This window comes from Paenibacillus sp. 1A_MP2 (assembly GCF_052244825.1).
Taxonomy (GTDB): Bacteria; Bacillota; Bacilli; order Paenibacillales; family Paenibacillaceae; genus Paenibacillus; species Paenibacillus vandeheii.
The window spans coordinates 6,745,210-6,802,880 of sequence record NZ_JBQQCS010000001.1; the positions used below are offsets into that span (position 1 = coordinate 6,745,210).

The 57,671-nt window shown below is 48.1% G+C and carries 54 protein-coding genes, 6 pseudogenes and 3 riboswitches (2 of these 63 only partly in view); of the genes and pseudogenes, 10 read left to right on the top strand and 50 right to left on the bottom strand.

Annotation, left to right across the window (positions count from 1 at the left end; translation table 11 throughout):
• The 6 genes and pseudogenes from ACTWJ7_RS33120 to ACTWJ7_RS33145 all read right to left on the bottom strand — a co-directional run.
• On the bottom strand, positions 1 to 1,604 hold the 5' portion of the coding sequence (locus ACTWJ7_RS33120) for a PAS domain S-box protein (RefSeq protein WP_443146278.1). 1,111 nt of this gene lie to the left of the window's left edge; the window shows 1,604 of its 2,715 coding nt (coding positions 1–1,604); it begins with the start codon at positions 1,602 to 1,604; the stop codon falls past the left edge of the window.
• A gap of 281 nt (positions 1,605 to 1,885) precedes the next feature.
• Positions 1,886 to 2,619: pseudogene (locus ACTWJ7_RS33125) on the bottom strand (ABC transporter permease).
• A 1-nt stretch (position 2,620) separates the two neighbouring features.
• A complete protein-coding gene (locus ACTWJ7_RS33130; RefSeq protein ID WP_079348747.1) occupies positions 2,621 to 3,337 on the bottom strand; it encodes an ABC transporter permease in 717 nt (238 codons plus the stop codon).
• The gene (locus ACTWJ7_RS33135; protein WP_079348746.1) at positions 3,334 to 4,248 is read right to left on the bottom strand and encodes an ABC transporter ATP-binding protein; all 915 of its coding nucleotides are present in this window, start codon (positions 4,246 to 4,248) and stop codon (positions 3,334 to 3,336) included. Before ACTWJ7_RS33135 ends, ACTWJ7_RS33130 begins: the two co-directional genes overlap by 4 nt.
• Before the next feature lie 82 nt (positions 4,249 to 4,330).
• A complete protein-coding gene (locus ACTWJ7_RS33140; protein WP_143805460.1) occupies positions 4,331 to 5,860 on the bottom strand; it encodes a HAMP domain-containing sensor histidine kinase in 1,530 nt (509 codons plus the stop codon).
• Positions 5,861 to 5,874: 14 nt separating this feature from the next.
• Positions 5,875 to 6,558, bottom strand: a complete 684-nt coding sequence (locus ACTWJ7_RS33145) for a response regulator transcription factor (protein ID WP_079348744.1) — start codon at positions 6,556 to 6,558, stop codon at positions 5,875 to 5,877.
• Between the two features lie 210 nt (positions 6,559 to 6,768).
• On the opposite strand from ACTWJ7_RS33145, the pseudogene ACTWJ7_RS33150 reads away from it, so the two are divergent.
• Positions 6,769 to 8,522 (top strand): annotated as a pseudogene (locus ACTWJ7_RS33150) (alpha-glycosidase).
• A gap of 147 nt (positions 8,523 to 8,669) precedes the next feature.
• Here the strand turns inward: ACTWJ7_RS33150 and ACTWJ7_RS33155 are convergent.
• From ACTWJ7_RS33155 to serS, 37 genes and pseudogenes are all read right to left on the bottom strand, one after another.
• Positions 8,670 to 9,182, bottom strand: coding sequence for a PadR family transcriptional regulator (locus ACTWJ7_RS33155; protein ID WP_301881941.1), 513 nt, complete (start codon positions 9,180 to 9,182; stop codon positions 8,670 to 8,672).
• A gap of 107 nt (positions 9,183 to 9,289) precedes the next feature.
• Entirely contained in the window at positions 9,290 to 10,507 is a 1,218-nt protein-coding gene (locus ACTWJ7_RS33160; protein ID WP_179132760.1) for a YhgE/Pip domain-containing protein, read from the bottom strand.
• A 256-nt stretch (positions 10,508 to 10,763) separates the two neighbouring features.
• Entirely contained in the window at positions 10,764 to 11,714 is a 951-nt protein-coding gene (gene sdaAA / locus ACTWJ7_RS33165) for an L-serine ammonia-lyase, iron-sulfur-dependent, subunit alpha (RefSeq protein ID WP_024632229.1), read from the bottom strand.
• The gene (gene sdaAB, locus ACTWJ7_RS33170; protein ID WP_024632230.1) at positions 11,704 to 12,393 is read right to left on the bottom strand and encodes an L-serine ammonia-lyase, iron-sulfur-dependent subunit beta; all 690 of its coding nucleotides are present in this window, start codon (positions 12,391 to 12,393) and stop codon (positions 11,704 to 11,706) included. The genes sdaAA and sdaAB overlap by 11 nt, the downstream gene beginning before the upstream one ends.
• Before the next feature lie 112 nt (positions 12,394 to 12,505).
• A riboswitch (glycine riboswitch) is annotated at positions 12,506 to 12,647 on the bottom strand.
• 4 nt (positions 12,648 to 12,651) lie between these two features.
• Positions 12,652 to 12,775, bottom strand: a riboswitch (glycine riboswitch).
• A gap of 338 nt (positions 12,776 to 13,113) precedes the next feature.
• Positions 13,114 to 14,391 (bottom strand): MFS transporter, encoded by a 1,278-nt coding sequence (locus tag ACTWJ7_RS33175; RefSeq protein ID WP_301881946.1) that lies wholly within the window; start codon positions 14,389 to 14,391, stop codon positions 13,114 to 13,116.
• A gap of 29 nt (positions 14,392 to 14,420) precedes the next feature.
• Positions 14,421 to 15,512: a phosphotransferase enzyme family protein gene (locus ACTWJ7_RS33180; RefSeq protein WP_301881948.1), complete on the bottom strand. Its 1,092-nt coding sequence runs from the start codon at positions 15,510 to 15,512 to the stop codon at positions 14,421 to 14,423.
• A 233-nt stretch (positions 15,513 to 15,745) separates the two neighbouring features.
• Positions 15,746 to 16,501 carry a phosphate ABC transporter ATP-binding protein PstB gene (gene pstB / locus ACTWJ7_RS33185; RefSeq protein ID WP_024632233.1) on the bottom strand — a complete coding sequence of 252 codons (756 nt, stop codon included), beginning with the start codon at positions 16,499 to 16,501 and terminating at the stop codon, positions 15,746 to 15,748.
• A 12-nt stretch (positions 16,502 to 16,513) separates the two neighbouring features.
• Positions 16,514 to 17,401 carry a phosphate ABC transporter permease PstA gene (gene pstA / locus ACTWJ7_RS33190; RefSeq protein ID WP_024632234.1) on the bottom strand — a complete coding sequence of 296 codons (888 nt, stop codon included), beginning with the start codon at positions 17,399 to 17,401 and terminating at the stop codon, positions 16,514 to 16,516.
• A gap of 2 nt (positions 17,402 to 17,403) precedes the next feature.
• Positions 17,404 to 18,312, bottom strand: a complete 909-nt coding sequence (gene pstC / locus ACTWJ7_RS33195; protein ID WP_143805458.1) for a phosphate ABC transporter permease subunit PstC — start codon at positions 18,310 to 18,312, stop codon at positions 17,404 to 17,406.
• A gap of 142 nt (positions 18,313 to 18,454) precedes the next feature.
• Entirely contained in the window at positions 18,455 to 19,381 is a 927-nt protein-coding gene (locus ACTWJ7_RS33200; protein WP_301881951.1) for a phosphate ABC transporter substrate-binding protein PstS family protein, read from the bottom strand.
• Positions 19,382 to 20,135: 754 nt separating this feature from the next.
• The gene (locus ACTWJ7_RS33205; protein WP_301881952.1) at positions 20,136 to 21,428 is read right to left on the bottom strand and encodes an arsenic transporter; all 1,293 of its coding nucleotides are present in this window, start codon (positions 21,426 to 21,428) and stop codon (positions 20,136 to 20,138) included.
• Between the two features lie 188 nt (positions 21,429 to 21,616).
• Positions 21,617 to 23,713 carry a methyl-accepting chemotaxis protein gene (locus ACTWJ7_RS33210; protein WP_301881953.1) on the bottom strand — a complete coding sequence of 699 codons (2,097 nt, stop codon included), beginning with the start codon at positions 23,711 to 23,713 and terminating at the stop codon, positions 21,617 to 21,619.
• A gap of 226 nt (positions 23,714 to 23,939) precedes the next feature.
• Positions 23,940 to 24,983, bottom strand: a complete 1,044-nt coding sequence (locus ACTWJ7_RS33215; RefSeq protein ID WP_079348734.1) for an EAL domain-containing protein — start codon at positions 24,981 to 24,983, stop codon at positions 23,940 to 23,942.
• 209 nt (positions 24,984 to 25,192) lie between these two features.
• Positions 25,193 to 27,451, bottom strand: coding sequence for a bifunctional 2',3'-cyclic-nucleotide 2'-phosphodiesterase/3'-nucleotidase (locus ACTWJ7_RS33220; protein WP_443146279.1), 2,259 nt, complete (start codon positions 27,449 to 27,451; stop codon positions 25,193 to 25,195).
• Between the two features lie 436 nt (positions 27,452 to 27,887).
• Positions 27,888 to 28,304: a pyridoxamine 5'-phosphate oxidase family protein gene (locus ACTWJ7_RS33225; RefSeq protein ID WP_024632241.1), complete on the bottom strand. Its 417-nt coding sequence runs from the start codon at positions 28,302 to 28,304 to the stop codon at positions 27,888 to 27,890.
• A gap of 402 nt (positions 28,305 to 28,706) precedes the next feature.
• Positions 28,707 to 29,165 carry an NUDIX domain-containing protein gene (locus ACTWJ7_RS33230; RefSeq protein WP_079348732.1) on the bottom strand — a complete coding sequence of 153 codons (459 nt, stop codon included), beginning with the start codon at positions 29,163 to 29,165 and terminating at the stop codon, positions 28,707 to 28,709.
• 66 nt (positions 29,166 to 29,231) lie between these two features.
• On the bottom strand, positions 29,232 to 30,002 hold the full coding sequence (locus ACTWJ7_RS33235; protein WP_301881955.1) for a LamB/YcsF family protein: 771 nt from the start codon (positions 30,000 to 30,002) through the stop codon (positions 29,232 to 29,234).
• Positions 29,999 to 30,538, bottom strand: a complete 540-nt coding sequence (locus ACTWJ7_RS33240; RefSeq protein WP_443146280.1) for a hypothetical protein — start codon at positions 30,536 to 30,538, stop codon at positions 29,999 to 30,001. Before ACTWJ7_RS33240 ends, ACTWJ7_RS33235 begins: the two co-directional genes overlap by 4 nt.
• Positions 30,526 to 31,026 carry a biotin-dependent carboxyltransferase family protein gene (locus ACTWJ7_RS33245; protein WP_443146281.1) on the bottom strand — a complete coding sequence of 167 codons (501 nt, stop codon included), beginning with the start codon at positions 31,024 to 31,026 and terminating at the stop codon, positions 30,526 to 30,528. The genes ACTWJ7_RS33240 and ACTWJ7_RS33245 overlap by 13 nt, the downstream gene beginning before the upstream one ends.
• Positions 31,023 to 31,732: pseudogene (gene pxpB, locus ACTWJ7_RS33250) on the bottom strand (5-oxoprolinase subunit PxpB). The gene ACTWJ7_RS33245 and the pseudogene pxpB overlap by 4 nt, the downstream one beginning before the upstream one ends.
• A 39-nt stretch (positions 31,733 to 31,771) precedes the next feature.
• Positions 31,772 to 32,188: pseudogene (locus tag ACTWJ7_RS33255) on the bottom strand (DUF2785 domain-containing protein); the annotation flags it as partial.
• Between the two features lie 52 nt (positions 32,189 to 32,240).
• On the bottom strand, positions 32,241 to 32,600 hold the full coding sequence (locus ACTWJ7_RS33260) for a DUF2785 domain-containing protein (protein WP_443146282.1): 360 nt from the start codon (positions 32,598 to 32,600) through the stop codon (positions 32,241 to 32,243).
• Positions 32,601 to 32,603: 3 nt separating this feature from the next.
• Entirely contained in the window at positions 32,604 to 33,194 is a 591-nt protein-coding gene (locus ACTWJ7_RS33265; RefSeq protein ID WP_079348727.1) for a histidine phosphatase family protein, read from the bottom strand.
• Complete coding sequence (locus ACTWJ7_RS33270; protein ID WP_143805471.1) at positions 33,191 to 33,781, bottom strand: DUF1572 family protein; 591 nt, start codon at positions 33,779 to 33,781, stop codon at positions 33,191 to 33,193. The genes ACTWJ7_RS33265 and ACTWJ7_RS33270 overlap by 4 nt, the downstream gene beginning before the upstream one ends.
• Before the next feature lie 22 nt (positions 33,782 to 33,803).
• Positions 33,804 to 34,133, bottom strand: a complete 330-nt coding sequence (locus ACTWJ7_RS33275; protein WP_079348726.1) for a DUF952 domain-containing protein — start codon at positions 34,131 to 34,133, stop codon at positions 33,804 to 33,806.
• Between the two features lie 51 nt (positions 34,134 to 34,184).
• Positions 34,185 to 34,742, bottom strand: coding sequence for a GNAT family N-acetyltransferase (locus ACTWJ7_RS33280; RefSeq protein ID WP_301881965.1), 558 nt, complete (start codon positions 34,740 to 34,742; stop codon positions 34,185 to 34,187).
• A 20-nt stretch (positions 34,743 to 34,762) separates the two neighbouring features.
• Entirely contained in the window at positions 34,763 to 35,161 is a 399-nt protein-coding gene (locus ACTWJ7_RS33285; protein WP_301882115.1) for a ribosomal maturation YjgA family protein, read from the bottom strand.
• A 6-nt stretch (positions 35,162 to 35,167) separates the two neighbouring features.
• A complete protein-coding gene (locus ACTWJ7_RS33290) occupies positions 35,168 to 35,719 on the bottom strand; it encodes a GrpB family protein (protein WP_301881968.1) in 552 nt (183 codons plus the stop codon).
• A 132-nt stretch (positions 35,720 to 35,851) separates the two neighbouring features.
• The gene (locus ACTWJ7_RS33295) at positions 35,852 to 36,958 is read right to left on the bottom strand and encodes an Ig-like domain-containing protein (RefSeq protein WP_079348722.1); all 1,107 of its coding nucleotides are present in this window, start codon (positions 36,956 to 36,958) and stop codon (positions 35,852 to 35,854) included.
• 320 nt (positions 36,959 to 37,278) lie between these two features.
• Positions 37,279 to 37,761, bottom strand: a complete 483-nt coding sequence (locus tag ACTWJ7_RS33300) for a glycosyltransferase (protein ID WP_443146283.1) — start codon at positions 37,759 to 37,761, stop codon at positions 37,279 to 37,281.
• Between the two features lie 38 nt (positions 37,762 to 37,799).
• Positions 37,800 to 38,384: a glycosyltransferase gene (locus ACTWJ7_RS33305; protein WP_443146284.1), complete on the bottom strand. Its 585-nt coding sequence runs from the start codon at positions 38,382 to 38,384 to the stop codon at positions 37,800 to 37,802.
• Positions 38,333 to 39,180 (bottom strand): annotated as a pseudogene (locus tag ACTWJ7_RS33310) (polysaccharide biosynthesis protein). The gene ACTWJ7_RS33305 and the pseudogene ACTWJ7_RS33310 overlap by 52 nt, the downstream one beginning before the upstream one ends.
• A complete protein-coding gene (locus tag ACTWJ7_RS33315; RefSeq protein ID WP_443146285.1) occupies positions 39,138 to 39,314 on the bottom strand; it encodes a polysaccharide biosynthesis protein in 177 nt (58 codons plus the stop codon). The pseudogene ACTWJ7_RS33310 and the gene ACTWJ7_RS33315 overlap by 43 nt, the downstream one beginning before the upstream one ends.
• A gap of 209 nt (positions 39,315 to 39,523) precedes the next feature.
• Positions 39,524 to 40,399, bottom strand: coding sequence for a HAMP domain-containing sensor histidine kinase (locus tag ACTWJ7_RS33320; RefSeq protein ID WP_443146451.1), 876 nt, complete (start codon positions 40,397 to 40,399; stop codon positions 39,524 to 39,526).
• Positions 40,330 to 40,908, bottom strand: a complete 579-nt coding sequence (locus tag ACTWJ7_RS33325) for a hypothetical protein (RefSeq protein ID WP_443146286.1) — start codon at positions 40,906 to 40,908, stop codon at positions 40,330 to 40,332. Before ACTWJ7_RS33325 ends, ACTWJ7_RS33320 begins: the two co-directional genes overlap by 70 nt.
• Positions 40,901 to 41,548: a response regulator transcription factor gene (locus tag ACTWJ7_RS33330; protein ID WP_079348718.1), complete on the bottom strand. Its 648-nt coding sequence runs from the start codon at positions 41,546 to 41,548 to the stop codon at positions 40,901 to 40,903. The genes ACTWJ7_RS33325 and ACTWJ7_RS33330 overlap by 8 nt, the downstream gene beginning before the upstream one ends.
• A gap of 215 nt (positions 41,549 to 41,763) precedes the next feature.
• On the bottom strand, positions 41,764 to 43,062 hold the full coding sequence (gene serS / locus ACTWJ7_RS33335; protein ID WP_301881976.1) for a serine--tRNA ligase: 1,299 nt from the start codon (positions 43,060 to 43,062) through the stop codon (positions 41,764 to 41,766).
• Between the two features lie 381 nt (positions 43,063 to 43,443).
• On the opposite strand from serS, the gene ACTWJ7_RS33340 reads away from it, so the two are divergent.
• Positions 43,444 to 44,676, top strand: a complete 1,233-nt coding sequence (locus ACTWJ7_RS33340) for an MFS transporter (protein WP_079348715.1) — start codon at positions 43,444 to 43,446, stop codon at positions 44,674 to 44,676.
• 134 nt (positions 44,677 to 44,810) lie between these two features.
• On the opposite strand, the gene ACTWJ7_RS33345 is transcribed toward ACTWJ7_RS33340, so the two are convergent.
• Together ACTWJ7_RS33345 and ACTWJ7_RS33350 are read right to left on the bottom strand one after the other, a co-directional pair.
• Positions 44,811 to 45,674: an NAD(P)-dependent oxidoreductase gene (locus ACTWJ7_RS33345; RefSeq protein WP_079348713.1), complete on the bottom strand. Its 864-nt coding sequence runs from the start codon at positions 45,672 to 45,674 to the stop codon at positions 44,811 to 44,813.
• Positions 45,671 to 46,039: a hypothetical protein gene (locus ACTWJ7_RS33350; RefSeq protein WP_301881977.1), complete on the bottom strand. Its 369-nt coding sequence runs from the start codon at positions 46,037 to 46,039 to the stop codon at positions 45,671 to 45,673. The genes ACTWJ7_RS33345 and ACTWJ7_RS33350 overlap by 4 nt, the downstream gene beginning before the upstream one ends.
• Positions 46,040 to 46,181: 142 nt before the next feature.
• On the opposite strand from ACTWJ7_RS33350, the gene ACTWJ7_RS33355 reads away from it, so the two are divergent.
• A complete protein-coding gene (locus ACTWJ7_RS33355) occupies positions 46,182 to 47,132 on the top strand; it encodes a helix-turn-helix transcriptional regulator (protein ID WP_079348710.1) in 951 nt (316 codons plus the stop codon).
• A gap of 219 nt (positions 47,133 to 47,351) precedes the next feature.
• On the opposite strand, the gene ACTWJ7_RS33360 is transcribed toward ACTWJ7_RS33355, so the two are convergent.
• Positions 47,352 to 47,846, bottom strand: coding sequence for a hypothetical protein (locus ACTWJ7_RS33360; RefSeq protein ID WP_079348708.1), 495 nt, complete (start codon positions 47,844 to 47,846; stop codon positions 47,352 to 47,354).
• A gap of 218 nt (positions 47,847 to 48,064) precedes the next feature.
• Here ACTWJ7_RS33360 and ACTWJ7_RS33365 point away from each other — a divergent pair, with 218 nt between their 5' ends.
• The 7 genes and pseudogenes from ACTWJ7_RS33365 to ACTWJ7_RS33395 all read left to right on the top strand — a co-directional run bounded on the left by ACTWJ7_RS33365 (position 48,065) and on the right by ACTWJ7_RS33395 (position 53,829).
• The gene (locus ACTWJ7_RS33365) at positions 48,065 to 48,451 is read left to right on the top strand and encodes a VOC family protein (protein WP_079348705.1); all 387 of its coding nucleotides are present in this window, start codon (positions 48,065 to 48,067) and stop codon (positions 48,449 to 48,451) included.
• Positions 48,452 to 48,468: 17 nt separating this feature from the next.
• A pseudogene (locus ACTWJ7_RS33370) lies at positions 48,469 to 49,244 on the top strand (NAD-dependent epimerase/dehydratase family protein).
• Between the two features lie 55 nt (positions 49,245 to 49,299).
• Positions 49,300 to 49,412, top strand: a riboswitch (TPP riboswitch).
• Positions 49,413 to 49,636: 224 nt separating this feature from the next.
• The gene (locus ACTWJ7_RS33375) at positions 49,637 to 50,677 is read left to right on the top strand and encodes an ABC transporter substrate-binding protein (RefSeq protein WP_301881983.1); all 1,041 of its coding nucleotides are present in this window, start codon (positions 49,637 to 49,639) and stop codon (positions 50,675 to 50,677) included.
• Positions 50,678 to 50,936: 259 nt separating this feature from the next.
• Complete coding sequence (locus ACTWJ7_RS33380; protein ID WP_024632265.1) at positions 50,937 to 51,227, top strand: thiamine-binding protein; 291 nt, start codon at positions 50,937 to 50,939, stop codon at positions 51,225 to 51,227.
• Positions 51,227 to 51,985: an ABC transporter permease gene (locus ACTWJ7_RS33385; RefSeq protein ID WP_079348698.1), complete on the top strand. Its 759-nt coding sequence runs from the start codon at positions 51,227 to 51,229 to the stop codon at positions 51,983 to 51,985. The genes ACTWJ7_RS33380 and ACTWJ7_RS33385 overlap by 1 nt, the downstream gene beginning before the upstream one ends.
• Before the next feature lie 43 nt (positions 51,986 to 52,028).
• Positions 52,029 to 52,928, top strand: a complete 900-nt coding sequence (locus ACTWJ7_RS33390) for an ABC transporter ATP-binding protein (RefSeq protein ID WP_301881986.1) — start codon at positions 52,029 to 52,031, stop codon at positions 52,926 to 52,928.
• A gap of 94 nt (positions 52,929 to 53,022) precedes the next feature.
• Positions 53,023 to 53,829, top strand: a complete 807-nt coding sequence (locus ACTWJ7_RS33395) for a TatD family hydrolase (protein ID WP_301881989.1) — start codon at positions 53,023 to 53,025, stop codon at positions 53,827 to 53,829.
• 69 nt (positions 53,830 to 53,898) lie between these two features.
• Here the strand turns inward: ACTWJ7_RS33395 and nfsA are convergent, their stop codons facing one another.
• From nfsA to ACTWJ7_RS33415, 4 genes are all read right to left on the bottom strand, one after another.
• Entirely contained in the window at positions 53,899 to 54,642 is a 744-nt protein-coding gene (nfsA, locus tag ACTWJ7_RS33400; protein WP_301881990.1) for an oxygen-insensitive NADPH nitroreductase, read from the bottom strand.
• On the bottom strand, positions 54,626 to 55,234 hold the full coding sequence (locus tag ACTWJ7_RS33405; RefSeq protein ID WP_079348679.1) for a TetR family transcriptional regulator: 609 nt from the start codon (positions 55,232 to 55,234) through the stop codon (positions 54,626 to 54,628). The genes nfsA and ACTWJ7_RS33405 overlap by 17 nt, the downstream gene beginning before the upstream one ends.
• Positions 55,235 to 55,456: 222 nt before the next feature.
• Positions 55,457 to 56,608, bottom strand: coding sequence for a YhgE/Pip domain-containing protein (locus ACTWJ7_RS33410; RefSeq protein WP_443146287.1), 1,152 nt, complete (start codon positions 56,606 to 56,608; stop codon positions 55,457 to 55,459).
• A 332-nt stretch (positions 56,609 to 56,940) separates the two neighbouring features.
• Positions 56,941 to 57,671 carry the final stretch of a heavy metal translocating P-type ATPase gene (locus ACTWJ7_RS33415; protein ID WP_301882116.1) on the bottom strand. Its footprint extends 1,774 nt past the window's final position, so only the last 731 of its 2,505 coding nucleotides appear in the window; its start codon lies beyond the right edge, outside the window; the stop codon is at positions 56,941 to 56,943.

A 57,671-nucleotide genomic window follows, 5' to 3' on the forward strand; every position in this document is an offset into this window, starting at 1 on the left:
GGTGTACGAATTTCATGACTGACCATGGACAGGAATTCCGACTTCGCCTGAGCCGCGAGTTCAGCCGTTTCCTTGGCGCGTACAATTTCGCGATCACCAGTCACATCATTGAACACGATAACGGCACCACGAATCTGACCCTCATCGATAATGGGTGTAACCTGGTATTCCACCAAAAAGCTGATTCCGTCTTTGCGCCAGAACACATCCTCCTTTACTGTACGACACTTCCCGTCCATCACGGTCATATGAATCGGACATTCATTTTTTGGAAAATAGCTACCGTCTGCACGTGAATGATGAATAATGGGATGCGAGCTTTTGCCGACAAACTCTTCTGCTTCGTAGCCGAACATGGAAGCAGCAGCTGGATTCATAAACCTGGTGATGCCATCTGCGTCCAATCCATAGATGCCCTCTGTAACCGAGTTGAGGATCAGGGCATGCTGTTTGCTAAGCTCCTGAATCTGTTCCATATAGTCCTTACGTTCCGTAATATCCGACAGAATCCCGTAAACCCCCACGAGTTCCTGATCCACAATGATGGGGACATTAATGATGGATACATCCACCTTCCTACCACCGGAATTCACGATTCGAGATTCATAGTGTTGGGGTTTGCCCTGCTTCACCAGTTCAAAATAAGCCTGTCCGCTGTGTACCTCACATGGGTCCAAGTTCGAAAGAAAAGACTGCCCGATCAGCTTGCTTCGAGGAATATTCAGCATTTTGACCAAATTGCGATTTACGGCAGTATACTTACCTTCGAGACTCAACGAATACACCGCAGCCGGATTATGCTCGAACAGAGATTTGTAACGCTGACGACTCTCCCGCAGCCGTCTCTCCGCATCTTTATGCTGGGTAATATCCCGACTAATGCTCACAATCTGCGTACTCTCGCCCTCATCTCCAGCCACAGGCTTTGCCAGAGTCTCCATCCAGACATAATGCCCTTTCTTGTGCAACACTCGCATTTTGCAACCATTACCAATCATGGACAGTTCCATCGGGTCAGGATAATCTCCGGGGTAACAGTAATCCTTGAAGGATTTGCCTGTGACTTCCTCCGGTCTATACCCCAGTAACGTATACACGGAGGGCGAAACGTACAACAGCTTGCCATCTATTGAGCAGGTAGTGATCAGGTCCTGGGCATGATCAGCCAGCACCTGATATTTCTCCTGTGTCTCTTGCAGCTTCCGTTCAATTGCCACAACTTCAGTAACATCTTTGGCAATCCCGTATATTCCCACAACTTCTTCTCCCACAGTAATGGGAATATACGTAATCTCCGCATGTTTAACAGAACCATCTTTATGGTAAAAAGCCATTGAATCATTGACGGAACGTCCAGACAACACCTCGCCAATGTATTTATTCCTCAGGCGATCACTTTCCGGAGGACAGATCCGATCACGACTTATTCCGATCAGATCTTCAATTTTATATCCTGATATCCGCTCAAACGAGGGATTGGCGTCAATATGATTTCCATGGATGTCCATCACATATATGGCATCCGGGTGATTAAAAAACAGCGATTGATAATAACTTCCATCAGAAATAACACGCTTTAGGGTTTCCGTTTTATTAATATCCAAGGCTTACCCCTCTTTTCTCAGCCTATATCTTCATCTAACAACCAAAAAATATAATTTTCGGCGAAATGGGCCTACCCTCGAATAACCATGAAAGCCTCCCTAGAAACAGCTTTTTTTATTTTACCAGATTCCAGTTCAAATTTGCTTACAATCTCATCATTTAAAAATTTGATATTTTAAAATTAAAATGAATAAATCCCCATCGACGCCATACGTTTTTTTCCGCGTACGGTGTTGATGGGGATCTTTATTTAACGACGATCTGCCTTGAAAAAGGTGGATCAAATTTCTTTTTTTCTAAAATACAAAACTCCGATTAAAATGAAGAGAACTGCACTGCCTCCAACGACCGCCAGCAACGTCCCAAGCGGAACATTGTATGCTCCGAAGCCTCCGCCTTCTATCGGTGTCATGAGGATCATGGGCTGCGCCCAAGGATAATACGGGCCGAAGGTCTTCGAGTTGATAATCAGAATATTAGGTACGGTCAACGCAAAATTCAATGCCAGCGGAGCGGCAAAACTGCTCCATACCAAGGAAACGAACATCTGGAGAGCTGCGAGTGGCACACAAGCAAATAGCCCCAGCAGCAGCTTGCCTGTAAGGAATCCCCATGGAACAGGGTCCGTCATACCCTGGATCGTACCTGCCAGCAGAATAGACCCCAGCAACAATAATTGTGTGCCTGCCAGAAGCAAAATCACGATGGTCAGCTTGCCTGCATATACACCTGTTCGGGTAAGTGGCAGCACCAGCATTTGCTTCCATCCTCCCCCGCATGCTCAAAGCGACAGACGAAAGAGGTAAATACACCGGTCAGGATTGGCAGCAATAACAAACCATGCAGAAAGACCATCGTGCCCATAAGTACACTCCATTGACCGGAAGGAGTGGACAGCAGCCCAATAAGCAAAGCAATTAACGGACTCAGTAGAACTAGAAGCCAGACAGGAGATTTGCCCATTTTGAGGCGTTCAGAGGACAGGATTCGGAAATAGCTCGTCGCAAAACTCATCTTAAGCCACATCCTTCCGGCTAAAGTGCATCATACCCAGCAACATGATCAGGAGACCCGAACCCACACCCATACCTGCATACAGGAAAGGCTTCGAGCTGCTCCAAGCCATCTGTGCCCAAGCGAGCGGAAAGTTCGGTGAGATACTAAGTGCGAACATGCCCATTACAGCGAGTACAATACCAAGCGTGACAGGAAGAGCCTGATTTTTGTTTACCATGGTAAGCCACAGCTCCAGCGATAACACCGGAAGCGCACCAGCCAGTGGCAGCAACCCCAGCTTGATTGCCTGTGACCAGGGAATCGCTCCGGCATCGAATCCAAGCACCAGTCCCAGACCAATGATTCCCGCTGTTAATAACAAACAGGAGATGATAAGAAGCATACAAGCGAGCAGAAATTTGGCCAGGTATACCGCAGGTCTGGTAATCGGTATCGCCAGGAGCTGCTTCCACGAGCCCTGTTCATGTTCAACATTTGCGATCATCGAGCTGAGAATTGTCGCCCCCAGCATCAACGCAAGCGGTACAAACACAACTACATTCTCCAGCAAACTCTCCCACAGATTCCCTGCATACAGTTCTTTCAGGTAGTCCAAACGCAACCCGAAGTTCAGAGCCTGCATGACCGTGAGACCAATAGGCGCCAGAAAAACGAGAAACCAGATGCCTTTGCCACGAATTTTGAGCCAATCGGACGATAACGCACGGCCCGTCATACCTTTGCCCCCTCACCGATGACCCGCATGAACAAGTCCTCTAAGGATTGACGGTGCTCCTCCACACGATAGACCGCATGGTCCTGCTCGACCAATCGACGAACCAGCAGTGCAATCGCGCTATTATCCATATACGGAAACGTGAGCGCCGCGCCTTCACGTTGACCGAATTGTCCCTGCTCTCTTGCCAGCTTCATCGCCTCTTCCGGCTCGGAGACCGTCAGCCGAATAGAGCTGCCCGTCTGGCTGTGCAGATTGGCGATCGTATCCTGAAGGACCATCTTCCCCTCACGGATAATGCCGACCCGGCTCGCCATCTGTTCCACTTCACTCAGCAAATGGCTGGAAACCAGCACGGTGATGCCGTGTTCCAGCGGCATGCGTTTGATTAACTCCCGGATCTCCTGAATGCCTGCCGGATCGAGTCCGTTCGTCGGCTCGTCCAAAATCAGCAGATCCGGCTGGCCCAACAGGGCACTCGCAATACCCAGGCGCTGTTTCATGCCAAGCGAATAACCTTTTACGGAACGTTTGGCATCCCGGGTCAAGTCCACGATGGAGAGCACTTCGGCAATCCTCGATTTGGGTACATCCAATATCCGGCGCAAGGTTTCCAGATTCTCCACCGCGTTCAGATGTCCATAATAAGACGGATATTCAACCAATGACCCTACACGTCGCAGAATGTCCATGCGATCCTTGCGGATATCCTTGTCGAATATACGGATGACACCTTTGGTCGGCTTGATTAAGCCAAGGAGCATGCGAATGGTTGTTGTTTTGCCGGCGCCGTTGGGACCAAGGAAGCCGTAGATGTCTCCCTTTTTAATATGCAGATCAAGTTCACGGACCGCCGCACGGTCCCGGTATGTTTTCCATAAGTTAGCGGTTTGAATAATATTATCACTCACTGTTAATCACCTCGGATATCATCGTAACCTTCCAAGGTTAAAGCTGAAGTCGGCTGAAGTTTAAGTTTAGTTTAAAAAAATGTTATTTCAATTCACTTCCCGTAACCGTTCCATTGTAAATATACACCCGCACACCTGCCTCGGAGCTATCCACCTTCTTGCGCAGCCCCATCTCACGAACGAGCAGATCCACAATCGACAGGCCAAGTCCTGTTCCTTTCGTTTCCGATTCATACTGCATGCCCGGACCCTGATCCCGGATGACCAGAGCGGTTCGTCCCTGAATCTGCTCAGTGAATATACCAATGTATCTTCCTTCCGTCGCATAGCGGATCACGTTCTGGAACAGATTATCGAGAATCCGACGCATTCCCTGCTCATCTACCTGCCAGATCAGAGGTTCATCCGGCAAATCAATATCGATGTCGAATTGTTCTTTCTCCCAAACGGGATACCACGCTGCTGCCGCTTCCCTGACAATACGGAGTATATCCCTTTCTTCCAGTTTCAAGGTGTACTTCCCGCTAGTAAGCAAATTGTACGATAACATGTTGTCGATGAGTCCGCCCAGGTCTTCCATCTTTGCCTCCATGCGTCCCAATGAACTAACGCCCTTGTCACTCAGCGCTTCTTTATGCAGAGCATGCATATGTCCACGAATGACAGTCAGGGGTGTACGCAGATCATGGGAGAGCCCGGCAATGAGACGTTTGCGCAGCTGCTCTTCCTCCTGTTCCCGGTGACGGCTGTCCGTCAGTTGATGCACCATCTGGTTGAATGATTCTTCCAGCTGTCCAATCTCATCAAATCTGCGAATATCAACCGGAAGTGGGATGCCCTCCTTGCCCGGGGTCATCATCGCGGTCTGCAGCCGGATGAGCCGCTTGCGAATCCGCGCGAAGAACAGGATCGACATGACGATGAAGAACAAAAAGATGACCATCATCAATGCACCCAAATAAAGAAGCTCCATAGGCCAGTTATTCTGCGGTTTCTGCAATAGTGTACGGGGCACCTCAATCACCATGAAGCCTTGTCCCTTGTCCTTGCTGTTTCCTCCCACAAAAGCAACTACCGTCAGGGGATCGCGATAGGATGCGTCCTTCATAAATTGCAGCGTCTGGGACACATTCCATTGCGCAGGAATTTGCGTCTTTTCTGTTTTCAGATCGTCCAACGTCCATTTTAACGTCGTTATTGTCGTATTATTAGATGAAGACTCGGATACAACTACCCCTTCGCCAGGCAAAACAAAGACTGTTTTCCCGTTCTGATCCACACGGTACATGGAAGATAGAGGATACTTATGGTGCAGCTGCTCCATGCGTTTATCTATTGCTGCCGGAGTCGCCCCATCCAGCTTCTTCGCAGCCTGTGACCAGAGGTTACTAATATGGGTGGAGTCTCCATAAGGTGCTGCATTTCCTGTATTCGATTGGTTTACCACCACCACATAAATCACGGATACAATCGGAAGAACGACCGGAACAAACAAAACCGCACACAGAATGAGGATAATATAACGGGACATCAGGGACCGACCGAAACGAAGCTTGCGTTTTCCCGCGAAATGCCGTTCCTTTCCTCTTCCTTTCTCCTGTGTTCCTCGCATGCCGGACTTCCTCATCATGGCTTCTTCACGCGGTACCCTACACCACGAACGGTCTGGATGATCGTAGGGTTCGCCGGATCACGCTCCAGCTTCTCGCGCAGATGACGAATATGGACCATTAATGTCTTGTCCCCGTCCAGGTAAGGCTCGTTCCAAACAGCTTCGTAGATCTGCTCTTTGGTCCGAATCATGCCCATATGCCTGAGCAGATAAGCGAAGATATGAAACTGTTTCCCCGATAAAATAATTTCTTCTCCCGTCTCCTCATTCACGATTCGGTTATCCTTCTCGTAGATGGACAGGTGATCCAGCTTCACCACGGTATCGGCTGAGATCGCAGTCCCTGCCTTCCGAAGCTGGACTTCAATCCGCGCGGCGAGTTCATCCGGATGAAACGGCTTGGTTACATAATCATCAGCAAAATCAAGCCCATGCAGCTTGTCATCAATGGACGTTCTGGCTGAGAGCATCACAACGGGGACGGTAGGATGTTCCTTTTTGAGTCGCTGACCCACCGTAAATCCGTCCAATCCCGGCAGCATGACATCCAGAATAATCAACGAGCAGCCCCCGGCTGCTTCAGCCGCGCCTTCGCCACTTGCGAGCCATACCACTTCATAACCTCGCTCCTCCAGGTCATCCCTGACCCATGTGGCAATCTCGGTATCGTCTTCAATATATAACAACTTCGTTTTCATGCGCGTATTCGTTTCCTTTCTGCACCCTTTGGGTTAATAATATTTGAAACATAATCAAGTATATTGTTTGTATAAAATGTACGAGCTGATTAGCATACAACTTTGGATGTCCTTTATTTTAAATTATACCTTAATCAACCGCTTCGCATAATTCTGCATCGAATGCTGCGACTTGCTGACATACTACATATGTAACAGGAGGAGATTCAAATGCTGCTGGAAGCCATCTATCATCAACCGAAACGGAATTGGGCCTACGCCTACGATAAGGATACCATTCGTCTGCGTCTGCGTGCCAAAAAGAATGATCTCACCGAGGTGCATGCCCTGACCGGGGACAAATACGCTTGGGAACGTACCAAAGCGTTGATTCCTTTAACCAAATTCACATCCGATTCCATGTTCGATTACTATGAGGGGGAAGTAAAGCCTCCGTATCATCGGCTGAAGTATTCTTTTTTGCTGAAAAATGGTTCCGAACAGATTTGGATGACCGAAACGGATTTCCAGGAGCATGAACCCGACGATCCCAGTCACATGTTCCAGTTTCCGTACCTCCATCCCGGAGCTGTATTCACACCGCCTGCATGGGTAAAGGATGCGATTTTCTATCAGATCTTCCCTGAACGCTTTGCCAATGGCAACCCGGATCTCGATCCTGAACATGTGGAACCCTGGGGTGGCGAGCCAACCCCGTTTAACTTTTTTGGCGGTGATCTTCAGGGCGTTATCGACCATCTCGATTACCTTGAAGAGTTGGGCATTAACGCCATTTATTTCACACCCATCTTCGAGGCAACGACCAATCATAAGTACGATACCGAAGATTACCTGCGAGTAGATCGGCATTTTGGCGATGCAGATACGGTCAAACGGCTGGTTGAACTATGCCATAAACGCGGAATCCGGGTGTTGCTGGATGCGGTGTTCAATCATTCCGGGAAGATGTTTGCGCCGTTTGTCGATGTGCAAAAGTACGGGAAAAGTCCAAATATAAGGACTGGTTCCATGTGCACGAATTCCCGCTGGATGTGAAGGATGGCATTCCTACCTATGAAACATTTGGCTTCGAGGCTCATATGCCGAAGCTGAATACGGAAAATCCTGAAGTGAAGGCATATCTGCTGGAGGTCGCCGAGTACTGGATCAAGGAAGTAGGCACGGATGGCTGGCGGCTGGATGTCGCGGATGAAGTGGATAATGCATTCTGGCAAGATTTCCGCAAGGTGGTTAAGGCTGCGAATCCGGATGCCTATATCTTGGGTGAGGTATGGAATGAGTCCTCCTCCTGGCTGCAAGGCGACCAGTTCGATGCCTCGATGAACTATCCGTTTACGGAAGCGGTAAATCGTTTTTTCGTAAAAGATGCCATGCACGCTGACGAATTCGCGAACTCCATCGGTCGACAGCTGTCCCGCTATCCGCTGCAGGCCAGTGAAGTGGCGTTCAATCTGCTGGACAGTCATGATACACCACGACTGCTCACCTTATGTGAGGGCGACCGGCGGAAGATGAAACTGGCTGCGCTGTTCCAATTCAGTTATATGGGTGCCCCGTGCATCTATTATGGGGACGAGATTGGACTGGACGGCGATCATGATCCCGGTTGTCGGAAATGCATGGAGTGGGATGAGGCAAAGCAGGATCGTGAGCTGTTCACCTTTTATCAGAAGCTGATTGCACTTCGCCATGCCCATCCTGCCCTGCGTGCGGAAGGCAGCATACGTTTCCTGCAAGCCCGTGAAGGTGGAAGCCAGCTTGTAATGGAACGACAGGATGATAAGGAACGAATTCTGATCCTGTTCAATCGTTCGGAAGAAACAGCTATCGTCGAGCTGGAGGCGGACACCGGGGATTGGACGGAGTTATTTGGGGAGAATTATCGTACAGCCAAGGAAAAGGGAATCCTGGCCGTTGAGCTGCCCGCATATGGATATGCTGTACTCAGCACAGATATCGTGTAGCAGCTTGATGTTGTTATGGCCTTGGAATTTGCTACATTGAAAGCAACGCAAATAAGCGCTCGCAGACCTGTGATGGTTCTGTAGAGCGCTTGTTCTGCGTTATGGATGGATGATCCGATCGATTCATTTCACGATTACGACTGAAATTTACTGTGGCGTGGATAACTGCTGCTTGAGCAATTGAATCGTGGCCTCATATTGCACAAGCCCTACTTGCATACATAAACGCTGTGAAGGCGATATTTGTTCGCCAAGTTGCTTCATCTGGCGCTGCAGCTCGGCATACAGCAATTCTTTACGATTCAGCTCCGCCCGGACCCACCCTGTGACGGTATCTTCATCTGCCAGCTCTCCGAAATACAGACGCATCAGAAAATCAGAACGGAACACTTCGGCTTCCAGGGGACTCATCAAATAGGTACTGAACTCCGCAGAACCTTCCGGTGTTAATGTATACACATTTTTGTCAGGTTTTCCTTTTTGTCTAACGGATTCCTTGGTCAATAACCCTGACTTTTCCATCTTGGCGAGTGTTGGATAAATGGTGCCGAAGCTCGCATCAAAGAAAAACGAAAAATATTGTTCAAAGTACTGCTTGATCTCATATCCGGAACATGGCTGATTGTGCAGTATTCCGAGGATGACATGCTGTGTGTTCATCGGTGTACCGCTCCTTTCCAATTCCTCTTAACGTATCACATCCTCCCTTATACGTTCAACATCAGCAGGCATCTGCGATTGAGTTCCCAAGGGATGAAAAATGTTTGTCATCCATGGTCAGGCGAAGTCAGGTTCCCAGCCAGAGCGGCAGGAGCAGCAGCAGCTTTGGATTCTAAAGGAATGCCGGATTGTGCAGGACTCGAGCGTTTGATCCACGTGCACACCACACCCAGAACCAACGTCGCCGCTCCAATCACCACCAGAAGCAGAACATCATGACTAATCCCGCTGCCGCCAAGCACCAGATTCATCATGCCCTCCACTGCATAGGTTGCCGGTAGATAATGACCGATCTGTTGATAGAAATCAGACATGACATCACGCGGAATGGTTGCGCCCGATGACAACATCAGCAGAGGCAGCAAAGCACTGTTTAACCAAGCCCCGGCATTTCCAAGCAGCAACAAGCTCAATTGCGCGACGAATAGAAAAGATAAGGTAATCAACAACTGAAATAGCCATAACATCCACCATCCATCCGCTGATGATACACCCATAACATGCATCATCCCGGCTCCAACGAGCGATACGATAAATGCAGCACCCAGGTTGATGATATTGCGTGCCCAGAAACGCTCCCATTTCCCCGCCTTGCTACTTAGTTCTCCAGACACTTTTTGCAGATTCATACCAAGCAGCATCGCACCTGTAAACGTAGCCGTCACAATCAGCATCGGCACCATCGAAAAGGCAAAGTTTTGAACTGGATTCAGCCGTTCCACTTCTGCCTCCACCCGGGAAGATAACCCCAGCGCCAGCGCATTTGCCTGATCGGAAGCCATACCCGATTGATCCAGCACTCCACGAATGCCATTTTGCTGTACTTCACGGTTCAACGTCGCTGTAACTTGTGCGGATACGTTCTGCATCACACTTTTCACGGTAGCTACGTTGGATTCATTCATCACATACTTCACCTTCACCGGTTGCGATAAATCTCCCGCCTGCTGCATGAAACCCGATGGAATCTCAATAATCATGTATACATCCCTGTCGGTTAACAGCTGTCTGGCTTCTTCCATCGATGCGGATGGTTTGATCACAAAGCCAAGTCCCGCTGCAAGAGACTTCGCTACAGGCTCAGCCGCGGCCCCATCTTCATTCACAATGGTCACCGCAAGCTGAGTCATCCGTGCATTAACCTGATCATACCCACTAAGCCAAATGGTATTAAAAAAAACCTGGAATAATACGGCCGTAATCAACCCGACAATCGTAGCTCCATTTTTCATAAACAGAAGACTCGTTTGAAAAACACGTTTCATCTTATTCATCTCCTTAGGTTGTATTACGTTATTTAGCTTTTCTATATATCATATTGATATATGTCAGTTAATAATATATCTAATCGATATATAAACGTCAATACCTATTTATTTTTTTCTTTGTTGGAACAGCAAAAAAGCCGATACGCCTCTTCATCAGGAAGAATTCGTATCGGCTTTCATATCAAGATGGGAGCAGCATCGACGTTTATGATCCAGACTCCGAGTTAATTCAGTTCATGTTCGTTCATGGTTGTCATGCCTTAGGTTCAGGTTTGTTTTCAGCAGGGGACTCAGACTCTGCTTCAACTTCAGGCTCTGCACGCTTCGCCTTCGGTTTGGCGAGCTTCTCCATCATTTTCCGTCCCGTTGGTGTTTGAGCCAGCCCACCTTGGGCCGTTTCACGGTGCCTGCTTGGCATGGCACTGCCTACTTCCAGCATGACATCAATGACTTCGTCAGACGGAATGGCACTTCGTACCCCGGCCAGCGCCATGTCGGCCGCAGCCAACGCGGTTACGGCACCCAGTCCGTTACGGATGATGCACGGAATTTCCACGAGGCCTGCGACGGGATCGCAGATAAGGCCCAATGTGTTTTTTAACGCAAGACCTACTGCATGAACCACTTGCTCCGGCGTCCCTCCACGCAGCTCCACCATCGCTCCAGCGGCCATGCCGATGGCAGAACCCACTTCAGCCTGACAGCCGCCCTCGGCACCGGAAATAAATGAATTGTTGGCAATGACATAACCGATCGCTCCCGCACAGAACAGACCGTTCACCAGATGCTCGTCACTCCAGCCAAAACGCTCCTGGGAGCTGATAAATACACCTGGAATGATACCACAGGAACCGGCTGTCGGTGTCGCTACGATTCGGCCCATGGATGCGTTCACTTCCGATACACAAAGGGCATACGCCATGGCTAGTGCAGATGCATCTCCAGAGCAAGTCTCGCCTTTACGAATGTACTCGGCCATTTTTTTGCCGTCTCCGCCAGTCAAGCCGCTGCGTGATGTCGTATCTTCTGTCAGCCCTTTGTGAACAGCTTCCTTCATCACCTGATAGTAATCCGACATCTGCCGCACAACATCCGCTTTCGGGATATTCGTCTCCTGAACCTGCTCTTCGATCATCAGCTCGGCAATGGTTTTGGACTCTGCTGTACAGATGGTATTCAGTTCATGTAGATGTTTAAACCGCATCCGGTTCGACCCCTCTCTTCAAATCAATCACGCGAATGTCCAGCATATGATCCAGCGACCGCAGACGGTTTAACATCTCAGGATTCGGCACACCATCCATCTCCATCGCCGTCAGTGCTTCACCATCCCGCGCTTTCCGATCCACTTGCATGTACCCGATGTTCACACCTGACGAACTGATTGTGGAGGTTACGGAGGCGAGCACCCCTGCTTTGTCCGAATGGCGCAGCACAAGTGTCGGAAACTCTCCGCTGATCTGTACACGAAAATCATTCAATGCATGTACCGATACACTACCACCACCAATGGAAGCACCGATTAGTGAACATTCGCGGTCTCCGTGCCATAACTCAATTTTGACCGTATTAGGATGAGGAGCAGGCAGACCACTTGTAAAAAACTCTACCTCCATACCCGCTTCCTCTGCATATTGCTCTGCATCCGGAATCCGTGGATCATCCGTCACATAATCAAGCAGGCCACCGATCAATGCGAGATCCGTACCATGCCCCTGATACGTATCGGCGAAGGAGCCGTACAGCGTTAATCGGGCACGTTCAGGCGTGCACCCCAACCACTGACGGGCAATTCGACCCAATCTTGCTGCTCCAGCCGTATGTGAACTTGATGGACCTGTCATGGACGGACCAATAATTGAAAAAACGTCTTTAAAACGCATCGCAAACCCTCCATTTATAATCGTCATTTTCATCCAGACCTACACCCATAATGTTCCTTTATTACTGAATGATGACATAAGAAAAGGACAGAAGAAGGCCTTAAGGCCCTCTCTCTGTCCTCGATACCTGAGAGTTTCATGATAAGAAGCGCGGCGGATTGATGCATGCCCTGTATTCACAGGTAATGTCCCCTGCACACCGTGCTGCTTGACCATATACCCCTTGGGTGGCGCATATCGCGCACTCTCCAGAGTTGCGTCCAACGATGGTACATTTACCTGAGAGATTAACCACTGCGCCGGGTGCGTAGCAGCTTGCTCCTTCGGTGCCCGACAGCTGCCTTTTTACTCGGCATGCCCAGGACTCTCCCGCTCGCTATCATTCGCTTGTATGGAACCATTCTGATCGTGTACCAGAACGATAATTGAAGTTTTTATTACTTTCTCATTAAGATTAATCGACCGGAAGATCAGTGTCAACAAACTTAACGATTTCTTTGTGAATATTTACTTTTTTCCATTTTATAAACAGGATGAACCAACGATTTGTAAACTTTTATCACATGAATGTGTTAATGCGTTTCATTTAGAAAGCGTATACATTTGTTTGTTTTCTATGAGCAATATCTGTGGTTAGTACTATCTATGTTAAGATCCACAGAACGGTTCGGGTATTCAGGCAACCATTATTCTGTACTAGAATTGCCGGATTTCTGCCTGTCACCCCACCATCGAGTTGGGCTTCGCCGGTTCATCATAAAACCTGCTTCGGGAAGGAAACATGCTCGTCACCCACAATCCCAACGCTGCCAGCACCATCACTCCAGATACAACCGTATATACCATACGAAGCGACAACTGCTCTGCCACCACGCCTGCAACCAAAATGGAAACCACCTGCAGCACGCTTAACCCCAATCCAAGTATACTGCTCACTCGGCCCATCAGACCGACAGGGATATTATTTTGATAAAAGGTAACCAGGCCCGTATTCGCCAGTGCCGAGCACAGACCGAGCAGAATAAAAGCAAACGCCGCCAGTTCAAACGAGAACGAACGGGCGAACAGGAAATAACCCAGTGCGACCAGAAGCACACCGCCACCCATCATGTGACGGATCGGCACATGTTTGGCGAACAGCCAAACCAGCATGGAGCCTGCCAAATAACCAATCCCGGTGATACTCATCAAAGCTCCGTACTGCGATTCAGGCAGGTTCATCACCTGACGGATAAACACCACTTCCTGGGCATCGAGCGACATGCCGACCACCAGAATGATCTGAAACAGGGCATATATACCGACCACGTAGCTCGACTTCCGGCTAAAGCTCAGTACAGCCCTCCAATCCTGGGCAATCAACCGAGGTGTCAGCCTGTTTCCCGTCCCTTGATTCTGTTCTCCAATGCCCAATTTGGGAAGAAACAATAGAATCACAGCAGAAGCAGCAAAGGAAACCGCATTGGCATAAATGGCTGCAGCCGGAGATAAATAAATCAGCATCACTCCCGCGACTGCCGGGCCGGTAATAAATGCACCTGAGCTGATTAAGGCTTGCAAAGAGTTGAAGCGCTTGCGCCGTTCAGCAGGTACCAGCCGGGTAATGTACACCTGAGAGGAAGGGACAAATATGGAGGAAGACATACTGATCAGAAACATCACTGTATACATCATCCATAGGCTGGAAATCAGGGGGAGCATCGCCACCAACAATGCCCGCAGCATATCGGCACCAATCATCAGCTGCCGCTGATCATAACGATCAATCAGACTGCCTGACCATAACTTCGTGCACACCGAAGCAATTGGCGAGATAATCCATAACCCTGCGACTGCCGCTGGGGACTGTGTCATATTCAGCACCATCAGGTTAATCGCCACAATATATATGAAGTCACCTAGATTGGATATGCCCACTCCGCCAAGTAGCAATCCGGCATGCTTCCAGCCACCAGACGGAATCTTCGAAGCAACTCTTTTTTCATGAATGTTATTCATAGCGCTTCCCACCCAACAGAAATCACAAATTATAACTCATAGAAGATGCTCTCATTGTGTACATAGGGTCTGCAAAATTTGCTGCAAATAAGAGGCATTCGCTCTTTCATCCATTCGTACCTTGACTCATTCTCCATCTGAAATGCGAAATAGCCAAACGTAAAGATTAGCATGAATCCTTCCATTAACCGAATATCACGCTTCGTCAGTGGTTCTGCCTGCTCCGTATAACCCGATAGGAAGATATCCCGTTCCTCCCGATTGAAAATCGTAGCTGCCCCTCCGGCATCAAAGAGATAGTAGCCATAACCGTATAAACAAAAATCAATCATGGATATGCCCTGATCCGTCACCAGCAGATTGCCGCGGGTAATATCCGCGTGAATCACTCCCCAAGTCTCGGCAGTGTGAGGATACGTTTCGAGTTGCCGGTTAATGTTCTCAAACGTCTCACGGATCAGATCGAAATCTTCAGGAGTAAAGATGCCACGTCTAACGCCTTCCTCCAGTTGCTCCAACATGACCAGATTCTCTTTGATCGAGCCGTAGGCAGGTCGTACTCCCGTTTGATCCAAGGCGGGGCTATCGGTATATATCTCTGGGATGATCGCCTTGTCAGCGTGCTGTTCACGGTCATTCACCTGCTGTCTGCTTTCAGACTTCTGTGAACCCACCTGCGGCTTGGGAGTTTCCTTTGGTCTTCGTCCATATTGATGTAGCGTCTGCAACTGTACGCCCAAATCATGAATCTGTGCTGTCGTCAGACGTTCTCCCTGTTTGATATCCCTGCCCTCAATCCATTCCAGAACAGTACAACAGATCTCTTCTCCCGCTTCGTCCAACCAGACGGTGATCCACTCTCCCGAGGTATTGCGTACAGGTGTCTGCACTCGCAATGGGCTGGTAGCCCGTAATTCATGAAGGAGATTCATCTCCGCTTCAAGTGCAGGTCGTGTATGCTGGATGCCCGTCATGCTTGCAAAAGCGGCTTTATGTATACGCAATAAATACTTCTGTCCGGTTACATCATCCACCACTTGGTACGTTAGATTTTCATTATGTCGGATAAAGGAAACGGATGGCTTTTCTATAGAATAATGCGAAATAATTTCAATTGCCATGATGTCTTGGAATATCTTATGGGTAGTTATGATCCACATCTCCTTCTCTTATCAAATTAAAGGTGGCGCTTACAAATATCGTAGCATGATTGTTTTTATTTTGGCAAACTATTCCATATGTAGAATTACATAAAAAAGCATAACCCCCGAACTGTCTCGCCCGGGTGTTATGCTTCCTTCTATCTCTATAGATCTATCTCTATCTCTATTTCTTACTCCATCCAATATAACAATTAACCGAAACGTCCCATAATATATTCCTGCGTCAGACGGTTGTCCGGGTTGGTGAAAATATGCTCCGTATCCCCGTGTTCAATCATGCTTCCCAGATAAAAATAAGCCGTATAATCCGAGATGCGTGCCGCCTGCTGCATGTTATGGGTAACGATCACGATCCGCAGCTCTTTCTTGAGCTCCGAGATCAATTCCTCCACCTTGCCCGTAGATACCGGGTCAAGTGCAGATGCCGGCTCATCAAGCAGCAAAATCTGCGGATCCACCGACAACGCGCGAGCGATACAAAGACGCTGTTGTTGTCCACCTGAAAGGGCCAGAGCAGACTCGTTCAGTCTGTCCTTCACTTCGTCCCAGAGCGCAGCGCGACGCAGGCTTTTTTCCACAATTTCATCCAGTGCCTTCTTACTCTTGATACCTCGGTAGCGGGGGCCAAACGCGATATTGTTGTAGATGGATTTGTGGAACGGGTTGGGCTTCTGCCACACCATGCCGATCTTTTGGCGAAGCTTGATCACATCCGTACCCGGCTCATTCAGATCATTGCCGTCCATCCAGATATGTCCCTCCGTACGTGAACCGGCAATCTCGTCGTTCATCCGGTTCAACGACCGCAGGAACGTGGATTTACCACAGCCGGATGGGCCAATGAGGGCTGTTACACTGGCTTCAGGGAAAGTCAGGCTGATCTGCTTCACAGCCTGAAAATGCCCATAATATATGCTTAACTGTTCCGTACCGAAAGGTATGGCCATGTTGGTTCCTCCTTATTTCGAAGCTGTCATTCGGCGGTAGACTACCCGACCGATCCAGCGTGCACTCAGATTGAACGCCAGCACGAGAAGTACAAGCACGGCTGAAGCGCCAGCTGCTACTTCTTTGGAGTCTGGGCCAATGCCTTCACTGTTTACTTTCCAGATGTGCACCGCCAGCGTCTCTGCCGGACGCAATGGATTGATCGGCGATCTTGGACTTGTTGGATTCCAGTCCGTGAAGTCCAGCGGCGGACTACTCATACCCGCTGTGAACATCAGAGCTGCTGCTTCACCGAAGATCCGGCCCGATGCCAGGATCGTACCCGTGATTAAGCTGGGCAATGCAACAGGCAGCAGAATGGAAGTGATAATCTTCCATTTGGACAATCCGAGTGCAAGACCCGCTTCCTTCTGCTCTTTCGGAACGGCTCGGAACGCTTGCTCCGTTGTCCGCACCATAAGTGGAAGATTAAATATAGCCAAGGCCATGGCACCCGATAACAGGGAGAATCCGAGACCAAATGTATTAACAATTAGCAAGAGTCCGAACAAACCAATGACGATAGACGGGAATGAGGATAACACTTCGACAACCAGTCGAATAAAGCTTGTAATCCGGCCCGGCTTGGCGTACTCGGCCATATAAATACCGCCGCCCCAGCCAAGGGGAATGGTAATAATCAAGGTCAGAACAAGCAGGAAGATCGAGTTGAATAATTGCGGTCCAATCCCGCCTCCACCTTTGAGCAGCTGTGGTGCACTGGTCAGGAAGTGCCAGTTAATCTGGCCAATCCCACGTACCAGAATGAAGCCAAGCAAACCGAGCAAGAGAACAACAATGAACAAAGCCAGAACAACGATAATGGAAGTGGCAACTTTATCTACCGTTTTAGCCTTCATTTTCATACCCGGTTCCTCCTTTCAAGCAGGCGAACCAGAATGACGAAGACAAAGGTCATCACCAGCAGGACAAGCGCCATACTCCACAGTGCATTATTATGAACGGATCCCATTGTGGTGTTACCCATACTTAGGGTGATTACACTCGTTAACGTTGAAGCCGATTCGAGCAGGGATGTCGGCACATGCGGTGCATTACCGATAACCATCTGTACGGCAAGAGCTTCACCAAATGCGCGAGCCATACCAAGTACAATACCTGTCAGCAAAGCTGGAAGAACCGTAGGGATAATGACACGATAGATTGTTTGCCAGCGAGTTGCACCCAATGCATAGGACGATTCACGCAGACCTTTCGGCAGTGAAGACAGTGCATCTGCCATAATACTTGTTACAGTAGGCAAAATCATAACGGACAGAACCAAACATCCGGCTGCAATTCCGACGCCGGCTCCGCCAAACATGCTGCGCAACAAAGGAACGATAACACTGAGACCGATAAATCCGTATACAACGGAAGGAATACCGGACAGCAGCTCAATCGCAGGTTGCAATATTTTTTTACCTTTACCCGGTACAATCTCGGTCATGAAGAGCGCTGCGCACAAGCTAAGTGGACTTGCGATCAGAGCAGCAAGAAATGTTGTTATGAATGACCCTGTAATGAACGGTAAAGCTCCATAGGCAGCGGGTTCCCCCGTTGGATTCCACGTTTTGCCGGATAAAAATTCGCGTAAACTTACGCCATCCTGGAAAAAGGTCGATAAGCCTTTGGACGCTACAAAATAAACGATGGAAAACATGACAACGATCAGGAAAACGACACAAATCGACGTATAGATCCGTCCCGTCCACTCTTCCCAATAATGCTTTTCTCTCAAGGGCCGGCGCGGTTTCAACTTGTTGTTCATTACCGTTCCCCCTTCGGTCTGTTCCATAACAACCATCCTTCTATAGTAGAATTCATGCAAAATATGGGATAATTCCAGAGCAAACCGCGCAAAGAGGCAGGACCTGGGTCCGCCTCTCTCGCTGTATGCGCAAGTTCAAAGATTATTGAGTTACAGTACCTGCTGCGTCACGTTTTACTTTCATGCCGGATACTGGGATGTAACCAAGCTCCGTCACGTCGTTTTGTTGAATTTCGTCACTCAGGATGTAGTCGAGGAATGCTTGTGTTGCTGCATCCGGGTCACCTTTTGTGTACATGTGCTCGTAAGCCCATACCGGATAAGTTCCTGCTTCAACGTTCTCAACTGTTGCTTCTACACCTTCGTATTTCAAAACTTGCAGGCTGTCATCCAGGTAGGACAGAGCCAGATAACCAATTGCGCCTGGCGTTTCAGCTACGAGCTTTTTAACTGTACCGGAGGAATCTTCCTGAATCGAACCTTGGATATCTTCAACTTTTGTTCCCAGTGCAAAGTTCTCGAATGTTGCACGAGTACCGGAGCTGCTAGGACGGTTTACGATAACGATGGCTTGATCTTTACCGCCAACATCTTTCCAGTTTGTGATTTTACCAGAGAAAATGTCGATCAGTTGTTGCTTCGTCAAATCTTGTACACCTGCATCTTTGTTGCTTACTGGTGCAATTGCTACAACAGCTACTTGGTGATCTTTCAGTTCGCTTACTTTTGCTGCGTCATCAATCTTCTCTTCTGCGAATACGTCAGAGTTACCGATTGTAGCTTGTCCGTCAGATACTTGTGTCAAACCAGTACCACTACCGCCGCCTTGCACTTGTACCGTTACGTTCTTATATTCATCAACTGCCATAAATTTTTGTCCAGCTTGCTCTACCAGAGGTTGCAGTGCTGTTGAACCAACAGCCAGAATGTTCCCGCTAAGTTCAGTAGCAGTTTCTCCTGATCCATTGTCTGTGGCACCCTCTGTACCAGCGTCATTTTTCGATCCGCATGCTGCGAGAACCAGTACGATCGTTAAGGTCATCAAAATGAACGGCAACTTTTTAAACATGTTTTCTTTTCCTCCCCCAATTTAGTGACGGTGATTTGCTTTTATTTTTGTTCACCATCAACTCTTTATTCATTGTAGTTTCGTTATGTCATCTCAAAATCAATGTTTTGTAAACGCAGTGTTAAAAATGTTGGGCTGTGGATCGAAATGCATTTGAGACAAATTGCTTGCTGAAGTGGGTACTTCGGGAACGGATGTTGTTTCAATCCATATTGTGTCCAGATTTTTATCACTTAATGAATAAATCGCTAATATTTTCGGGTGGCCGTTCCGGTTACGGATCGTTCTTCCGATCGCTGTTGTCTCCAATTTTTTTTGATCTGATATTTATAATGTTAAAATTCGGAGACAAAGGCGAACGCTGCCGCTTCTTCAGAATCGATTCCGTCCCCTCCACTACGTTCGGTGTTTTATCTACCCATCAAGAACAAAAGATAATTTTGATCTTTTCTTACAAGGAAAATCCTTACACAGAATAAGCTTCGCTTTTACACAATCGTTTCGTTCCCTGCGCTGAATCAGCGCTGGTTGTGTCACAGGCATTTTAATCCTCAGCCTCCTGGGGATGGCAAAAGAGAAGGCCAGCTATATAGATGCTGGCCTTTGTTTACATCCTTTAATGTAGAGAGAATTATTTCTTCTATAGAAGAAATAAAAAACTGCTTCATAGCCAGTGTGGAGCACCAGCGCATGAGAGCAGCTTTATACAATAAGTTGGATCATATGAGAATTGCTAATGTAAAATACGATTGTACTAACCCAAAATCCATAACCATAAAGCCAATCCGGCCAAAGTAATTAAGAGTGTGGGAATGGTTAAGATGATGCCTGCCTTAAAATAATATCCCCATGTGATCTTCACATCTTTGCGGGATAACACATGGAGCCACAGTAATGTGGCGAGTGAGCCGATTGGTGTCATTTTGGGGCCTAGATCAGATCCAATAACATTGGCATAGATTAGCGCCTCACGCACAATGCCTTCGGTATGTGCACCCTGAATCGCTAATAGGTTAATTAACACGGTGGGCAGATTGTTCATTACGGATGACAACACCGCTGCAATCATGCCCATGCCAATTGAAGCAGCCAGCAGACCATGGTCTGCTATCGCGTCAAGCCAGCGGCTCAGGTAATCGGTTAATCCGGCATTGCGCAGTCCGTACACCACGATATACATGCCCACCGAGAACACCACAATGGACCATGGAGCCTCCTTGATTACGCGTTTCATGTTCACAGCTTCGCTCTTTCTGGCTAATATGGCGAACAAAAGAGCCACTGCACCGACGATAACCGATACCGGAATCGGCAAAAACTCACTGGATGCATAGGCAACTAGTAACAGCACCAGCATGAACCAGGCGATGCGGAACATCCGCGGATCACGAATGGCTTCCTGTGGATCACGTGCTGATGTGATATCGTAGCGAAGCGGGATGCTTTTGCGATAAAACAAGAACAGCATCCCTGTACTCGCCACGATGGAAAATAGATTCGGCACAATCATCCGCACCGCATATTCCACAAATGTAATACCAAAATAATCGGCAGAAACGATATTGACCAGATTGCTGACAACCAGCGGCAACGAAGTTGTATCCGCGATAAATCCACTAGCCATAACAAAGGCGAGCACCATACGCTCATCGAATTTCAATGCCCGTACCATCGCCAGCACAATCGGGGTAAGAATTAGCGCTGCACCATCATTGGCGAAGAGAGCGGACACCGCCGCCCCGAGCAAAATAGAATAGATGAACAGCCTGCGGCCATTTCCTCCTGCCAGCCTTGCCATATGAAGAGCAGCCCATTCGAAGAAACCTGTCTCATCGAGTATTAGCGAGATCATGATGATACCAACAAAAGCCAGTGTTGCATTCCATACAATGGAAGCTACATCAGATGCATCGTTCAGACTGACAACACCACATATTAAGGCTAGCAAAGCCCCGCCCATGGCGGACCATCCGATGCCCAATCCACGAGGCTGCCAGATAACCAGCGTGATGGTCAGGACAAAAATCAGAATTGCAACATATGTCATAAAGCCTCCTGCGCCCGCTATATTCATCATGTTTGGAGCATGATATGTGACTGGTCTGCCAGATATGATTACACCGCAATTCATACGCGTAAACCACGAAATAGTTATACAGGGCTGCAGGAGAAAAGTCTATCTTTATTTCCTTCTAATCTCTGTAGAAACTGCGGTGAAATATTATCGTCTAATGGTTAGGACTTGTCCCCATCTTTCGCTGTGTCCTCCACCATTTTGAACATACCCAGCAACCCTTGTAATTGCTCCGCCATACTGTTCAGATGTGCTGAAGATGAAGCGATCTCCTCTACGGATGCCAGCTGTTCCTGAGAAGATGCCGAGACCGATTCCGTATTTGCAGCAGATTCTTGGGTCACGATGGAGATATCGTTCATTGCTTTGGCAACGTTGGAAGCGCCGCTCTCCAGTTGCTTTGTCGTTTCGGACAAATCATCCAGCGTATGAGCAGCATCCTCCACAGCCTCCCGAATCTGAGCAAAGGATTGTCCGGACGTGTTCACAGCTTGAAGTCCGTCTCCAACCCGTGCCTGAGCTGCTTCCATAGCGCTCAGAGCAGCATCCATATCCTGACGAATATTATGAACCAATTCTCCAATTTGTGCTGCCGAGCTTCCCGATTCTTCCGCAAGCTTGCGTACCTCTCCCGCTACGACAGCGAAGCCACGACCCGCGTCACCCGCTCTAGCCGCTTCAATGGAAGCGTTCAACGCTAGCAGGTTGGTCTGCTTCGAGATTGTGGCAATCACATCTACCATGCTGCCAATCTCAACGGAGCGTACATTCAGTGATTGGATCACCGTCGCCAGTTGTTCCACCGTTTCCTGAATGCTATTCATCTGCTCCACCGCCTCACCTGCAGCTTCATTACCTGAATAGGCAGCTCCGGATGTATGCCGCATGTTCGTTGTAATGGATTGCACACGCTCGGACATCATCCGAACATCTTCCGCCATTTGGCTCATTTGTCCTGATCCATCTGTTACACTCTTCACTTGCTGCTCTGCACCCTCGGCAAGTTCCTGAATGGCCATCGTTGAGTGCTCAATAGCTTTGGTCGTTTGATCTGCACTAGCGGACAATTCCTGTGAGGAGGCAGAGACCTGCTCTGCCGTCTCCTGTACACCCAGAATCATCATGCGCAGATTGTCGACCATCCGTTCAAAATACTTCGCCAGCTCGCCAACTTCATCTTTGCGTCTGGTCTCCAATTTCACCGTCAAGTCGCCTTTACTTACGGCTCTCGCGGATTCCTGCAGACGCTTGATCGGACGCAACATGGAACGCGTTAGCCAGATAATGAAGACCAGCGTAAGTATTGTGGCAGACAGGATAACGATTATAGTAGCCACCCGAATATCCTTACTTGCATTGGATACTTCACTTTGGAACATTGTGCCGCCAATCTTCCACCCGGTTACTTCATTAGTAGAGAAAATCATCGTTTTGGGATCATCATTATAGATATAGCTGAACTCACCTTCCTCGCTCCCATACATTGGATCCAGAACGGTTGTCGGTTCTTGTGTACCGGCTTCCATGACTGGAGACACGATATAATTTTTGTCCGCATCCATGATGATGATATACCCTTCTTTGCCAACCTTAATGGATGCCTGTTCTCGCAGCTCTGTCAGATCCATGGACAAACCAACGACACCCGATTGATCATCAAGCGTTTTGGAGACAAAAACAACAGCAATGCCGTCCGTATTTTTGGATACAGGTGAAACTACTGTAGTACCTGGCTTCTCCATTGCTAGCTTGTACCATTCGCGTTCCCGGGGATCATAAGCGGACCCTTGTGAGCTTCCCGCAGATTCCTTACCACGGACCATGATTCCCTCTTTGGTTCCCACAAAAATATTTAAAGCATCTGGATGTAAACCCAGATACTGCTTCAACTTCATTTCAAGCTCAGGACTTTCATTTTGTCCTTTAATCATGTCTTTCTCAATCAAACCGGCAAAATAGTTGATATCATGAGTCTTCGCATCCACATGTGTGCCAATGATTGAATTCGTTGTGTCTACACTTTGTTTGGCACTGTCCATCAATTGGTCTTCCACCGTATGGTCCGCGATAAGGAGCGTAACCATTCCAATGGTTAGACTCGGCAAGAGCAGCACCGCCAGAAAGGATACCAATAATTTGTTCCTTATGCTCCAGACGAAGCCTTTTTTCTTTTTGTTTTTCTTTTTCGGTTTATTATCTTTTGGCTTGGCTAACTTGCTTGCTGCCTTTTCTTGCTCATTCCCCCGAATGTTATTCATCTTGCTTCTCCCCCTCCAAATATAAATCTGCCCTTTTTCTTTTTATGTAGGACCTCTCCAACCTGATTAAATACGGTGTCCTATAGAGACCGCTGCAGTCTGAAGGCCTATCCTATATATCGGCTGAATGAGCATATTTATTTGATTGTAGAATGTTCATGGCATGTCAAACAAGCCACTCCAATTATGCGAAGTGACTTTCTGGTACATCCATAATTTATTTCATTCAGGCAGAGGTTTTACCGTAGGGACCTTGTGGCGGGTATGCTGTTGGCTTACCAAAGTAATACCCTTGGGCCAAGTCGATACCCACGGATCGACAAAATTCAAATTCCTCGAATCGTTCGATCCCTTCCGCGAGTACCCGCCCGCCAAAACGGCGTGACATTTCAACTATGTCGATAATTTGCTGCTGTTTCGTCAAATCCTCATCACAACGATCAATGAGACTCCGATCTATTTTGACAAAATCCGGCTCCAGCCGATTCATTACTTCGATCGTCGAGAATCCGGCCCCCACGTCATCCAAGGCAACCGACATTCCATGAGCACGATATACCTCAAAAATACGCTGCAAGATGGACATATGCTGAATCTGTTCCGTTTCCACCACTTCAAACACAAAATCCTTAGGGTCTAGCGAAAGGCGTTCAATCGTCTCAAACGTGTGCGTCAGGCAATATTCGGGGTTATAGATGGAGGAAGGCAGGAAATTCACGAAACGTTTGACACCATGGGGTAAAAGAACAGCACTCGTCTCAATAGCAGCAATACGTGCTGTCCGATCCAGAAAAGAATGCAGTCCGGTATCCCGTGCAACTTCGAATAATTCATATACACTGAAGGACCTGCCCCGTTCAGCAGGACGAAGTAAAAATTCAAATCCGATAATCTGCTCCGACGCATCTACGATCGGCTGCATATGACTGCTAAATTGATGTTCCAGGATAATGGAAACCAGATCAGCATGCTTGAGGCGAGCTTCCTGCATGGAAAGACTAATCCAGCTATCGTCATTTGCCTGGCCATACAGTGGAGTGACCTGAACCATTAACGTATCCGGCAGGGTCGCTTCAATCTTCAGGATATCCTCAATACAACGCTCTACAGATTCAAGGTTCAAAAAATGCATCCAGATGAATTCTTCTGAATATTCAACATGTCTTTCCTGCATTTGCAGTGCTTCCAGCAAAGCGGGGGAAATGGGACGCATATACAGGGTACCTTGATTCTCGATAGGATGAATTGGACTGCAGCCACTGCAATTCATGTAGAACCCCCTTGCCAGTTTGTGATTCTATCTCATTAATGATTAATAGTATATACCCAAAGTTTGTAAATATTATAGCACGGGTCTACAAATTTATCTCTACTGTTTTGATGACTCCAACTATGATGGTTACTGGTGCATCAACGGTTCATAGCATGAAGAAGACCGACAGTCTAAGACTGTCGGTCTTCTTTTACCGCTAACTACTCTTAAGAAGCGGGAATTACGATTTTCTGTCCAACTTTCAGGTTGTGCACATTTGTAATTTTGTTAGCAGAGACAAGCTTGCGCCAGTCCACGCCATATTTCAAACCGATGCGATAGAGATTATCTCCTTTTTTCACTACATATACCACTTTGCCGTCTGCTGGTTTCTCAGGTTGTGGCTTGGTTGTAGGTTTAGTTGGAGTTGGATCTGGCTTCGTAGGCGTTGGAGCAGGCTCCGTGCCTGTTTCTGGAGTCGTTGCTGCTTCTCCTGTCAATTTCAAGCCATACTCAGCAAAACCGTCTTTGTTCGTCCCGATAAAGGACATCGCCGGGTTCGCTTCCACCAATGCTTTGGCATCTGGGGAAGATGCAAATACCACTTCAAGGTCGTTAAGAGCTGCTGCCGTTACCCCTGCGGAAGGCTTAATTGGTGCAAGCGACCAGTTGCCGTCAGCCGTTGGGTTAATCGTTTTGTTCTCACGGATGTAATCAATGATAACCTGACGGTTCTCATCCGGTGCAGCCAAGACGATACGTTTACCGTCCGGGTTAGCCAGTTTGGATGAAGAAGCACGATAGTTATTCGTTGCTACGATGAATTTTTGAGCTGGATCAACCGGTTTACCATTGAAGCTCAGGTCTTTAATACGGTTAGCCGATGCATTGATAATTGTAGCTTTGCCATCGTATTTGGCTGGTTGAGTCACATCAATTTGGTACGTGACACCATCGATAACGTCGAAGTTATACGTCGGGAAGTCCATATTGACCAGCTGTTGCTGTCCGCCTTTAGCCGGATCGATCTGATTGAATTGACCAGCAGACCATTCCAACCATTCTTTCAGCTCTGCACCATTAACCATAACGGCATGTACCGTATTTGGATACACGTACAGGTCAGCTACGTTTTTGATAGCAATTGTGCCTTTAGGGATATTCGTGTAATACGAAGCACCTGAACGTCCGCCTGCTTTGAACGGAGCTCCTGCAGACAATACAGGGATATCTTCATATTCTGTTCCTTGCAAATGTTTTTCGACATACCATTTCTGTGCATTCGTTACAATCTGAATGGATGGATCATCCTGAACCAGTGCAAAGAAGCTGTTGATTGGAGCTGTGGTTTCGCCAACTGGGCCACGAACATACTCAAGCGTACCTTCATGTTCGTCATGAACAGCATCAACGATCTCTTGATCCGCATCTACCAGAGCTTTTTTGTTAGCTGTGTCATAGATAGGGCGTGCTTCCACCGCGGAGTCTACCACTTTCCATTTGCCGTCTACCTGTTCGAGGTCCAGATCGATAATCCCGAGGTGGTCGCCCCAGAAGCCTGGTTCAACGGAAGGAACACCATTGATTGTACCTTTTTCAAGGTCTACACCTTTTTTACCGGCAAAATCAGCGCTCGGGAATACTTTGTGGGCATGTCCGAACAGAATGGCATTAATGCCTTCAACCTGGCTCAAATACAATACCGAGTTTTCCATCAGATCCGTTTGCGGAATATCTTCAAAACCGGAGTGAGGAATAGCCACAATAATGTCGGCACCTTCAGCCTTCATTTTAGGAATGAATTTTTTTGCAGTTGCGATAATGTCTTTGGCAATGACTTTGCCTTCCAGATTAGCGCTGTCCCACTGCATGACTTGTGGCGGTACAAATCCGATGACACCCACTTTGATGGTGTGCTCTTTGCCACTCTCGTCGGTCACTTTTTTGTCTAAAATTTTATACGGGGTAAAATAGTTCTTGTCGTTCTTCTCATCGTCGTCACCGTCATCTACATATACGTTGGCATTGATGTAAGGGAAGTTCGCACCTTCCAGCGTCATGTCAAGGAAGTCCAAACCATAGTTAAATTCATGGTTACCGATGTTTCCTGCATCATAATCGAGCAGGTTCATCGCTTTATATACAGGGTGAGTCTCACCCTTTTTGAGTGGATCAATCTTCGCTACATAATCCCCAAGCGGGTTACCCTGAATCAGGTCACCGTTGTCGAACAACAAGCTGTTCTTTGCTTCATCACGGGCTTTTTTGATCAGTGTAGCCGTCTTCGCCAGTCCATACTGGTCTGTCTCTTTGTCGGAATAGTAGTCATAGTTAACTAAGTTGTCGTGAATGTCTGTTGTTTCCATGATCCGCAATTTAACCTTAGTAGCGTCCGCAGCCGATACAGGTACCGGAAATACCGCAAGCACGTTTAATGCAACCAAAGCGGCAGTCAGGCTCGATAATACTTTTTTACTCTTTCTCAAAATAACCCCTCCCGGTTATGTACATTGAATCATGCATTAGTGAGCAAACGAATAAGCGCAGAAATGCGAAAGATCTCATGGGTTGTGCGTACTGATTTTCTGATCGTATGCATCAGAATTTCAGGTTAGTTTATCTCACATGAACATCTATTCATATCTTTGCGTATCGTTTACATTCCAAATCATAACGCAATGTTTAGCCATTGAAAAGCATTATTTTTTACGTTATCCGCACATACCTGACCCAGTTTACATTATCATGCGTGATTTCGACATCTTTTGCATGTTTTTGGATGAAAACAGTTTACACACTCTGTTAAAAACGTATATTACATGTGGCTTACATCTATATCCATATTAGCTGAATCCGTTCATACCAAAAAACCGTGAAGCCTTCTGGCGTTCACGGTTGGCTATTTCTTTTCCAACATTGAAATTACTTCTCCCATACCTGATGCTCATGATCTTTGCCAGTGTATTCAATCCGATTGGGGGTAATGTCCAGAATGACATAATTGGGATCGTTCGGGCCGTCAAACCATGCTTTTAATTCATCATTCCATACCTGTTCACGCAAACCTTCATTTTTCGTCACTTCACAAGTTCCTTCGATCTCGACCACTTCCTTGGAGCCACCCGCTTCATAACCTAGCAAAAGGCTGACGTTCGGATTATTCTCCAGCTCTTCTACCTTGTGCGTACGACGGTTTGTCGCCAGATGAATGTTCATTCCATCGTTAAAAAGCGCCATATAGCGGGATTTCGGTTTACCGTTCTCCACCGTGGAGAAACTGCAAAAAGGGTTGTTTTCCAATGCTTTTACAATGTTTTGTTCTAATTCAGTCTGGTTCATGGGGATTGCTCCTTTCGGTTTTGGGGGATATTTGAAGAACTCCTGTAGGCGGCCGTTACGGGTACGGATCGTTCTTTGGATCGCTGTTGTCTCTGGATTATCTTGATTGAATCTCTATATGGTTATAATTCAGAGACAAAGGCGAACGCTTCGCTTCTTCAGAATCGATTCCGTCCCCTCCACTACGTCTACAGTTCTTCCAAATGGAGGAGTGGCTAAGCTAAAGTTCAAACAGAAACCTGTCAACGCCTCAACTTTACAGGTTTCGCTTCTTTAGGCTTTTATCCACTCCGTTGCTGTGTATAAGTACAGTCAGCTTACGTTAAGTGTAATAAGCCTGTACTTATAGTGTACCCACCTCACCTATGGTGAATCCATGAACCCGTTCATAAACGTGAGAGTTTAATTCAAATCTCCCAGGTAAATGCGTGATGAATTCTTATTTTGCAACAACTCACCAATTGTTTTCGGATATAAACGAACCTGAGACAGCTCTTCAAGGGCAATCCATTCTACAGCTACCTGATGGTCGTCTGGACTGGTGCCCTCAAAGATCGTAGCTTTCGGATCTATTAACTTGCATTCAAAATAAAATTCAACCTGGTGCACATCGGCATCCCACTCGGCAAATTCGTGATTTTTCCCAATGTACTCCCGGATATGCAGCAGTTCTCCCACGGTCACCGCCTGTCCAATCTCCTCCAGACATTCACGGGCAACCGCATCCTTGAGCTCCTCGCCCTTCTCCTGTCCTCCGCCGGGGAAAACATAAGCTGCACCATATTGATCCTCCAACCGGATCACCAGCAGACGTCCATCCTGTACGATAACGGCCTTCGCCGAATTACGTATCGGTTTCATGTTATAGTTTCACTCCTTACAAATTCGTATAGTTCGCCCCTACCTAACCCTCGGTTACTGTAGCAATTATCTAGCAACTTCAGGCGCAGACAGCGTAACTCCCTCAGATTCAAGCAACGTACGAATCTCTTGAGCAAATGTAAGAGCATGCGCACCGTCACCGTGAATGCAAATCGTCTCTGCTTCAATGGGGACAAGTGTGCCCTCCGTTGACAGCACGATTCCCTCTTTCACCATGCGCAACACTTGAGCAAGGGCTTTTTCCGTCTGCTCGATGATCGCCCCGGGATGACTGCGCGGTGTTAGTGTCCCATCAGGTGTGTAGGTCCGATCCGCAAAAACTTCACTCACACTGCGCAGTCCAATGCGATCCGCTGCCTGTATCATTGCACTTCCGGCTAAGCCATATAGATACAGATCCGGTTGTACTTTATAAATGGCCTCGGCTATACCCTCAGCGAGCCGATCATCTTCAGCAGCCATGTTATACAAAGCCCCATGAGGTTTCACATGATGCATGCGTCCTCCGGTTGAGCGGACAAAAGCATCCAGCGCGCCAATTTGGTATACAACCATGTCATAGGCTTCCCGTGGTGTAATGTCCATACGTCTCCTACCAAAGCCTTGCAAATCCGGCAGACCGGGATGGGCACCGATCGCAACCTGATGCTCCAATGCTTGCTGTACCGTTTGCCGCATCGTTGCTGGGTCACCCGCATGAAATCCACAAGCGATATTGGCTGAAGTAATCAGCCGCAGAATCGCCACATCCGACTCCATTCGGTACACCCCGAAACCTTCACCCAGGTCACAATTGATATCCACCACCATGTTCATTGAAGGCCCCCCATTTCTGCCAATCTCCTGCGAACCAGCTGATCGGTCAGCTTCCAATTCAGCTCCTGTTCCAGGAATAGTTGCTGCGCTTCTTCATATGTAATCTCCTTAAAAGCAACTTTTGCCCCGGGCCGTGCCTGTGCCAATATGGGCAAATCCACGCGGGCCACCTGTGCGATTACAGGATAGCCTCCAATGGTCTGATGATCGGCCATCAATATAATAGGCTGACCGTCTGCTGGCACCTGTACCGTGCCATAGATTACGGCTTCAGACAACCGATCCATTGGCTGACCGAGTTCCAGCTTTGCACCTTCCAATCGATAACCCATCCGATCTGATTGGGGAGAGATCACATATCGTTCTTGATGGAATCGTTCAAGGCTATTTTTATTAAACGCTGCACTGTCCTTGCCCGGCATGACACAAATGACAGGATCAGCTTGGTAGGCGGGCCATTCCCTGCTAGACAAATACCAGGCAGGTGCATGCATCCGTCGGTTGTTCTTTTCAGCGCGCAGGCTCAGATTATGCAACGTCGCTTGCGCTTCGCGAGAAGCTTCCCCATTGGCAACCTGTCGCCCACCTGTAAGGCACGCCCTTTCAGCCCACCAATACCTGTTTTGAGATCCGTGCTTCGGCTGCCCATGACCTCAGGTACTGCGATTCCACCAGCAACCGCCATATAGGCCCGCAAGCCAGAGCGGCATCGACCAAATCTCAGCACGCTTCCAGCAAGAATCACGGTCGGACGCCATAGGGGAACAGGCAGGCCATCCACCGCTGCCGTCAGATCCGACCCACATAAAGAGATCAGCTGATTTTCATAGAAATGAAGCTCTGGTCCGGTCATTGTCATCTCCAGCACAGCTGCACCACGTGAATTTCCAACCAATACATTCGCTGCTCTGGCTGCAAAGGTATCCATAACCCCACCTGGATGTATCCCATACCGGCGAAATCCCGTTCTTCCTTCATCCTGCACGGTGGATAACAGACCTGAGCGAATGACCTCAATACTCATCGTTCGCCCTCCTTCTGTTCCAGATATTCCTGAAGTGATATTGACACAAAACGAACCCGATCACCCGCTGCAAGCAGGCTCGGGGATCTTCCGTAGGACGAAACAGCGCCAGCGGCGTTCGACCAATACATTGCCATCCGCCGGGAGTCGATACCGGATAAACTCCGGTTTGTTTGCCACCAATACCCACCGTTCCTGCTTCAACCCGAAGTCGAGGTGTGGGTCGTCTCGGCGTAGCAATCTTCTCCGATAATCCTCCCAGATAAGGAAAACCCGGTGCAAATCCAATCATGTGAACCAGGTAATCGCCAGATGTGTGAATAGCTATGACCTCATCTGGCGTAAGCCCATGTTCAGTAGCGACGTATTCCAGGTCGGGACCGAGTTCACCACCATAACATACCGGAATAATAACAGTTCTGTGGTGATCCTCCGCTGCTTCATCCATTGTATTCAAATGACGAATCAGTACCTTGCATACCTCGTGGTACGGAATGATCAACGGATCATAAAACAGCGTGACTGAGGCAAACGAAGGTAACCATTCGAAGACACCCGGTATAAGGCTCTTTTCCAGTAAAGCACATACCGACATCACCCTCCGGTGCACCGCTTCAGATATGGCATCCCCACAACGGATGATAACCCCTGTTTCGCCCAGAGGAGACAGCAAATCCTCAGTCCATGAATACGGCATTTCGGTCATGCCATCTCCCTCCTTGTACACAAGTTTATTATCCGTTGATCATTGTTTCTCCAAAGCCTGCAAAATAAGTGAACGGACAGCAGGAAAAGGCTCTGCGTCTTCCGTCCGTATCGCAAGATAGAGCGTCTGCAAAAAGACGCGCACATTCAGGCTCATTTGGCTGATTTCCAGAAGAGATTTCCCCTCCGTCATATCGTTTGGATTTAGTGAATCGATCCAAGACGAAATATCGTTTTGCTCCAGCAAATTGCGCCGAAGGATGGTGACCACTGCACGGGTAATCCGCTGATCCTCATCATGGATGTAAACTACACTTGATTCGGTGATTTTCACTGCGAGCGCATGCAAAAGTTCCCGCAAAGCGGCCTGCTCCATATAAGGCGACTGCGCAAGGTCTTCAACCGCATCTGCCGCGTGTGCCGGAGCGTGCGCCCAGCCCTTATCATCGGCATAGCCACGAACATCTTTTCACGCTCCAGATACGAAGTCAACCGCTGATGAATAAACTCTATATCTTCCTTTTCAGAAAAGACCGCAGACGATCTACACTCAGAATTGGAGGCAGGAGCAGCACAGAGAAGGTTCGGGTAAACACACTGTCCGTGCCTTGTTCTCCGATTCCATGAAAAAGGTGCTGATCATCCAGCGCCATTTGTAACAGCTTCCCGAGCTGTTCTTCCGAAAATACACCCTGTCCAATCCAGGTCGCAAATGTAACATAGATCAGTTCATCCCGCAGGACCGGGTCCGGACTGCCAATATGTTGCATCATATGCAACGCCAATTCGTAAGGCTGTTCCACTTCATGGATGGATAGATTAGCCGACTGAATATGCTGCAATTTTTGTTTTAATGCCAGAGCATCCATCTATCACAACTCCTTGGAGGAATCCAAATGCACGCTGCAATTGTATAGCCCACACTGCCAAGATTCCGCTTCCCAAGAAATCCGGGTGATCGACGTGTTGGACAGCTTTGCGCTCACATCAAGCTCAGGCACCAGACCTCGCAGAGTATTACGAAGAATGGCGCCATGACTGACAACGATCACTTTACCATTGGGATGCTGACGTACAATATCTTCTAACGCGGCACTACCTCGCACTGTGCCTGCATCCGCAAGCTCCCGGCCCAAATCGAGATTACTCCAATCGGCTCCCCAACGCGCTAGACGCTCAGCTTCGGTTGTACCTTCCACCTGTCCACCGCCCATCTCACGCAGCCTCGGGTCCAACTGAATCTCCTGAATTCCCAAGCGATCTCCGATGATGCGAGCCGTCTCACTTGCACGCTCCAGGTCACTTGCATAGATGGCATCCCATTTTTCCTCACTCAGTCTTGCGGCAAGCAATACTGCCTGTTCTCTTCCTTCCTGATCCAGCGGATTATCCGTTTGTCCCTGGGAACGTTTCTCTTTATTCCACGCCGTGCTTCCATGGCGAATCAATGCGATCTGTGTCATTGCTGTTCCTCACCTTTTTCTATACGTAATTCATCATCTGTAAAATGTTTTCGTGCCTTCGGTTTGGCAAATTTGCCACCATTATATTGACTAGAACCGTTTCTCGGAATGGAAAGACTGTTCCATGAGGTTTCTTTGAGCATTTTGGCTGCATAGATAATCTGTCCCACATGATAAGGATAGTGCGCCAATTGCCGGATGATTGCCTCCATAACGGTATGTCCTTCATTGCGAATATATATAATATGCGACAGTTGCTCCGGTGTAAAAGAACGAATGGCTCCAAGCAGACAGTTCCAGCCTTCCTCCCATTTGGCAAGCAGCTCTTCTCGGGTCGAGATATCATTCACGAATTCGGCATCTCGCTCACGCCACGGCTTCTCTCCATCAGTTGTCAGTACATCCGTCCAACGGGACAGCATATTGCCCCAGAGATGCTTCACAATAACCGCAATGCTGTTGGCATCTTCATTCCAGGATTGAAACAGCTGCTCAGACTCCAATTGCCCCATAGCCTTCTCCCCAAGCTGCTTGTAATACAGAAATTGCTTCTCGGCTGTATCCAGAAATACCTGATTCATGTCCACGCGTTCACAACCCTTCGCAACTTTATTCAGGAAAAGAAAACGTCCCGTCTTCATTCGGTTCAAAGGAAATAACTTTTCGTACAGCGTCCAAATTAAGTTCACCATAAATATGTGGAAATAGTTCATTCAACTCATACAGGTCCTCATACACCAGTTCCGGCTTCAAGTCCCTCTCATCAATACCAAGCAATAACAAATCCGTACGCCCTTGATAATATTGAGCCGCTACCCATGGAATCTGTTCTTTGGTGGAACAATGAATAAAACCGTCCGTCTCCAGGCTATCCGGTGCATACACGCTCTGCTTGGATACCTGCTCCCATACCGCTTGGGAAATAATACTGTAGATCATCGTTCCGCCTCCTTCAATTTCTTCTATGTATCCTGCACGTCATTGGATGTATTATAGATCATCCCGGATACGTGAGTACAATTTTTGATCTGTAAATATACCTTTGATCTTCAATTGTTTGCGCAGTAAACCTTCAACTGACATGCCCAGCTTCTCCATCACTCGTGCAGATCCGATATTGCCTGCATTACATTTCCCCTCCAGCCGATTGCAGTCCAATTCCTGAAAACAGTATTCAACAACTGGCTGCATCGCTTCTGCCGCGAGGCCCTTGCCCCAATAACTGCTGGCTATCGCGTATCCCAGTTCGGCACTCTGCATGGGTTCATTAAGGTGGAAAATACCGCCTCGACCGATCAGCTTCCCCGTTTCCTTCAGAATAAAGGCCCATATATAGACCGTTTTCTTCTCATAATTGTCCAACACTCTTTGAATATATTGAACGGAGTCATCCAACGTCTCATGGCAGTTCCACAAACTTTGCTGACTCACCCTCGGATCGGAGGCAAACATAAAATAATCATCGAGGTCGTTAAGCGTAAGACGTCTCAGTACCAACCGCTCTGTCTCAAACTCAGGTGATTCTGCAAAAAGCTTCTCAATATTCACGTAAGCCCCACTCCCCATTATCAAGCCTTCTTATTTCTCAGGAAATAACGATCAATCCCATATACACACAGAATGCCGACAGCATACCTCAGCAGATCCATTGCCAGAAATCCATGTCCCAAAATAAGCGCACCCAGCAACGTTGAACGCACTTCGTTCAGCCAAGGGGTCTGAATTATTTGTGAACATTCGATGGCCCAGCTGAACATCAGGCTAACTATCATCGCCCACTCTCTGCTGCGATTAATCCATAACATGCGTATCCCAAAATAGATCATCCCTGCCCACAAGGCGTCACCGAAATGCTCACGCACAAAACACGGCAAAAGTGCACCAAAATGCCTGGACGCCAACCCTGCCGCCATAGTTATGATCACTGCGGTCAAATAAATGAGCCTATCTTTGCTAAATACGGTCATCACGAATTAAATGCCCTCATCAAGAACTTTTAGAATAAATTCCGTTTTGGCAGTGGTATAAGCTTCTCTATCATCCTTATTCTCATCAGCAAGCTTCGCCTTCAGGGCTGCATATACCTCAACCAGATCCGGGCGTTGTCTCAGCACGTCCCGAAACTGGATTTGGCGATCCCAACGTAACTCTTCTGGGCGCATCATATGAAGATGTACAGCTCTCTTGCCATCTTTCACCCTGACCCAGAATCGTCTGTATTCCCGACCATCCAGTTCAGGGGGAACATAGTTCCAGCCGGCCGGTTTCAGCTGATTGGCAATCAAGTCCATATCATCCCATGACTGCACCTCTGCCATCAAATCAATAATGGGCTTGGCGGGCAAGCCCGGAATGGACGTGCTTCCGATATGTTCGAATCTATGAATATTGAATTGCTGTAACAGGTCTCTCAGCTGCTGGATTTCTTCCTGAGCCAGTAGGTCCCACATGGGATTCGCCTCAACAATCTCTATCGATTCTGTCGCCCACACAGGCCAATTTTCAGGTTGCAAGTGATTTGTCATTCAGATGCTCCCTCCTTTACAGGACTGAATTTAGATTTTTTTATACCTAAAAGGGGCGTATGTCTACGCCCCATCTGTTTCTATTCATGATGATGAAATGACCTCAATTGATTTGCTTGATTCGATGAAACTTTATTTTACCGTTACCGGTATCGTCACTTTTTTATTGCCCCATTTGGCTGTGATTGAAGTTTTGCCTTTACCTACAGCCACAATCTTGCCACCCGTTACTGTAGCTACACTTGGTTTGGTGCTGCTCCACACAGCACTGCTCGTTACAATCGTGGTTTTGCCTGTATCATACTGCGCCATCACACTCAGTGTTGTGCTTGCCTGCGGCGATAACACGAGTGTTTTCTGGCCTGTAATCAGCTTTTTGAGCAAAGGAACGACGGTAACCTCTGCCTTTATTGTCTGATTTTGATAAGTTCCTGTCAAGGTGGCTTGTCCTTCCGTCAGTGTTTTCACTGTACCATTTTTGACGGTTGCTACAGAATTGTTGGAAGAAGTCCACGTCACCTGTTTCGAAAGATTAATCGTTTTCCCATTGGCATATGTACCGATGACCTTCAACGCTTTGGATTTCTTAATATTCAGCTGCATGACAGCAGGTGTCACTTCAACTTTGGTGATCTCATCCGTGATGGCTACGGGAACTTTCACCGTCTCTGAGCCATATTTGCCTTGTAGCAGCACTCTGCCAGGCGTAATTCCTTTAATTTTCCCACTTTCCAGCACAGCGGAAGCACTGGATACCGTCCATACGATCTCGGACGTGACGTCTTCTTCCTTGCCATTTGCACGCACAATGCTTACCTTGGGAAGCGTACTTTCACTCCCTTTAACAAAATTATAGGAACTCGGGGAAGCTTTGATGCTTTTAATTTTATCCTGAACCTTAACCAGCAATTGTGCTTTGGCACCATTTACCTGTGCGTATACCGTTGCTTCTCCTGCTGCTACAGCCTTTACCTTGCCTTTTGTTATGGTAACAACCGCATCGTTACTCGTGGACCATGTGACTCCGCCTGTAACATCCTGTTTGTTATCAAATCCTTCAACAACCGCCATGACTTGAAGCGTAGTTGTCTGGGACACACTCATCTGCTGCGGACTGCTGTTGGTAATTTCAATGGACGTCACATCACCCGTGGCTGCCAGGGCAAGCGAAGGGGCCAGTACTGCCAATACTAAAATAAGGGCCAAGGTGCCTCGTATTGCTTTTTTGATTCCATTCATTGCAATCTTCATCTCCTGTAATCCAATATTTTACTTCTATTATATTATATCGGAAACACATTACATAAAAGTGAATAATTTTGGAGCAAAATCTCGGATATGAGGAACATTCGACATCTGTTCTCCGATGCAGCCCTCCTTATATTCCGAAATAAGCAGAGGCATTCTGCAAGTCATATGGAAGTGACTGAAGAATGCCTCACGGAGAGGACAGAAAAAACATGGAAAAGCGAAGCGTTCGCCTTTATAAACGTTTTGAGATAATCAGGATAGATACGATGAGCAAAAAGAACATTACCAGCAACAGTTCGGGAAATATTTTATTCATTTTCAGCCTTTTCCACCGAGGAAACTGTTGTATGAATAAGCTCCAGAACCTTGTCAACGGCGTTCTCCGTGCCGCTCGCCTTCATATGGTCTATCATACGCTCCCTCTCCTTATATACGAGGTCAATATCTCGCAGGAATGTCTGAGCAGTCAGCTCCTCCTCATGGAGAACCCTTGCATAACCCCGCTCCTGGAAATACTTCGCGTTCAGCGTCTGTCCAACACGAGATCCGCCATGGGCATGGGGAATGAGAAGCATCGGCTTCCGAAGTAATAGCCACTCATGGATCGCATTGGAGCCTGCACGTGACACAACCATATCTGCCATAGCCATTAAATCCGCAAGTTCTTCATGCACGTATTCGAATGACTTGTAGCCTGCAACCTGTGGGAAGCATGAGTTCAATTTACCTGTACCACATATATGAATGATTTGATAACGCTTGAGCAGCTCCGGCAGTGTTTCAAGTACCATACGATTGAGCCTTTCCGATCCCTGACTGCCACCCATAATCAACAGAATGGGTCGATCGGAGACAAATCTGCAAAAATGAATCCCCGCGCACGGCTGCCAAGCTTTAACTCCTCCCTGATTACAGGGCCTACGTACACCGTCTTTCCCGAAGCTTCCGCGGAGGCAAACGTTGTTGTATCCATAAACGTGGTACACATGATTTGAGCGTACCGCCGTGACAGCCTGTTGGCCAGACCTGGATGAAGATCCGGCTCCAGAATCAGAACAGGAACCCGGTTTAAGCTGGCACCTATTACAGCAGGAACAGCCACAAAGCCTCCTAACGAAAAGCAAACATGAGGTTTAATTCGCAAAATAAGTAGATAAGCCTGCAACAATCCGAGCATAATCTTGAACACATCGGAAACATTCGCCCACGCCCAATATCTTCTCAACTTGCCTGTCGCAACCGCATGATAATGAACAGCCGGAATTTTGCCGATTAATTGGCGCTCGATCCCATGCTTGGAACCGATATAATGAATCTCCCATCCCTCCTGGAGCAGTCTGGAGATTAGAATGAGATTGGCTGTCACATGACCGGCGGAGCCGCCTCCTGTAAATATGATCCTCCGCTTGAACACAGAAATCCCCCTCTCCACAGCATATCGCGTACCTCTGCCTTGGTCAGGATGACATCCTCCGAATGATATCCTCTGCCAGCAGAAGCAGATGCCCGACATCCCTCTTTTTCCACTAATTTGGATGAAGGGGAGGCAGTGACAACAAAGTAGGACTTGTCCTCTTCCACTTCACAAACGTTTTCCCAATCTGAAATTAGTGTCTCATACAGCCGTTCTCCCGGCCGGGCACCGATGAAATGGATCGGAGCATCCTTGTGCCCAGCATCCTCTGCCAAAACCTGTGCGATATCCGTTATTTTGCAGGATGGCATTTGAGGTACAATAATCTCGCCGCCCTCACATTGCTCCATCGCCGATAGGAGAATCTCCACGCCCTCTCCAAGGGGAAGAAAAAACGTGTCATTCTGGAATCGGTAACGCTGAGAGGCTGCTCTAACTCAAGCTGGCGTTTGAATAACGGGACTACGCTGCCCGTTGAGCCAAGAACGTTCCCACTTCGTACACATGCAAAGCTTGTAGCAGAGCGGGTGTCCGCTAATAATATCAACTTTTCCCCGATGGCCTTGGTCATGCCGTACATGCTTGAAGGATTCGCTGCCTTGTCTGTAGAGACATATACTACCTTCTGCACGCCATTCTCGATTGCAGCATCAATAACGTTCTGCGTTCCGATAATATTGGTTTTGACCGCACAATCCGGTTGGTCCTCGCAGACCGGAACATGTTTAAGTGCCGCCAGATGAAAGACATAATTTATATCCTTGCAGGCACCCGCCAGCTCCCATCGATCTCTGATATCCCCAGTACAAACTTTACTCTCGGGTCAGAGATGGCTTGCCTCATTTGAGCCTGAAGCGATTCATTTCGTGAAAAAATACGTATTTCTTTTGGCTCCTTAACGAGCAATTGTTTGACCAACTCTTCCCCCATGAGCCTGTGCCTCCCGTTATTAAAAAGGTTTTATTGAACATTGGATATCCCTCCATGAATTAAGTTCTGCTTTGGTGATAAGCCTATCCTAAGGCCATTGTGTTACATCAGTATGACGACAGGGAAACTAGTGGCTTCCCCAAGTTATCTGTGCACATTCAGGCCAGATCACACGAAAAAAACCACCATCTGCATGGCGGCATCCACAGTTAACGCTGTATTAAAGGTAAAGAAAAATAAAACATAACCTTTCCATCGGCTACTCCAAGACCATATTCAGCGTGGTGGTTCTCCAGAATCGTTTTGGCTATAGACAAGCCCAGTCCCGTTCCACTAAACTTTTTGCTGCGCGAGCTATCCATTACATAGAAGGGCTCCCAAACCTGATCCCACTGCTCGTGTTCTTTTTTATCCGTTTCATTGGCTATGCCAAAATGTGCCGCTTCCCCTTTTAGCTCAAGTGTAATGGTTATTCGGTCGCCACTTGTATATTTCACCGCGTTGGTCATCCAATTATGCAGAACAGACTCCAGCTTCCGTCGATCAGCCAGCACCCAGGTCTCGTCAGCCCAACGATCCTCCACTTCCACATGCAAATCATGCTGCTGAAATACGGTTTCATAGGTATGAAGGGTCTCCGTGAGCAGTTGGCGAAGATCAACAGGTTCAAAATCGTATACTTCGGCCTGCAGACGGGATAACTCCAACAGACGGTCAATTAATCCAGCCAGCTCCTCGCTCTGTTGCTGAATTACCCCAGCGTAGGTTCCATCATCCAGGCCATCCTGAATACCAGAGGCATAGACTCGAATCAGGGAGAGCGGTGTTTTCAATTCATGCGAGATATCCGAGATGAACGTTCGCAGATTGGCATTTTTTATTTCCAGTGAATGCTGCGCCTGCTGCAATTTGTCGCTCATCACATTGATACTGCGCCCTAAAGACTCAATCTCATCACCTGTCTTTATATCAACCTTCGTAAACGATAAATTGGAAATGGCCTCAGCCGTTTCACTTAGCTTCGCGAGCGGTTTAACGATCCGGGCGGTGTACAGCACGGACAGCAGAATGAGCAGCAGCAGCATACCGAGCCATATATACGCATTGAACTGATTAATAATTCGAATCGTCTCCGTTGAATGCGAGATGGATTCCCCAACTGCAAACACGGAATCCCCACCTTCACAAAGTTGACGAGGAAGCTTGATTTCAGCTTGGTCTGATCATAGAATTTATTAACCCGTGCACCCTCACGCAGCGCAGTGATACTCTCCTCTGTCAGCCAAAATTTACTAAGGGCAATCCCCTTACGGTTATATTGCCATAACAATTGATCGTTAATATCATTCACACTATCTTTCAACGAAGTATAAGCGATAGCGACCTCGTATTGCGTTTCAAGGCTCTCCATCCGTTGTATTGGAACGTCATGTCCTGAGGCAGAGATTTCAGTTGTTAAATTGGCCAGCTTCTGCTTTTTTTGGTACAAAAAATAGGTAGGCAGGAAAAAGGTATTGACGATAAAGGATAGGAAGAAGACCACACACAATGCACTGATAATACGCACGAGCAGCTTACGGGTCAGTTTACTCATCTTTATCCTCTAGGCAATAACCCATTCCCCGGTACGTTTTGATCGAATCTTCTCCAATTTTCTCACGCAGCCTGCGGATATGTGTGTCTACAGTACGCTCCTCGCCGAAGTAATCGAAACCCCACACCTGATCCAGCAAAATTTTACGAGTTACGATCTGACCTTTATTCATTCCCAGAACCTTCATTAATTCGAATTCCTTATGAGTGGCCCCTACATCCACTCCACGACGGTAGATCTTCTGGCCATCCAGATCGATGGTCAATTCTCCCACAATAATCTTGGAGGAAAGTTGCAGCAGCCTCTTAACACGCAGAAGCAGGATACGCGAATCAAAAGGCTTGCGCAGATAATCATCCGCCCCGGCTTTCAAGGCAACAAATTCATCATCCGATTCCCCTTTGGCTGTCAGCAGCAGTACCTTCGCCCGGCTCGTACGCTTGATTTCCCGACACACCTCGATACCGCTGCGACCTGGCATCATCCAATCCAAAACCGCCAAATCGACCTGGTTATTATAAAAGAGATCCAAGGCTGTTTCCCCATCCTCGGCCAAAAACACCTGAAATCCCTCTTTAACGAAATAGGCTTTCAAGATTTGCAGCATCAGCGGCTCATCATCCGCAAGTAGCAGATTCATATCTGCGCCTCCTTTCCAAACTGGATTCTACTATACAATCTGTACGTTACAGCTGTGTGACATACCCGGCTTGTTTGCCATTTCCAACGATTCTGTACTGCAGAACCCCATAACATAAAAGTGCAGCCTACTCTACTAGTCCTAAAACCACAGGCAAACAAAAAGGAACCCCGGAATAGAGTTCCTTTTGTTTCTCAACACAGCCTGTAATCCGTTTAATTCTCTTTCTCCTGATGTGGCAAAATCAAATATTCGGCACCGCCCATATAGGGCTGAAGAGCGGCTGGGATGCGAATGCTTCCATCCGCCTGCTGATGATTTTCCAACAATGGAATCAGGATGCGTGGCGAAGCGACAGCTGTATTGTTCAACGTATGGCAGTATGCAAGCTTGCCTTCGGCATCACGACAGCGAATATTCGAGCGCCGAGCCTGGAAGTCATGCAGATTCGAAGACGAATGTGTCTCTCCGAATGCATTGCGGCTTGGCATCCAAGTTTCAATATCGTACTGTTTGTACGTTTTCTGCGACATATCGCCTGTACACACAGCCACCACACGATAAGGCAGTTCCAGCAATTGCAGTAATTCCTCGGCGTGTCCCGTAATTTCCTGCAGCATTCGCTCCGATTCTTCTGCATCCGGTGCACAGAGAATGACCTGTTCCACTTTGGCAAATTGGTGCACTCGGTACAGCCCTTTTACATCCCGGCCACCCGAGCCGACCTCACTGCGGAAACACGTCGATACGGCAGCCAGCTTGATTGGCTTCTCCACATCTACAATCTCATCTGCATAATACGAGACCAGCGGCACTTCCGATGTTCCCACCAGCCACTTGTTCTCGCCTTGCAATTCATATACCTGATCCCGTCCTGTGGGGAAGAACCCTGTGTTCAAGAGCGTGTTCTCCCTCACCATCAACGGGACCTCCATTGGCGTAAATCCATGCTTCAGCAGCAGATCAAGCGCAAGTTGCTGTACAGCCCGGTGCAGGAGCAATCCTGCTCCTTTCAGTACATAGCTTCGTGTTCCACCGATTTTCACTCCACGTGGGATGTCGATTAGATCATGCCGTTCACCCAGTTCCACATGATCTTTAGCCTCATAATCGAACACCGGCAGCTCACCCACACGTCTTAGCTCCACATTATCCTCGTCCGATGCGCCCATTGGTGTATCCGGCGATACGACGTTGGGAACCAACCACTGAAGCCTTGTCACTTCCTCCTGCACAACAGTAAGCTTGGCCTCAACCTGCTCCAACTGATCATTCAGCTGTCGCACCCGAGCCTTTAAATCCTCGGCTTGTTCACGTTCACCGGCTTGCATCAGTCTGCCGATATCCGCAGATAACGAATTACGTAATCTACGGCTCTCTTCCGTTTCCTGTAAAAGTGCTCTGCGCTCTTCGTCCCGTTTCAACAATTCACGAATACTGATATTGATTCTCTTGCCGTCTGCCGCAGCTTGCACCTCTTCTGCATGCTCCCGAATCCACTTCATTTCCAACATGGTCACCGTCTCCTTTGGCTGTAAAAATACAAAGAGCGCCCTCATCCCTTGGGACGAGGAGCGCTCTGCTCGCGGTGCCACCCAACTTGCCAAATCAGAATATGCTGATTCAGCCTCTTGGTCCGCGATAACGGGCGGTTCCGGTTAACTTGGGGATTGGTTCGCTCCCCTGGCGAAAACGCCTCCGAGTTGGATGCTCTTCAACGGCATGGTCCGATCTGTAATTGTTGTTTTTCAGTATATACGAACTTTAGCCTCCATTGCAAGTTATCCGTGCACACCCTTACATGTCCTGTTATGATAGAGATTGTTTGTTTTTAGGAAATGCTCCTGAATGGCAGACTTACTACATAAACATAATCTTTAGAAGGAGTTTTCTTCATGAAAAAATTACTTTGGATTGGATGCTTGTCCTATTTCCTTATCGGCCTCGCCCATGTGGTTCTTGGCTCCATCCTGCCCGTTGCACTCGAACATTATGGGAAGGATTACAGTCAGGGAGGCACACTGATATTTGCCCAATTTGCTGGGTTCCTGGGTGGTGTACTGTTATCTCCGTGGTTGAATAATCGCTTTGGCAAACGAGGCGGTCTATTAATTGCCGCGGCGCTGCTCTGCATTGCAGAGTTATCCTATATGCTGCTGCCTCCTTGGGGCTGGATGTTCGTCATTGCCCCAGCAGCCGGATTCGGATTCGGCATGATCGAAGCTGTTATCGGCACAATCATCATTGCTGCAATTAAAGACAATACAGCGGTTGCCATGAGCCGACTCGAAGTGTTATTTGGTATCGGGGCCATGGTAATGCCGCTCATTGCCAGCGGACTGATCTCTGCCGGATACTGGCGTATGTCATTTCTGGTGGTTGCCGTCTGTGCAGCGATGACCTTTATCTTCTGGGCCAAAAGTTCATTCGGTGAGCTGGACAGCGAGTTGAGTCGACGTAGCTCGGGCCAGACTTCTGGACACGCTCCAGCAGCTGAATCGCCAGATGGAACGAACCCTCCAGACATGAAGCCAACCCATTCAACCTATCAAGGCCGTAATTTGGCTCTTCTGTCTTTATTTGTTCTATTTTTCTTTCTTTATGTCGGCACCGAGATGAGCCTGGCCAACTTCATGCCAGCCATTCTGATTGAGAAAATGAACATGAAGGAAGCAGGTGCCGCGCTGAGTGTTACCTGCTTCTGGATTGCCATGTCTGTTGGACGACTGTTTGCCGGATATATTGCGGAGAGATTCCAATATCGCGTCTACGTGCTGTACAGTTGTCTGGCAGCAGTTGTACTGCTGATGATCTTTCCGTTCACCAACCAGATCTGGTCTGCATTTCTGATCATTCTGTTACTCGGCCTTGCACTGTCGGGTGTGTTCTCCATTGCCCTTGTCTTCGCGAGCAAGATGCTGCCTGGAACAGAGGAGTCGACGCCCAGCATCTTGATTGCATCAGGTGGGGTAGGCGGTGCCATTCTGCCTTTGGTTACAGGCTGGAGTCTGGATCATCTGGAGGTGAACCAGTCCGCATGGATGCTTGCCATATTTGCAGTCGGCCTGCTCATGATCAGCGTAATCGCCTATCAATGGCAGCGGCGATATGCTGCAATCTCATCCTAGATCACCGATTACAACAATTCTGATTCAAGCAATATTCAGTTCATCACACGTCTAAAATATAACCGAAGCCGCTGCGCCGTATCCTGTACTCCTGCTTGAATATGGGAGTCCATGATACGGCTTCCTATTGCCTTTTATCGTAAAGTCTTCACTAGTGCTGCCACTTCCTCGTTCCCATATCCATCCTTTATCGCCCTGCTGAACATACGCTCGGCAAATACAGGGAAATCGTTGTTCATTCCAGCTTCACTGGCCTGTTGGAGCAATAATTCAATGGTGACCATGCACGTATGAAGAGAGGTTTGCGGTTGATCGAACTGTGCACGATGGATGACTTCGCCCTCATACTTCATCACATCTCCGATCATGGGTGATATGCTTGCTATCAGTTGGCCCAGGTGATCGACATCCAAACCATCGGACTCCATAATTCGTGCTGCATGGAAGAAACCGATATAGGCTGCAAACAGATAAGCGAGAAACGCCAGATCTGTTGTAGAAGCAGCACTGACCTTTTCACCGAGAAAAGGGGCATATCCTGCCAAACGCTCAATCATATCTTCATTCTCATCATAAGCAGCCTTCGAACCGGAGAAAAATATCGCCGCTTCCGGATTCCCGATCTGTGAAGGTGATGCAGCTATGGCTCCATCCAGATAGTTGGCTCCCAAACCAAGCATCCAAGCTCCAAAATCCCTTGCCTGCTGCGGACTTCCTGTACTTAACTGCAGCACAGTCCGTCCTGAAAGGGCCGCCCGAGCGTCCTCATGGTCCAGTACTTCCCGAGATGCTGCATAGTCCGATACACAGACGATGGACGTCTTGCTGGCACGAATAGCTTCACCCACCGTTGGCACGTAACGCGCCCCTTTTGCAACCAGAGTCTCTGCTTTGTGAGGGGAACGATTCCATGTATGAACCTGATACCCCTTTTCCAGCAAAACCGTTGCCATTGCGCTCCCCATGGATCCCAGTCCAATGATCGTCACTTCTTTCATGCTGTTTTTTCTCCTTTCTGTACTGGCATCAGATGACGCATCACCATATCATTGGGATCCACCATGGAGGTAAATTCTCTGAATTCCATTGTAGAAGGCAACAGCTTCAGTGCCGCTGCGGCGGACTGCATATCCTGCCAATAGATCAAGTCGGTCCAGCTAACCCCATCTTCCGTGCATAACAAACTCCGACGTACAAAACCGGGAATCTGACGCACCAAGCACTGCTCCAGTTCTTCTGCAGCTGTGATAAATTGTACGGGATCTGTTCCTTCCTTCAATCTGAACATAACCAGTTCAAGCACCTCATCCGGGTGATTTACCAGTTCTACCATCTGTTCTGTCCCCTGTTTCATCTTCTCCATCTCTTATCCATCCCTCTCGTTGTTCAGTTCGGCGCAAACTCCAATAAGCTTGACTACATGGCTTAGTATACGAAATAATAGTGCCAACTCATGGCACTAATTATCGGGATCATTAAAATATATTCAGGAGTTGTAACTACCTATGAACAAAGCACAACGACTTGTCCAGCTCATCATGCTGGTAAACGAACGCCAAACCTTTACCATTCAGGAGCTCGCAGATGAATGTGGTGTATCCCGCCGGACGATGATTCGCGATCTGATGGAGTTAAGCGAACTTGGTGTGCCGCTGTATTCGCAGCCTGGGCCTGGTGGAGGTTATCGTGTACTGCGCGACAAGGTTCTTCCGCCCATCCAGTTTACCCAACATGAAGCGACCGCATTATTCCTTGCAGGCCAATCATTAAAGAACTATCGCCATCTGCCGTTTGAAAATGAGGTAAATAGTGCACTGCACAAATTCTATCATTATTTGCCGAATGAGCTTAAACGGAAGATCGATCATATGCAGCAAAAGCTCGTCTTCTGGATTCCACCACATCAACTGGAGCTGCCCCATTTGAGAGGATTACTGGATGCCGCGCTGGAGCAGCGACCCGTACAGATTACATACGAGGCCGCACAGCGCAAGGAGAGGACGATTCATCCGATTGGAATTTATACTATGAACGGATTATGGTACTGTCAGGCTTATTGTGAATTGGCTCAGGGTGATCGCGTGTTCCGGGTAGACCGGGTTCAGGAACTCGATGTTCTCCCGCAACAGCATGTGGATCATAGTAAATTAATCAAGGTAGAGAATATCAGACCCTGGATCATGAGGATGGATGAGACAGATACGCTTGAGCTTAAAGTGACATTAACCCCTGAAGGTGTCAGGCGCTGTCAATCCGAATTATGGCTGTCTTCTTCGATTGATACCCACGAGGATGGTTCAGGGGTTATTCGGCGCTCTATCAGCTCTTCTTACATGTCGTGGGCTGTCCACTTCTTCTTGGGGCTTGGTGCTGAAGCCAACGTCTACGAACCTGCGGAATTAAGAAGCCTCATTCAGCAGAAACTCCAGCAATTGATTGAACTTTACAGGAAGTAATAATTGCACATCGTTGAAACAGTACAAACAACATGAATCCAACCAGTATAAAAAAACAGCCCCTTCATTGTGAACTGCACCTTCCACGCTTGGATGTTGTCTAACCATATAGAGTTCAAATCACTGCAGGGCTGTTTTACATTTAATTGAAGCTGGAGGTAATTACCCAGGAAATACTTATTTACGTGCTAAAAATCGGAGCTAACCTTACTTTCTACTTCATTTACCTACATTAGAAGGAACCACATTTCCTTTACCCTTGATGAATCTAAATACATATCGCACGAGTGGTCCCAGAATAATAAGTTGGTAAGGGAGCGCCAGACTAAAATTTCGAGCGATCGTATGAAGATACGTACTCCATATCGAAGCCCCGCTTAGCTGATTTTCAAGAGATGCCGAGATCATTCCGTATATGGACATCATCAGTACCATCCCAATAACCATGAAAAATGACATAGCGAGAATGCCCAAGATCTTGTTGGACTTGTCAAAGGGTAAAGAAAATGCAATTTTCCTCGCCACTGGTCCGACAATGAAGGACTCCACCAGGAATGCAATGATGAAGCACAATACGAATTGGAACAGTATTTCAAGCGGGGACATCTTGCCGAGTAACCCACTGTGCCATAGATTGAAGAACATCATGACCACGACCATCCCTGTACACATCATCAATCCGAAAATAATATGTTCTTTCTTTGTTGTTGGCAATTCTCTCATCCTCTCTGTTTACTTTGACAATTATAAAGATCCGGGATACACCCACATAAGTGAACATTCTGTGAACTCTACAACCATTGGAAAGCATCTCTTTAGAATCTTTATCATACAGGGAATGTATCTTTCCTATTTGACAACCCCGTAGTCCAGCCCTATGATATTCCTTAAAATGGCAGAATGATTCATCTACTACAAGGAGGATTTTGGATATGAGTTTTCAAAAGCGCATTGACCACGTCGGCATCGCCGTTCGTGATCTGGAGACCACACTCCGCTTCTATACGGAGATTGTTGGTCTTGAATTGAAAGACCGGGTAACCCATACCAACGGCGTCATTCAGCTCGCCTTTCTCGGCTTCAACGGAAGCAACGAGACCGAGATTGAGTTGATTCAGGGATACAGTGACAAGCTGCCTGCCGAAGGAACGGTGCACCATTTTGCCATCCATGTCGATGATCTTGAATCCGAATACAAGCGCATTAAGGCAACCGAGGCCGAATTTATTGATGGAGAGATCATTACACTGCCCAACGGTTACCGTTATTTCTTCATCTATGGACCGGAAAAGGAATGGATTGAGTTCTTCCAGCGCTAAGAATTGGAGCTGATTTGATGAACATTTTAATTACCGGAGCAGCCGGAAAAATTGGACGCGACTTATCTCAACATTTATCAGAGGCATTTCACCTGCGACTTACGGATCTGAATATCGACAGACTGCATACGTATTCTGGGACAGGCCATGAGATCATGGCACTGGATGTGACGGATGCCAAAGCTTGTCAGCAAGCTTGTGAAGGTATGGAAGTGGTTGTACATCTGGCGGGAGCCCCTCCCCGTATGCCGGCTTCTATGAATCCTTATTGGACATCAATATCAAAGGTACATTTAATGTATTCCGTGCGGCCAAGGATCAAGGCGTACGAAGAGTCATCCTGGCAAGCAGTGCACAGACGATCGAAGGGTATCCCATTGATGCCCAGATCTATCCGGACATGCCAACACGCCCACGGAATTTGTACGGGGTTAGTAAATGTTTTGGTGAATCGCTCGCCTCCTATTTTGCTTATACCGAGGGGTTACAAAGTGTTGCAATACGTATTGGGGCATATGATGATTTCCAACCGGATGGGCCGCCGCTGGAGGCTCGTGATATGAGCGCGTATATTAGTCCGGCTGACTTGTGTGATCTGGTGTTCAAATCGATTATAGCTACAGATCTGGAGCCCTTTACCATACTGCATGGGATCTCGAATAATCGGTTTAAACGCTTGAATCTGGAAACCACGCAGAAACAGGTGGGGTATGACCCGAAATCCGATGCTTTTGCACTCAGCCAGATTTCCTTATATGATTCGCCACGATTCGTCCCTCCATCCAGTTCCTGACTGGACATGCAACGGCCTCTGGCCTATAATTACACCTAGTAATGCCCGTAACTTCATAGTTTCCCAGGGGAGTCGGAATAGGCCGGCTGAGAGTGTATCCCACCAAGATACTGACCCTTAGACCTGATCTGGATCATGCCAGCGTAGGAATCGGAGTATATCGAATTGGCCCAGCCCAGCCTCTTTGCTGAGTGCCACATCTCTAACGCCTGCACGCGTCCCGGATTAACGGGGCGCTTTTTTAATGTTCTTTTTATAGCCAGAGAGCTAAAAAAAGTGACGTCATCCGGATCATAGCTGGTATAAATCTGTCGATTTATGCAAGAAGCTTGGATATGAAGCCAAGGAGCACCCGCGCCACTGGCCGGACAATATGAAGGAGAGAAATGAAGATGAGATGGCGTAAAATGATGGGATTGCTGCTCTTGTGTGTGCTGCTGGTAACTGTGGCCGCATGCGGCAGCAAAGAAGCTGCACCTTCAGGAGAGAACAGCGGAAGCAACACCGAAAACAGCAGTGAGGGTGACAATGCAGCCCTCAAGGATATTAAAGTGGTACTGGACTGGACACCAAATACGAATCATACCGGCCTGTATGCGGCCGTAGATCAAGGTTTTTATAAAACTGAAGGCTTAAATGTGGAGATTGTTCAGCCAGGTACCGGAGGCGCGGATACCATGGTTGCTTCGAACGAAGTGCCTTTTGGCGTAAGTTATCAGGAGAGTGTGACCCAGGCCCGCACACAGGGCGTACCGCTCGTGTCCATCGCTGCAGTTATTCAGCATAATACATCCGGATTTGCTGCTCCGGTAGATCGGAACATCAAGTCTCCCAAAGATTTCGAAGGCAAAACCTATGGTGGCTGGGGCTCCCCGGTAGAAGAAGCCGTAATGCAGTCCATTATGGAAGGCGAAGGTGCGGATGTATCCAAAGTGAAAAATATTAACATGGGCGATGCAGACTTTTTCACAGCTGTGAAACGCGATATCGATTTTGCCTGGATTTTCTACGCGTGGACGGGCATTGAAGCCGAACTTCGCGGCGAGCCGATCGACATGCTGTATGTGAAGGATTATTCCGAAGCCCTGGATTACTACACACCTGTGCTTGTGACGAATGAACAGACGATTCAGAATGATCCCGAGCTGGTTAAAGCGTTCTTGAAAGCGACTTCCGAAGGATATCAATACGCGATTGAACATCCCGAAGAAGCTGCCAACATTCTGATCAAGGCCGTACCGGATCTGGACAAGGATCTTGTACTCGCGAGCCAGAAATGGCTGAGTCCAAAATATCAGGATGACGCACCACGCTGGGGTGAGCAGAAGCAGGAAGTATGGCAGAACTACACGGATTGGATGTTTAGCAAAAAACTGCTCGATGAGCAGGTAGATGTGTCCAAAGCGTATACAAACGAGTTCTTACCCCAATAAAAATTGTTTAAGTTTAACTTTTTTTACACCAGAACGAAGAGTGCAGAACCCATCTGAAGAAGCGAAGCGGTCGCCTAAAAGCTTTCTTAAAGAAAGCTCCTTCGGAAGCATATGCTATCCCCGGATTTTCCCCATGGGGAAAATGGAATCAAAAAATCCGGGGATAACAGCGATCGGAAGAGGGTACTGCAATCGGAGTGGTAAAGTGTAAAGCTGGTTCAACTCATGCAATTTAACCCGAAAGGAAAAGTGATGTTTCATGGCAAGCACACTACTGAGCATTCAAGTCATTCCCAAAACGCCCAATGGCGAAAATTCCTATCCTTACGTTGATCGTGCCATTGAAGTTATTCAGCAGTCAGGCTTGAAATATCAGGTTAATCCACTCGATACCACGATGGAGGGAGAACTGGAGGAGCTGCTGGAGGTTGTCCGCAAAATGCATGAAGTTCTTGTGGAAGCCGGCAGCCCCAGCATCATCTCACAGATCAAGATCGCCCATAGCCCGAGCGGCTTCAGCATGGACACCCTGACGGAGAAATATCGCTAATGCATGCCTATTGGAAAAGCGTATGGCCGCCCTTCGTGGCGGTTATTCTCTTTATAGCGGTATGGCAGGGAGCTGTCTCCCTGTTTCATATCGAGAAATGGATGCTGCCTGCGCCTTCTGACATCGCCCATGAAGCGGCCTCTCAGGCCGAGCGACTTGGCATGCACGCATGGGCAACCATCCAACTGACATTGATCGGGTTTGCAGCAGGTACACTTACGGGATTACTGATTGCGATGGTGCTGCATCTGATTCCATTTTTGAAATCTGCACTCTATCCATTACTTATTCTTAGTCAAAATATACCGACCATCGCGCTCGCTCCGCTCTTGCTGATCTGGTTCGGATTTGGGCTGCTGCCCAAACTGATTACCATCATTCTGGTCTGCTTCTTCCCGGTGGCTGTAGCTGCCATGGACGGGTTGACCCGCACCGATGCGGCGATGATGAACTATATGCGCATGGCTGGCGCAAAACGCGGCTCAATTTTCTGGAAGCTTGAGCTTCCACATGCGCTGCCCTCGGTGTTCTCAGGGATCAAAATTGCCGCTACGTACAGCGTCATGGGTGCGATCATCGCGGAATGGATTGGAGCAGATAAGGGCATCGGGTATTATATGATGCTGCAAAAATCGGCCTATCGGACGGACCGTCTGTTCGTAGCAATCATGATTATTGTGGCACTGAGTCTGCTGCTCTTCCTGCTCATTGCACTACTGGAGAAGCTGCTCGTTCGCTGGCGACCGCAGAAGCGATAATTTTGAAATATGCCCTATATAAAGGTTAGGAAGTGATGACGAGATGACACCCGAACACAACGAGCGGGCAGCTGCTTCGCCGGATGCGCGTACAACAACTCCAACGGGTAGCAGAGGTCCTGAACATGAAGCCGTGACCTTAACTGCTAAACATTCATCGCCAGCGTTGGAAGTTCAGAATGTGCATGCCTCGTTCCGCGAGCGGCGTAGCACATTACCCGTTCTGGATAGCTTGTCCCTGAACGTGGAACAAGGAGAATTCGTAGCCATCGTCGGCCCCTCCGGCTGCGGCAAAAGCACCCTTTTCCACATCATCGGCGGTTTGCTGAAACCACAGGAGGGCCAAATTCTGATGAATGGTCAGGATGTTACCGGACAGCGCGGCAAGATCAGTTATATGCCGCAGCAGCCTGCCCTCTTCCCGTGGCGTACCATTGAAGACAATGTGCTGCTTGCTGGCGAGGTGTCTGCGGACACACCGCCACGATCCGAAGCGCTTGCCAATGCCCGGAAGTGGTTGGGCAGTGTCGGACTGGCCGGATTCGAACGAGCCTATCCGCATATGTTATCGGGCGGCATGCAGCAGCGGGTTGCATTTCTGCGCGCCCTGCTCAGTCCACAGGAGCTGATGCTGCTGGACGAACCATTCAGCGCGCTGGATGCACTGACCCGCAGCGACATGCAGCGCTGGCTGCTCGATATCTGGGAACAGAATCGCCGCTCGGTGCTGTTCATTACGCATAATATCGAGGAAGCCTTGCTGCTTGCTGATCGCATCTATGTTTTATCGAACCGGCCTGCAGCCGTACTGCACGAGGTCGATGTTCCCTTTGAACGTCCACGGCGCGAAGCGATCACGGAGGAACCTGCTTTTCTTGAGCGTAAGCGGCAAATTTCCCAGTGGATGAGAGAAGAACAACAGAAGACCCGCCTATCCAAATAGTGCGGGTTTTTAAGTTATTATTTTCCTGAAATGGGTGATCCAGAGAGACTACGCTGCGTAACATTGGTAAAAGACAAAAAGGAGGAGTTTATCCATGCACTCAACCGCTTTTGCACCCTTGATCGATGCACATCTTCACTTGGACAAATATACACCTGAAGAACAACGCGAGATGCTGCATTCCTTCTCATCCCACCAAGTTGAAGCCGTCATCGCCGTCTCCATGAATCTGGCATCTGCCCAAGCCAACCTGGAACTAGCTTCACAATACCCTCGTGCCGTATATCCAGCCTTTGGTTTCCACCCTGAACAGGCCCTGCCGTCCCTGGCAGAGCTGGATCTGTTCTTCCACTGGATCGAAAAGTATATCGGACAAGCTATAGCGATTGGGGAAGTTGGATTGCCTTATTACAACCGACAGGAAGCCGAACAATCCGGACAACTCTTTGATCAGAGCGGCTATATCGATCTGTTGGAGCGATTTATCCAGCTGGCGAAGCGGCACAGTAAACCGATTGTACTGCACGCTGTATACGAGGATGCCGATATCGCCTGTGACCTGCTGGAGCAATATCAGCATCGCCGCGCTCATTTTCACTGGTTCAAAGGTTCCAAGCGGACCGTCCAGCGAATGGCTGACAACGGACACTTCGTCTCATTCACACCCGATATCATCTATGAAGAGGAAATTCGCGAACTGGCCCGCCAGTATCCTTCGGAGCAAGTTATGGCAGAGACCGATGGACCTTGGCCTTTCGAGGGGCCTTTTCAGGGAAGAATGACACACCCTGCCATGACCAGACAAGTGATTCAGGCCTGGAGCGAAGTGACCGGTATGGGCACAGAGCGGGCTGCGCGCCTCTTTTATCAGAATACGAAACGCTTCTACGGTCTTCCTTAGACGCTATTCATAAGCACCAAAAAGAAGTCAGCTGGCATCCGCCGTACTGACTTCTTTGGAATTCACTTTTTAACGCTTCAGGAACCCTTTACCTTCGAGAAAAGGCTTCATCTGTAGACGTACCGGCTCTGTGAGACGTTTCGCCATCATTTCGGACCATGGTGTCGAACGTTCCCCTTGGGTGCGCTCCTTCATGTATGCAGCGGTCGTTTCATCATAGCTCTCGACGCCTTTGAGGGTCTGCTCAGCGTTATAGTGGCCATGGTGTAAGACGGCATCCAGCGGTAGACGCGGACGAATGCCCGTCTCCTGATCCGCAACACCAATGCACATGCCATAGACCGGATAGACACCTTCAGGCAAGCCTAACACTTCGTTGACTTCTTCAATGCGGTTACGCAGCCCGCCAATATAGACAATACCGAAACCTAACGACTCTGCCGCAAGCGCCGCATTTTGTGAAGCAAGCGCAACATCAATTGTCGCTACCATAAAGTTCTCAGTGGAGTCCTCATAGGATTCCTTCTCCGGCAAGTGACGTTTAGCAGCATCACTCAGACGATAAAGATCAGCACACCACACAAGAAACACAGGACATTCGTTGACGTAAGACTGATTACCCGCCAATTCAGCCAATTTGGCCTTCTGCTCCTGTTCGGTAACAGCAATTACAGTATAAGCCTGTACACTACTTGAAGAGGAAGCCATCTGCCCGGCTGCCACGATTGCTGCCAGCTGTTCCTCGCTTACCGGGTCTGGCTTGAATTTCCGTACAGAGCGGTGTTTCATCATCAATTCAATGGTTTCGTTCATTGCCATTCACTCCCAATCCTCGTAGTACGAATTCAATGGTTTGCTCGGCCAGCTCATCTGTATTCATGTGCTGATAGTCAAAGCTAAACCGTGAATTCTTGGCCCGTTTGTGCGCCAAAGCCACACCCATGACCTGAAGCATCGCATAAGACACGGACTCTATTTGGAACACGCCCTGCTCCTTGCCTTCACGAAGCAGTTCCCTCACTCTGGTCCAGACGGGGTCCAGAAAGCGAAACACGGTATGTGTGCGATGAGTACGAAGCGTAATTTCCAGCTGTACAATATCGCTCATCTCCCGGTCCGTCATCGTGAACTTTACGACTTCACCTATGATTCGTCGGATACCTTCCACAGGCGAGGACATGGACTCTGCAGCCAACTCGTTCATCATATGATCAGGAAAAAAGTGCTCAAATAATGCTTCGAACACCTTTTCTTTGCCGCCAAAATGATACGAGACCAGCGACACATTCGCACCCGCCTCATCACAGATTTGACGAACACTTGTCCCATCATACCCCTGCTGTGCAAAAAGTTTCTTGGCTGCAAGCAGAATCCTCGTCTTGATATCCAATTCCGGTTCCGTCATTCGTTCCGCTCCTCTTGTCCGTTCTATTCATATGCTCCAGCTCACCGGGCTGCAGCAAGACTGCTCTATCGTTTCATTATGAAAGTTTGTGCATCAAAGTGCAAGGTTTGCCGTCTGCAATCCTGCAAGTCTCAACCTACTATTAAACCAAGCACCCCGGTGAAAATCGCCGGGTGCTTGATCATATCCTATGAAGATCATTACGTCTGGAATATTAGCTGTTCATTGGAGCCGGGCTTGGTACCCGGCTGGCATGCGTTGTTTTTTCAACAACGTCACTACCAGGGAGAGGGCTACTGCAATGACCAGCACAATAGCAACCGATCCAGCTGCCGCTTGGACACCAGGTCCTCCGAGCTGAACGCTAAGAATACCTTGTACTGCATACGTTGCAGGCAGATATTGCCCAATGCCGCTGTAGAAGCTGTTCAGCAATTCACGTGGCACCATTGCACCGGAAGATACCAGTTGCAGAGACAATGAAATGATATTGAACAGGCTTCCCGCCGGTCCGAAGCAGATCAGGAAGAACTGGGAGAAGAACATGAATGTGCAGAGGAACAACGCCTGGAACAACCAGAATGCGATAAATCCTTGCTCAATCTGTCCGCCCAAGGACACAATTAGTGATGATCCCAGCAGGGAAACCACCAGGGCAGACCCAATGTTAATGACCATTCTGGCACCGAACAAAGTAAGACGGGAGTAAGTAGTGGACAGCATACCCATCACTGTCTGCAGGTTCATACCCATGATCATGGCTCCTACATAAGAAGCCAGTACCATCATCATCGGAACCATCTGGTTATTCATGCCGTTAACCGGATTGATTGAAGTGGTTGTGCCTTCCACACGGGTAGTCAGGTTGGTAGCAGCTTCAGCAGCCTGATCCGCAGGCGCTCCTGCGGCCGTCAGCACGGTCTGTACACCCTGAGCTGTTGCTTGCTTGTTAATCGTGTTCGTCACGCTTTGCGACACGCCTTGCATCATGCTTTTAATCGTAACCGGGTTCGCCTCGTTAATGGTGTACTTAATCTCGGCGGTGGAACCGGCTGTCTGAAGCAGTTCATTAAACCCTGCCGGAATATTCAGCACCATATGAATCTTGCGATGGTTTAACTCATCCAGCGCTTCAGCGGCACTCAGATTAGATACGGTATGAAAAGGAAGTGTCTCGGCCATGCGATCTGCGATCCCCTTGGACTGCTCTCCATCCTCATTGACAACGGCAACCGTCAATTCATTCATCCGGTCATTCACTCCGGAATATGCTGTCATCCAGATCACGCTAAAGATCACTTGGAACATAAGTGCCGTCACGATCCCTACAATTACTGGTGGTTTTTTCAATAACACGCGTAAAGCCTGTAACATAAATGATGTCCTCCATTACTAGATAGTTCTAATTTGATTTAAACGTTTGTTTGAATCAAACGATTGTTTTAAATTTTAAATCCATATGTCTATATTGTCAATTAATTTCTGAAAGGTTCAGAAAAGATAAAGATGTCTTTCGCAAACCATAGTCATTCTTTTCATAAAAGGACATTCCTTCATATGCCCGTCTTCTACTAACAAGGAACGGACTTTTGCTTTAACCTTTCAGGCCATTTTTCCAACAAAAAAAACACGATCCGTCGCAACGGACCGCGCTTTTATTTATGGTTTTTGAAGATAGAAACGTTGAGCCCTTCCATACAGGGTAATCAGTCGTTCCGTTTCAGTTTCATTCGTTGCAGACGTAGCGAATTCAGTACAACCGACACAGAGCTGAACGCCATGGCCGCACCTGCCAACCAAGGAGCTAGGAAGCCTACTGCTGCAATTGGAATACCAATTACGTTATAACCAAGTGCCCAGAACAGATTCTGCTTGATATTGCCCATGGTGCGTCGGCTCATCTCGATGGCATCTGCAATACTGTTCAAATCGCCGCGCATCAGCGTAATATCCGCCGCTTCCATCGCTACATCGGTCCCGGTTCCAATCGCCATACCGATATCCGCTGTAGCCAGAGCTGGAGCATCGTTGATTCCATCTCCAACCATCGCTACCTTGAGTCCGCTCTCCTGAAGCTTCTTCACTTCCGCGGCTTTGCCCTCTGGCAATACCTCAGCCAGGACTTTACCGATTCCAGCCTGTTCTGCCACGGCGCGAGCTGTTCGCTCATTGTCTCCCGTAATCATGATGACATCAATTCCCATGGCTTGCAGCCGCTTAATGGCTTCTCGTGAAGTTTCCCTGATGGTGTCAGCCACAGCAACGATCCCTGCCCATTGACCATCCACCGCGATCAGCATCGCAGTGCGTCCTTGTTCTTCAAGGTTGTTCATCTGCTGCATGGTTTCCTCAGAGACATTCACCTTCGCATCCGTAAGCAGTCGGCGTGTCCCGACCAGGATCTCTTGCCCTTGAACCTGGGCCCGCACACCATATC

Coding starts and splice junctions, on each gene's coding strand:
- ACTWJ7_RS33130 (WP_079348747.1), bottom strand. CDS start 3,337: ATGACGGGCCGTGCGTTATCGTCCGATTGGCTCAAAATTCGTGGCAAA.
- ACTWJ7_RS33140 (WP_143805460.1), bottom strand. CDS start 5,860: ATGCGAGGAACACAGGAGAAAGGAAGAGGAAAGGAACGGCATTTCGCG.
- ACTWJ7_RS33145 (WP_079348744.1), bottom strand. CDS start 6,558: ATGAAAACGAAGTTGTTATATATTGAAGACGATACCGAGATTGCCACA.
- ACTWJ7_RS33155 (WP_301881941.1), bottom strand. CDS start 9,182: ATGAACACACAGCATGTCATCCTCGGAATACTGCACAATCAGCCATGT.
- ACTWJ7_RS33160 (WP_179132760.1), bottom strand. CDS start 10,507: ATGAAACGTGTTTTTCAAACGAGTCTTCTGTTTATGAAAAATGGAGCT.
- sdaAA (WP_024632229.1), bottom strand. CDS start 11,714: ATGCGGTTTAAACATCTACATGAACTGAATACCATCTGTACAGCAGAG.
- sdaAB (WP_024632230.1), bottom strand. CDS start 12,393: ATGCGTTTTAAAGACGTTTTTTCAATTATTGGTCCGTCCATGACAGGT.
- ACTWJ7_RS33175 (WP_301881946.1), bottom strand. CDS start 14,391: ATGAATAACATTCATGAAAAAAGAGTTGCTTCGAAGATTCCGTCTGGT.
- ACTWJ7_RS33180 (WP_301881948.1), bottom strand. CDS start 15,512: ATGGCAATTGAAATTATTTCGCATTATTCTATAGAAAAGCCATCCGTT.
- pstB (WP_024632233.1), bottom strand. CDS start 16,501: ATGGCCATACCTTTCGGTACGGAACAGTTAAGCATATATTATGGGCAT.
- pstA (WP_024632234.1), bottom strand. CDS start 17,401: ATGAAGGCTAAAACGGTAGATAAAGTTGCCACTTCCATTATCGTTGTT.
- pstC (WP_143805458.1), bottom strand. CDS start 18,312: ATGAACAACAAGTTGAAACCGCGCCGGCCCTTGAGAGAAAAGCATTAT.
- ACTWJ7_RS33200 (WP_301881951.1), bottom strand. CDS start 19,381: ATGTTTAAAAAGTTGCCGTTCATTTTGATGACCTTAACGATCGTACTG.
- ACTWJ7_RS33205 (WP_301881952.1), bottom strand. CDS start 21,428: ATGACATATGTTGCAATTCTGATTTTTGTCCTGACCATCACGCTGGTT.
- ACTWJ7_RS33210 (WP_301881953.1), bottom strand. CDS start 23,713: ATGAATAACATTCGGGGGAATGAGCAAGAAAAGGCAGCAAGCAAGTTA.
- ACTWJ7_RS33215 (WP_079348734.1), bottom strand. CDS start 24,983: ATGAATTGCAGTGGCTGCAGTCCAATTCATCCTATCGAGAATCAAGGT.
- ACTWJ7_RS33225 (WP_024632241.1), bottom strand. CDS start 28,304: ATGAACCAGACTGAATTAGAACAAAACATTGTAAAAGCATTGGAAAAC.
- ACTWJ7_RS33230 (WP_079348732.1), bottom strand. CDS start 29,165: ATGAAACCGATACGTAATTCGGCGAAGGCCGTTATCGTACAGGATGGA.
- ACTWJ7_RS33235 (WP_301881955.1), bottom strand. CDS start 30,002: ATGAACATGGTGGTGGATATCAATTGTGACCTGGGTGAAGGTTTCGGG.
- ACTWJ7_RS33245 (WP_443146281.1), bottom strand. CDS start 31,026: ATGAGTATTGAGGTCATTCGCTCAGGTCTGTTATCCACCGTGCAGGAT.
- ACTWJ7_RS33260 (WP_443146282.1), bottom strand. CDS start 32,600: ATGGATGCTCTGGCATTAAAACAAAAATTGCAGCATATTCAGTCGGCT.
- ACTWJ7_RS33265 (WP_079348727.1), bottom strand. CDS start 33,194: ATGACACAGATCGCATTGATTCGCCATGGAAGCACGGCGTGGAATAAA.
- ACTWJ7_RS33275 (WP_079348726.1), bottom strand. CDS start 34,133: ATGATCTACAGTATTATTTCCCAAGCGGTATGGGAGCAGGTATCCAAG.
- ACTWJ7_RS33285 (WP_301882115.1), bottom strand. CDS start 35,161: ATGACCGTATTTAGCAAAGATAGGCTCATTTATTTGACCGCAGTGATC.
- ACTWJ7_RS33290 (WP_301881968.1), bottom strand. CDS start 35,719: ATGACAAATCACTTGCAACCTGAAAATTGGCCTGTGTGGGCGACAGAA.
- ACTWJ7_RS33295 (WP_079348722.1), bottom strand. CDS start 36,958: ATGAATGGAATCAAAAAAGCAATACGAGGCACCTTGGCCCTTATTTTA.
- ACTWJ7_RS33300 (WP_443146283.1), bottom strand. CDS start 37,761: ATGGTACTTGAAACACTGCCGGAGCTGCTCAAGCGTTATCAAATCATT.
- ACTWJ7_RS33315 (WP_443146285.1), bottom strand. CDS start 39,314: ATGGGGGAAGAGTTGGTCAAACAATTGCTCGTTAAGGAGCCAAAAGAA.
- ACTWJ7_RS33320 (WP_443146451.1), bottom strand. CDS start 40,399: ATGCTGCTGCTGCTCATTCTGCTGTCCGTGCTGTACACCGCCCGGATC.
- ACTWJ7_RS33325 (WP_443146286.1), bottom strand. CDS start 40,908: ATGAGTAAACTGACCCGTAAGCTGCTCGTGCGTATTATCAGTGCATTG.
- ACTWJ7_RS33330 (WP_079348718.1), bottom strand. CDS start 41,548: ATGAATCTGCTACTTGCGGATGATGAGCCGCTGATGCTGCAAATCTTG.
- serS (WP_301881976.1), bottom strand. CDS start 43,062: ATGTTGGAAATGAAGTGGATTCGGGAGCATGCAGAAGAGGTGCAAGCT.
- ACTWJ7_RS33340 (WP_079348715.1), top strand. CDS start 43,444: ATGAAAAAATTACTTTGGATTGGATGCTTGTCCTATTTCCTTATCGGC.
- ACTWJ7_RS33345 (WP_079348713.1), bottom strand. CDS start 45,674: ATGAAAGAAGTGACGATCATTGGACTGGGATCCATGGGGAGCGCAATG.
- ACTWJ7_RS33350 (WP_301881977.1), bottom strand. CDS start 46,039: ATGGAGAAGATGAAACAGGGGACAGAACAGATGGTAGAACTGGTAAAT.
- ACTWJ7_RS33355 (WP_079348710.1), top strand. CDS start 46,182: ATGAACAAAGCACAACGACTTGTCCAGCTCATCATGCTGGTAAACGAA.
- ACTWJ7_RS33365 (WP_079348705.1), top strand. CDS start 48,065: ATGAGTTTTCAAAAGCGCATTGACCACGTCGGCATCGCCGTTCGTGAT.
- ACTWJ7_RS33375 (WP_301881983.1), top strand. CDS start 49,637: ATGAGATGGCGTAAAATGATGGGATTGCTGCTCTTGTGTGTGCTGCTG.
- ACTWJ7_RS33380 (WP_024632265.1), top strand. CDS start 50,937: ATGGCAAGCACACTACTGAGCATTCAAGTCATTCCCAAAACGCCCAAT.
- ACTWJ7_RS33385 (WP_079348698.1), top strand. CDS start 51,227: ATGCATGCCTATTGGAAAAGCGTATGGCCGCCCTTCGTGGCGGTTATT.
- ACTWJ7_RS33390 (WP_301881986.1), top strand. CDS start 52,029: ATGACACCCGAACACAACGAGCGGGCAGCTGCTTCGCCGGATGCGCGT.
- ACTWJ7_RS33395 (WP_301881989.1), top strand. CDS start 53,023: ATGCACTCAACCGCTTTTGCACCCTTGATCGATGCACATCTTCACTTG.
- nfsA (WP_301881990.1), bottom strand. CDS start 54,642: ATGAACGAAACCATTGAATTGATGATGAAACACCGCTCTGTACGGAAA.
- ACTWJ7_RS33405 (WP_079348679.1), bottom strand. CDS start 55,234: ATGACGGAACCGGAATTGGATATCAAGACGAGGATTCTGCTTGCAGCC.
- ACTWJ7_RS33410 (WP_443146287.1), bottom strand. CDS start 56,608: ATGTTACAGGCTTTACGCGTGTTATTGAAAAAACCACCAGTAATTGTA.